This window comes from Burkholderia sp. Bp9099 (genome assembly GCF_003857805.1).
In the GTDB taxonomy this organism is placed as follows: Bacteria; Pseudomonadota; Gammaproteobacteria; order Burkholderiales; family Burkholderiaceae; genus Burkholderia.
Genome location: NZ_QTPU01000002.1, coordinates 225060 through 280786, shown reverse-complemented (window position 1 = coordinate 280786; position 55727 = coordinate 225060). Strand labels below are relative to the sequence as shown.

General features: G+C 69.4%; 54 protein-coding genes (1 of these 54 only partly in view). 26 read left to right on the top strand and 28 right to left on the bottom strand.

The window, feature by feature from the left end:
• Nucleotides 1-175: 175 nt before the first annotated feature.
• Nucleotides 176-2554, bottom strand: coding sequence for an exo-beta-N-acetylmuramidase NamZ domain-containing protein (locus DIE17_RS03095; RefSeq protein WP_124920639.1), 2379 nt, complete (start codon nt 2552-2554; stop codon nt 176-178).
• 142 nt (nt 2555-2696) lie between these two features.
• On the bottom strand, nt 2697-3158 hold the full coding sequence (locus tag DIE17_RS03090; RefSeq protein ID WP_124920638.1) for a carboxypeptidase regulatory-like domain-containing protein: 462 nt from the start codon (nt 3156-3158) through the stop codon (nt 2697-2699).
• A 458-nt stretch (nt 3159-3616) separates the two neighbouring features.
• Between DIE17_RS03090 and DIE17_RS03080 the strand changes: the two genes are divergently transcribed.
• Nucleotides 3617-4114 carry a lecithin retinol acyltransferase family protein gene (locus DIE17_RS03080; RefSeq protein ID WP_124920685.1) on the top strand — a complete coding sequence of 166 codons (498 nt, stop codon included), beginning with the start codon at nt 3617-3619 and terminating at the stop codon, nt 4112-4114.
• A 44-nt stretch (nt 4115-4158) separates the two neighbouring features.
• On the opposite strand, the gene DIE17_RS37810 is transcribed toward DIE17_RS03080, so the two are convergent.
• From DIE17_RS37810 to DIE17_RS03060, 4 genes are all read right to left on the bottom strand, one after another.
• Entirely contained in the window at nt 4159-4347 is a 189-nt protein-coding gene (locus DIE17_RS37810; protein WP_124645748.1) for a hypothetical protein, read from the bottom strand.
• A 45-nt stretch (nt 4348-4392) separates the two neighbouring features.
• Nucleotides 4393-5649 (bottom strand): putative glycoside hydrolase, encoded by a 1257-nt coding sequence (locus tag DIE17_RS03070; RefSeq protein WP_124920636.1) that lies wholly within the window; start codon nt 5647-5649, stop codon nt 4393-4395.
• A complete protein-coding gene (locus DIE17_RS03065; RefSeq protein WP_124920684.1) occupies nt 5646-6446 on the bottom strand; it encodes a polysaccharide deacetylase family protein in 801 nt (266 codons plus the stop codon). Before DIE17_RS03065 ends, DIE17_RS03070 begins: the two co-directional genes overlap by 4 nt.
• A 118-nt stretch (nt 6447-6564) precedes the next feature.
• Nucleotides 6565-7500: a 1-phosphofructokinase family hexose kinase gene (locus tag DIE17_RS03060; protein ID WP_124920635.1), complete on the bottom strand. Its 936-nt coding sequence runs from the start codon at nt 7498-7500 to the stop codon at nt 6565-6567.
• A 217-nt stretch (nt 7501-7717) separates the two neighbouring features.
• On the opposite strand from DIE17_RS03060, the gene DIE17_RS03055 reads away from it, so the two are divergent.
• Nucleotides 7718-9514 carry an adenosylcobalamin-dependent ribonucleoside-diphosphate reductase gene (locus DIE17_RS03055; protein ID WP_124920634.1) on the top strand — a complete coding sequence of 599 codons (1797 nt, stop codon included), beginning with the start codon at nt 7718-7720 and terminating at the stop codon, nt 9512-9514.
• Between the two features lie 68 nt (nt 9515-9582).
• Here DIE17_RS03055 and ftsH read toward each other — a convergent pair whose 3' ends face one another.
• Genes ftsH through DIE17_RS03040 form a run of 3 tightly spaced genes read right to left on the bottom strand, consistent with a single transcriptional unit; the run spans nt 9583 to nt 12720 of the window.
• Complete coding sequence (ftsH, locus tag DIE17_RS03050; protein WP_124519798.1) at nt 9583-11490, bottom strand: ATP-dependent zinc metalloprotease FtsH; 1908 nt, start codon at nt 11488-11490, stop codon at nt 9583-9585.
• Between the two features lie 33 nt (nt 11491-11523).
• On the bottom strand, nt 11524-12033 hold the full coding sequence (locus DIE17_RS03045; RefSeq protein WP_124519797.1) for a BCAM0308 family protein: 510 nt from the start codon (nt 12031-12033) through the stop codon (nt 11524-11526).
• Between the two features lie 39 nt (nt 12034-12072).
• A complete protein-coding gene (locus DIE17_RS03040; protein ID WP_124519796.1) occupies nt 12073-12720 on the bottom strand; it encodes a BON domain-containing protein in 648 nt (215 codons plus the stop codon).
• Between the two features lie 378 nt (nt 12721-13098).
• Between DIE17_RS03040 and DIE17_RS03035 the strand changes: the two genes are divergently transcribed.
• The 9 genes from DIE17_RS03035 (at nt 13099) to DIE17_RS02995 (ending at nt 24345) form a co-directional block, all read left to right on the top strand.
• Complete coding sequence (locus tag DIE17_RS03035; RefSeq protein ID WP_124519795.1) at nt 13099-14592, top strand: efflux transporter outer membrane subunit; 1494 nt, start codon at nt 13099-13101, stop codon at nt 14590-14592.
• Nucleotides 14589-15662 (top strand): HlyD family secretion protein, encoded by a 1074-nt coding sequence (locus tag DIE17_RS03030; RefSeq protein ID WP_124519794.1) that lies wholly within the window; start codon nt 14589-14591, stop codon nt 15660-15662. The genes DIE17_RS03035 and DIE17_RS03030 overlap by 4 nt, the downstream gene beginning before the upstream one ends.
• The gene (gene rbbA, locus DIE17_RS03025; RefSeq protein ID WP_124521026.1) at nt 15659-18472 is read left to right on the top strand and encodes a ribosome-associated ATPase/putative transporter RbbA; all 2814 of its coding nucleotides are present in this window, start codon (nt 15659-15661) and stop codon (nt 18470-18472) included. Before DIE17_RS03030 ends, rbbA begins: the two co-directional genes overlap by 4 nt.
• A 2-nt stretch (nt 18473-18474) precedes the next feature.
• Nucleotides 18475-19599, top strand: coding sequence for an ABC transporter permease (locus DIE17_RS03020; RefSeq protein ID WP_124519792.1), 1125 nt, complete (start codon nt 18475-18477; stop codon nt 19597-19599).
• Nucleotides 19600-19740: 141 nt separating this feature from the next.
• On the top strand, nt 19741-19926 hold the full coding sequence (locus tag DIE17_RS03015) for a DUF2964 family protein (protein WP_124519791.1): 186 nt from the start codon (nt 19741-19743) through the stop codon (nt 19924-19926).
• 31 nt (nt 19927-19957) lie between these two features.
• Entirely contained in the window at nt 19958-21094 is a 1137-nt protein-coding gene (locus tag DIE17_RS03010) for an ABC transporter permease (protein WP_124519790.1), read from the top strand.
• Nucleotides 21091-21795 carry an ABC transporter ATP-binding protein gene (locus DIE17_RS03005; protein ID WP_185640954.1) on the top strand — a complete coding sequence of 235 codons (705 nt, stop codon included), beginning with the start codon at nt 21091-21093 and terminating at the stop codon, nt 21793-21795. Before DIE17_RS03010 ends, DIE17_RS03005 begins: the two co-directional genes overlap by 4 nt.
• The gene (locus DIE17_RS03000; protein WP_124519788.1) at nt 21792-22877 is read left to right on the top strand and encodes an HlyD family secretion protein; all 1086 of its coding nucleotides are present in this window, start codon (nt 21792-21794) and stop codon (nt 22875-22877) included. Before DIE17_RS03005 ends, DIE17_RS03000 begins: the two co-directional genes overlap by 4 nt.
• Entirely contained in the window at nt 22855-24345 is a 1491-nt protein-coding gene (locus tag DIE17_RS02995) for an efflux transporter outer membrane subunit (protein ID WP_124519787.1), read from the top strand. Before DIE17_RS03000 ends, DIE17_RS02995 begins: the two co-directional genes overlap by 23 nt.
• Nucleotides 24346-24395: 50 nt before the next feature.
• Here DIE17_RS02995 and DIE17_RS02990 read toward each other — a convergent pair whose 3' ends face one another.
• Entirely contained in the window at nt 24396-24845 is a 450-nt protein-coding gene (locus DIE17_RS02990) for a hypothetical protein (protein WP_124519786.1), read from the bottom strand.
• Between the two features lie 280 nt (nt 24846-25125).
• Here DIE17_RS02990 and DIE17_RS02985 point away from each other — a divergent pair, with 280 nt between their 5' ends.
• Nucleotides 25126-26529: an MBL fold metallo-hydrolase RNA specificity domain-containing protein gene (locus DIE17_RS02985; RefSeq protein WP_124519785.1), complete on the top strand. Its 1404-nt coding sequence runs from the start codon at nt 25126-25128 to the stop codon at nt 26527-26529.
• Between the two features lie 72 nt (nt 26530-26601).
• On the opposite strand, the gene DIE17_RS02980 is transcribed toward DIE17_RS02985, so the two are convergent.
• The 5 genes from DIE17_RS02980 to DIE17_RS02960 are packed head-to-tail and all read right to left on the bottom strand — an operon-like array spanning nt 26602 to nt 31765.
• Complete coding sequence (locus DIE17_RS02980; RefSeq protein ID WP_124519784.1) at nt 26602-27642, bottom strand: zinc-dependent alcohol dehydrogenase family protein; 1041 nt, start codon at nt 27640-27642, stop codon at nt 26602-26604.
• The gene (locus DIE17_RS02975) at nt 27639-28670 is read right to left on the bottom strand and encodes a bifunctional enoyl-CoA hydratase/phosphate acetyltransferase (RefSeq protein ID WP_124485950.1); all 1032 of its coding nucleotides are present in this window, start codon (nt 28668-28670) and stop codon (nt 27639-27641) included. Before DIE17_RS02975 ends, DIE17_RS02980 begins: the two co-directional genes overlap by 4 nt.
• 2 nt (nt 28671-28672) lie before the next feature.
• Nucleotides 28673-30502 (bottom strand): alpha/beta hydrolase, encoded by a 1830-nt coding sequence (locus tag DIE17_RS02970; protein ID WP_124519783.1) that lies wholly within the window; start codon nt 30500-30502, stop codon nt 28673-28675.
• Nucleotides 30499-31245 (bottom strand): beta-ketoacyl-ACP reductase, encoded by a 747-nt coding sequence (locus DIE17_RS02965; RefSeq protein ID WP_044846537.1) that lies wholly within the window; start codon nt 31243-31245, stop codon nt 30499-30501. The genes DIE17_RS02970 and DIE17_RS02965 overlap by 4 nt, the downstream gene beginning before the upstream one ends.
• Entirely contained in the window at nt 31235-31765 is a 531-nt protein-coding gene (locus DIE17_RS02960; protein WP_124519782.1) for a hypothetical protein, read from the bottom strand. The genes DIE17_RS02965 and DIE17_RS02960 overlap by 11 nt, the downstream gene beginning before the upstream one ends.
• Before the next feature lie 196 nt (nt 31766-31961).
• Between DIE17_RS02960 and DIE17_RS02955 the strand changes: the two genes are divergently transcribed.
• The 4 genes from DIE17_RS02955 to DIE17_RS02940 all read left to right on the top strand — a co-directional run bounded on the left by DIE17_RS02955 (nt 31962) and on the right by DIE17_RS02940 (nt 35415).
• Nucleotides 31962-32801: a universal stress protein gene (locus tag DIE17_RS02955; RefSeq protein WP_124519781.1), complete on the top strand. Its 840-nt coding sequence runs from the start codon at nt 31962-31964 to the stop codon at nt 32799-32801.
• A gap of 8 nt (nt 32802-32809) precedes the next feature.
• The gene (locus DIE17_RS02950; protein ID WP_124521031.1) at nt 32810-34012 is read left to right on the top strand and encodes an acetate/propionate family kinase; all 1203 of its coding nucleotides are present in this window, start codon (nt 32810-32812) and stop codon (nt 34010-34012) included.
• 69 nt (nt 34013-34081) lie between these two features.
• Nucleotides 34082-34585, top strand: coding sequence for a universal stress protein (locus DIE17_RS02945; RefSeq protein ID WP_124519779.1), 504 nt, complete (start codon nt 34082-34084; stop codon nt 34583-34585).
• Nucleotides 34582-35415, top strand: coding sequence for a universal stress protein (locus DIE17_RS02940; protein ID WP_124519778.1), 834 nt, complete (start codon nt 34582-34584; stop codon nt 35413-35415). The genes DIE17_RS02945 and DIE17_RS02940 overlap by 4 nt, the downstream gene beginning before the upstream one ends.
• Nucleotides 35416-35467: 52 nt before the next feature.
• On the opposite strand, the gene DIE17_RS02935 is transcribed toward DIE17_RS02940, so the two are convergent.
• Nucleotides 35468-35938: a universal stress protein gene (locus tag DIE17_RS02935; RefSeq protein WP_124519777.1), complete on the bottom strand. Its 471-nt coding sequence runs from the start codon at nt 35936-35938 to the stop codon at nt 35468-35470.
• A 250-nt stretch (nt 35939-36188) separates the two neighbouring features.
• On the opposite strand from DIE17_RS02935, the gene DIE17_RS02930 reads away from it, so the two are divergent.
• The 3 genes from DIE17_RS02930 (at nt 36189) to fnr (ending at nt 40021) form a co-directional block, all read left to right on the top strand.
• Nucleotides 36189-38177: a PAS domain S-box protein gene (locus tag DIE17_RS02930; protein ID WP_124521036.1), complete on the top strand. Its 1989-nt coding sequence runs from the start codon at nt 36189-36191 to the stop codon at nt 38175-38177.
• Complete coding sequence (locus DIE17_RS02925) at nt 38174-38821, top strand: response regulator transcription factor (protein ID WP_124519775.1); 648 nt, start codon at nt 38174-38176, stop codon at nt 38819-38821. The genes DIE17_RS02930 and DIE17_RS02925 overlap by 4 nt, the downstream gene beginning before the upstream one ends.
• Before the next feature lie 426 nt (nt 38822-39247).
• Nucleotides 39248-40021: a fumarate/nitrate reduction transcriptional regulator Fnr gene (gene fnr / locus DIE17_RS02920; protein WP_124519774.1), complete on the top strand. Its 774-nt coding sequence runs from the start codon at nt 39248-39250 to the stop codon at nt 40019-40021.
• A 25-nt stretch (nt 40022-40046) separates the two neighbouring features.
• On the opposite strand, the gene DIE17_RS02915 is transcribed toward fnr, so the two are convergent.
• Nucleotides 40047-41036: a zinc-dependent alcohol dehydrogenase family protein gene (locus DIE17_RS02915; protein WP_124519773.1), complete on the bottom strand. Its 990-nt coding sequence runs from the start codon at nt 41034-41036 to the stop codon at nt 40047-40049.
• 172 nt (nt 41037-41208) lie between these two features.
• Between DIE17_RS02915 and DIE17_RS02910 the strand changes: the two genes are divergently transcribed.
• From DIE17_RS02910 to DIE17_RS02895, 4 genes are all read left to right on the top strand, one after another.
• Nucleotides 41209-42216, top strand: coding sequence for an Acg family FMN-binding oxidoreductase (locus DIE17_RS02910; RefSeq protein WP_124519772.1), 1008 nt, complete (start codon nt 41209-41211; stop codon nt 42214-42216).
• Nucleotides 42217-42235: 19 nt separating this feature from the next.
• Nucleotides 42236-42571, top strand: a complete 336-nt coding sequence (locus tag DIE17_RS02905; protein WP_124519771.1) for a c-type cytochrome — start codon at nt 42236-42238, stop codon at nt 42569-42571.
• A gap of 22 nt (nt 42572-42593) precedes the next feature.
• Entirely contained in the window at nt 42594-43622 is a 1029-nt protein-coding gene (locus DIE17_RS02900; protein WP_124519770.1) for an LOG family protein, read from the top strand.
• Nucleotides 43623-43762: 140 nt separating this feature from the next.
• The gene (locus DIE17_RS02895; protein ID WP_124519769.1) at nt 43763-44005 is read left to right on the top strand and encodes a hypothetical protein; all 243 of its coding nucleotides are present in this window, start codon (nt 43763-43765) and stop codon (nt 44003-44005) included.
• 122 nt (nt 44006-44127) lie between these two features.
• On the opposite strand, the gene DIE17_RS02890 is transcribed toward DIE17_RS02895, so the two are convergent.
• On the bottom strand, nt 44128-44367 hold the full coding sequence (locus tag DIE17_RS02890; RefSeq protein WP_124519768.1) for a hypothetical protein: 240 nt from the start codon (nt 44365-44367) through the stop codon (nt 44128-44130).
• A 48-nt stretch (nt 44368-44415) separates the two neighbouring features.
• Nucleotides 44416-45066, bottom strand: a complete 651-nt coding sequence (locus DIE17_RS02885; protein ID WP_059452433.1) for a BON domain-containing protein — start codon at nt 45064-45066, stop codon at nt 44416-44418.
• Between the two features lie 230 nt (nt 45067-45296).
• On the opposite strand from DIE17_RS02885, the gene DIE17_RS02880 reads away from it, so the two are divergent.
• Nucleotides 45297-45962, top strand: a complete 666-nt coding sequence (locus DIE17_RS02880) for a nitroreductase family protein (protein ID WP_124519767.1) — start codon at nt 45297-45299, stop codon at nt 45960-45962.
• A 111-nt stretch (nt 45963-46073) separates the two neighbouring features.
• Here DIE17_RS02880 and DIE17_RS02875 read toward each other — a convergent pair whose 3' ends face one another.
• The 4 genes from DIE17_RS02875 to DIE17_RS02860 form a co-directional block, all read right to left on the bottom strand.
• On the bottom strand, nt 46074-46508 hold the full coding sequence (locus DIE17_RS02875) for an Hsp20/alpha crystallin family protein (protein ID WP_124519766.1): 435 nt from the start codon (nt 46506-46508) through the stop codon (nt 46074-46076).
• A gap of 177 nt (nt 46509-46685) precedes the next feature.
• Nucleotides 46686-46961, bottom strand: a complete 276-nt coding sequence (locus tag DIE17_RS02870) for a DUF1488 domain-containing protein (protein WP_124519765.1) — start codon at nt 46959-46961, stop codon at nt 46686-46688.
• A 41-nt stretch (nt 46962-47002) separates the two neighbouring features.
• Nucleotides 47003-47476, bottom strand: a complete 474-nt coding sequence (locus DIE17_RS02865) for a universal stress protein (RefSeq protein ID WP_124519764.1) — start codon at nt 47474-47476, stop codon at nt 47003-47005.
• A 203-nt stretch (nt 47477-47679) separates the two neighbouring features.
• A complete protein-coding gene (locus tag DIE17_RS02860) occupies nt 47680-48120 on the bottom strand; it encodes a hypothetical protein (RefSeq protein ID WP_124519763.1) in 441 nt (146 codons plus the stop codon).
• A gap of 319 nt (nt 48121-48439) precedes the next feature.
• Between DIE17_RS02860 and DIE17_RS02855 the strand changes: the two genes are divergently transcribed.
• Nucleotides 48440-50044: an AAA family ATPase gene (locus DIE17_RS02855; protein ID WP_124519762.1), complete on the top strand. Its 1605-nt coding sequence runs from the start codon at nt 48440-48442 to the stop codon at nt 50042-50044.
• A 62-nt stretch (nt 50045-50106) separates the two neighbouring features.
• On the opposite strand, the gene DIE17_RS02850 is transcribed toward DIE17_RS02855, so the two are convergent.
• The gene (locus DIE17_RS02850; protein ID WP_124519761.1) at nt 50107-50556 is read right to left on the bottom strand and encodes a CBS domain-containing protein; all 450 of its coding nucleotides are present in this window, start codon (nt 50554-50556) and stop codon (nt 50107-50109) included.
• 289 nt (nt 50557-50845) lie between these two features.
• Between DIE17_RS02850 and DIE17_RS02845 the strand changes: the two genes are divergently transcribed.
• On the top strand, nt 50846-51439 hold the full coding sequence (locus tag DIE17_RS02845; RefSeq protein WP_124519760.1) for a rhomboid family intramembrane serine protease: 594 nt from the start codon (nt 50846-50848) through the stop codon (nt 51437-51439).
• A 31-nt stretch (nt 51440-51470) separates the two neighbouring features.
• Here DIE17_RS02845 and DIE17_RS02840 read toward each other — a convergent pair whose 3' ends face one another.
• From DIE17_RS02840 to DIE17_RS02825, 4 genes are all read right to left on the bottom strand, one after another.
• Nucleotides 51471-51935: a hypothetical protein gene (locus tag DIE17_RS02840; protein WP_124519759.1), complete on the bottom strand. Its 465-nt coding sequence runs from the start codon at nt 51933-51935 to the stop codon at nt 51471-51473.
• A gap of 153 nt (nt 51936-52088) precedes the next feature.
• Nucleotides 52089-53348 carry a nitrate/sulfonate/bicarbonate ABC transporter ATP-binding protein gene (locus tag DIE17_RS02835; protein WP_185640952.1) on the bottom strand — a complete coding sequence of 420 codons (1260 nt, stop codon included), beginning with the start codon at nt 53346-53348 and terminating at the stop codon, nt 52089-52091.
• A 119-nt stretch (nt 53349-53467) separates the two neighbouring features.
• Nucleotides 53468-55201: an ABC transporter permease subunit gene (locus DIE17_RS02830; protein WP_124519757.1), complete on the bottom strand. Its 1734-nt coding sequence runs from the start codon at nt 55199-55201 to the stop codon at nt 53468-53470.
• Between the two features lie 198 nt (nt 55202-55399).
• Nucleotides 55400-55727: the final stretch of an acetyltransferase gene (locus tag DIE17_RS02825; RefSeq protein ID WP_124519756.1), read on the bottom strand. Its footprint extends 632 nt past the window's final position; only the last 328 of its 960 coding nucleotides appear in the window; its start codon lies off the right edge, out of view; the stop codon is at nt 55400-55402.

Below are 55727 nucleotides of genomic sequence, written 5' to 3'. Positions count from 1 at the left end.
CGCCCTTGGGCAGTTGGGCAACGCGCGCTCGACAAGCGCGAGTTGCGAAGCGATGCCGCGTTGATCCGATTTGCGATCGCCCATCGAATCGTCGAGCCGGATTGATCGAGCTGTGTCGGCGAAGTCGCGGCCGATCTCGTATCGGCGTCACGTTTGCCGACGACTTTCCATCCGCTCAGTACAGCAGAAATGCTGCTCTCTCTGGCGCGAACGCCGCATCCTGAGCGACGACCACGCGCTCGATCTCGTCGATCGACCGCCCCGCCTCCAGCATGTCCGCCACCTCGCGCGAACCGACCGATGCACGGATCGCATCGATCCGGAACTTCGCCGGATAACGCCGGTGCAGCGCCAGTGCGAATGCCAGCCCGATCTCGCCCGGCCGTGCCGCGCCGGGCGGCCGGTCGATGCGCACCCCTTCGCACACCCTGCCGCGATACGGCCCCTCCGTGGGCACGAAGCGAACCGGCGAGAACGTCGCGTCCAGCCACATCGCGCGAAGATCGTCCGCAAGGATGCGCGCGTCGATCCACGGCGCACCCACCACGCCGAACGGTGTCGCGGTACCGCGCCCGACACTGACCGCCGCGCCCTCGATGAGCCCCGTCTCCGGGTACAGCGACAACGCGGCGCCGTCGCGCAGGTTCGGCGATGGCGGCACCCGGCCGAGCCCGGTATCGTCGAAGCGCATCGCGCGCACGTAATTCGCCATCGGCACCACGGTCAGCGCCGCGCCGATATGCAGGCGGTCGTTGAACAGTCGCGCCAGTTCGCCGAGCGTCATGCCGGGCTGGAGCGGCAACGGGTAATAACCGGTGAACGTGGCCGGCCCGGCATCGGCCACGGGGCCGCCGAACACATCGCCGCTCAGCGGGTCCGGGCGGTCGAGCACGAGCACCGGGCGATGCGCGGCGGCGGCGGCCTCGAGCGCGTAGCCGAGGGTGGCCAGATACGTGAAGAAGCGTACGCCTGCGTCCTGCAGGTCGAGCACCAGCACGTCGACATCGGCGAGCAGCGCGGGCGCGATCCGGCGTCGATCGCCGTAGAGACTGTGAACGACCACGCCGGTCGCGGCGTCGAGCGTGTCGCCGAACGTCTCGTCGACGTCGGTGCCGAGCCCGTGCTCGGGCGCGAACAGCGCGACGAGCCGCGCGCCCGGCGCCTGCGCGAGCAGGTCGACCGTGCGCCGGCCGAACCGGTCGAAGGCGCCGCGGTTCGTGACGAGCGCGATGCGCTTGCCTGCGACGGCCGCGAAGCCGCTCGCCGCGAGCACGTCGATGCCGGCCAGTACTGGCCCGCGCGATACCGGCAACCGGGCGGCTTGCGCGACGGCCGCCGCCATCGCGGGCACGCGCGTCGCAATCCACGACGACGTCACGGGCGCGGCCTCGCTCGATACGATGCCGAGCACGAGCGAGCGCAATGGCATCGCCGTGCCGGCTTCGTCGTGATACAGCCGGCTGGTGAGCACGATCGCGAAGCGGCGCGTCACGGGATCGATCCACAGCGCCGTGCCCGTGTAGCCGAGGTGTTGCAGCGCGCCGAGCGGCGGTAGCCGGTAGCGGTTCGCGACGAGCGGCGGCCCGACCGCCCAGCCCGGTGTGTGCAGGTCGCCTTCCGCGTCGAGCGTGGCCGGCGTCTCGAGCGCGGCGACGCTGCGGCGCGCCAGCACGCGCACAGGGCCGAGCGCACCGCCGTTCAGCAGCATGCGCGCGAAGCGCGCCAGATCGTCCGCACTCGCGAACAGACCCGCATTGCCGGCAACGCCGCCCATCGCGGCCGCGACGGGATCGTGGACGCTCCCGCGGAGCAGACGGCCATCGCGAACGGTGGTGGGCGCCACGCGCGCGAACAGCGGCGCCGGTGGCCGGAACGCGGTGCTCGCCATCCCGAGCGGCGCGAACACATGTGCGGCGCACCACGCGTCGAGCGGCCGGTGCGACACGCGCTCGGCGATCTCGCCAAGCACCACGTAGTTGACGTCGCTGTAGCGCACCTGCGTGCCGGCCGGTGTGCCGGGGGTCATCGCGACGATGTCGGCCAGCACGGCGGCGCGGCTGCGCAGTGCGCGGGACGACGACACGCCGGCCGGCAGCCCCGACACATGCGCGAGCAACTGGCGGATCGTGATGCCGGCCTTGCCGTGCGCGCCGAACGCGGGCCAGTAGCGCGCGGCCGGTGCGTCGAGGCGCAGCACGCCGCGCTCCGCGAGCTGCATGATCGCGACCGCCGTCGCCACCGGCTTGGTCAGCGACGCGAGATCGAAGACGGTATCGGCCGTCATCGCTTCGGCGTGCTCGCCCGTCACGCGCAGGCCGCGCGCGACGCGCACCCGCACGCCGTCCGCGTCGCCCGTCACGACCACGGCGCCGGCAAGATGGCCGTCGGCGATCTCGGCGGCGATCGCTTCGTCGATCGCGATGGTCTGCTGCTGCGCCACGGCCGTATCGGATTCCGCGCGCGCACAGGCTGACGCAAGCGTGAACAGCAGCGCGCCGGTCAGCGCGGCAGCGCAGCGGGATCGTCGCGATCGAGCCTGTTTCACTGCGTTCATTTCTTCGTGCCGGCCGCATCGGCTGAGTCGAGCTGCGTGCGGAGGCTTGCCACGTCGATGGCGTCAGGATCCGCGATCGGCCGACGCATTGTCGCTTCTCCCGCCATGCCGGTCCTGAACGAACGCGCGGCCAGCGGGCCGGTTACTGCGGCGATGCGGAACAATCGGCACACAGACGTATCGCGCCGTGCCGGTCCGGGTCGTGCCAGTAGAAGCGCACATCGACCGCGCCGCGCGCCGGTACGACGACGTGCCTGACTTCCTGAATGGCCCTGTCGTGCGCGGACACGGTATATCGTCCCGGCGGCACGCGGGCAAACAGGAACGGGCCGCTCGTGTGTGCGTCGAGAATCGTCGACTTGCCGGATGACAGCGTGACGTCGACATCGGAAAGATACTGGCCCCGCTTCGATGCGAACGTCATCCGCAGGTTGTAGCGAGGCGCGACATCGCGAAATGCAGTGACCTCATCCTGGCCGATTCCGCCGGTGATATAAGCGACACCGTTGTGCACGACCGGCTCGGTCGACGGGTCAGCCAGCGCGTTCGCACCGATGTTCAGCAGGCAGGCTGCCAGCAGCATCTTCACGGTTCGGGTCCACATCTTCACTCTCCTGATTGAGCACGCACGGCTGCGATGCCGCCCGTCCGGTCGCGGAACGGGCTGCGTGCGGTGACGTCGCGCATTCGCGTTGACGACGATGTCAGCGTCGCGCGGAACGTCGATTTCCCGTTGACACAAGTCAAGTGCGTGCCTGTCGAAGCCGGACGGGCCCCGCGAGACAGTCATCGCGCCCCATATACCCGAGCTGCGCGGCACGCCTGAAAACACGGGGGAGCGGCATCCGGACGGCGCAATCGTCCGTGACGGCTGTCAGCCGATATTGCACGGCCCGTCGGAAATTTCCGACACGGCGGCCCGACGTCGGACAGCAAGCTCAGGCCACGCTGATTGTTCCGCGCGGCGCCGCTGTCAATACTGGAGACGTGACAGGAAGCAACGTGTTTCGCGGCCGGCGCGCGGCTCTTCCGCCCCGCCGCCGCAGGACCGAGGAGCTGGCGATGATTGATCCGACCGCAGTGCACGCCGACGACGCCATGCCGGATGGCGAACCGCCGGTCGGTGCCCACCTCGTGACCCGCCGCCACGGTTATCTGCATCACGGGATCTACATCGGCGACGGCAACGTGATTCACTACGCGGGATGGTCACGCCATGCGAGCGGCGGTCCGGTCGAGGTCGTCACGCTGGACGGCTTCCGTGCCGGTTTCGGGCTCGCGGTCATCCGCCACGAGCGCACGCTGTACGACGGAACGGAAGCCGCGCGCCGCGCGGCATCGCGCCTGGGCGAATGCCGATACCGGCTGCTCACGAACAACTGCGAGCACTTTTGCCTGTGGTGCCTTTTCGGTGTGGCGAGGAGCGAGCAGGTCGCGTCGTGCCTGCGCAACCCGGCACATGGCATCGCGGTCGCCGTCATGCTCGTCGCTTGCGTTCTGGCCGCGCGACTGCATCCGGCGATGACCGGGCGCGAATGCACGGCACGGTGTATGGCGTAGTATCGACGGCAGGGCCGTCGTTCAGTCATTCATCGACTCGACCGTCACCCGCGGCCACGAAAGACGGCATGCGCACGCCCCCACCGTTTCGCCTGCGCGATCGCGATGCGGATCGCGCTGCCCTCGGAACGCCCCTGCCGCAGCAGCGCGTTGGCAATCTCGATCGCCTTGCCGCGAACCGGCGGCGGCAGATTCCGCATCGAAGGCGGATAACGGTCGTCATTCCACGGCATGATCGATTCGCGCCCTGCGCGTTCGCGCCGGTCTGCACGTGCCGCTCAGCGCGGCAACGCGGCAGGATCGTAGCGATTGCGCGGATTCCACAGCATCCAGCCGTCCGTGCCCTCCGCGTCGGCCGCGTCGACCTGCGCGCGAATCTCGTCGGCATCGAACGGCCGGCGATCGAACGCATAGTCGCGAAACGCCTGGAGCCACGGCCGAAACCGGACACCGTCCAGTCCGGTCCGACGCTTCGCCTCGGCCAGCGACCGCGACACGATCTCGCCCGGATGCTCGGTCGGCTTGCGGCAACCGGGCAGGCCCCACGTGAAGCCGGACGGATACAGCATCGGCGACACATAGTCGACGACCGGTCCGAGCGCGTCGAGCCGCTGCCCGATCGCGGTGTCGTCGGCATTCCAGCAGACGTACCCGAAGATGTCGGCCGACATGTACAGGTTGTACGGCCGCAGCCGTTCGCGCGCGCCGGTCAGGAATCCGGTGATCGCCGCGACCCGGTTGGCCTCGGTATTGGGCTCGCCGAACCGGAGGCCGTTGGCGTCGGGAAAACGCAGGTAGTCGAACTGGATTTCGTCGAAACCCATGCGGGCAGCCTCTTCGGCGACATCGTAATTGTGTTGCCAGGCCGCGCGCGACGTCGGGTCGATCCAGCGCTGATGCTCGCGGTCCTGCCAGATCTCGCCGGCCGCGTCGCGCACGGCCCACTCGGGATGAGCGCGCGCCAGCGCGTCGTCCTTGAACACGACGATGCGGCCAATCACGTAAAGACCGCGCGCGTGGAACGTCCGCAGCAGGTCCGGCAGATCGGGCGGATGCACGACGGCACCGGCGGCATGGTTCGCGGCACCCGAGATTTCACGCGCCAGGCTGCGATACGGCGTCACGCCGCTGTCGCCCTTCACGTCGATGACGAGCGCGTTGATTGCCGTCTTGTCCTGGAGGGACAGCGCCGCCTCGCGCAGCGTGCGATCGGCGACGCCATAGGCGGACAGATAGACCGCCTTCGGACGCACGGGCGTCATCCGGATCGTCTGCGCGACCCCGGCCGGCGCGAGCGTGACTTCGGTTCGCGCGTAGCCCGGCGCACGCACGCTCAGGCGCGTGCCCGCCGCGTCGATCTCCAGTGAAAACGCGCCGTCGCGATCCGCGGTCCGGTTCACGCCCGACGCATGCCCGATCGCGCCGGCGAGCGGGTGCCCGTTCGTTGCGTCGACGACGGTGATCGTGACGGGCGCCGCCTGGGCAGCGAAGCCGGCGAGCGACACGAGAAGACAGATGATCAGGCGTTTCATCACGGCTGACTCCCGGCGGTTCTCAGCAATCCGTTCATGCATCGTGTGTCGCAATCGTCCGTCATCAGATAGCGCGGCAGTGCCATGGCCGGGTCGGTGACACGAACGGGGCACGCGTCGAGCGTGAATGCCGCGACGTAGCCTTCGCGTGCGGCCAACTGGTCGGTCTGTTCATCATGGACGCCGAACGGCCAGGCCAGCAGCCTGACCGGCTCACCGGTTTCGGCCTCGAGCCGTTCGCGGGACCGGCCCAGCTGGAACGACACGAAGCGCCGGTAGTCGTCCGGCGTGAGCCGGGCGCGCTCGGTGCGGAAATTCGGATGCCAGTACGTATGGGACTCGATGTCGAACCCGCCGGCGCGCCCGAGCGTGCGCAGCTGGTCCCATGTCATCGCATAGCCGGCGTTGGAGATGGCGGACGGATAGATGAACAGCGTGACCGGCATCGGATGGGCGCCCAGCAACGGGCGCAGCACGTCGTAGACGGAGCGATGACCGTCATCGACGGTGATCGCGACCGCCCGCGCCGGCACGGCATCGGCCTGGCCGTCGTGCCAGCGCACGACGTCGGCGAGCGGCACGATGCGGTAGCCGTTCGCCTCGATCGCCTGCAGCTGGTGCCGGAAGGTTTCGGTACGCACCGTCATCGAATCCAGGCGCGCGGTGGCGAACCGGTGATAGACCAGGATCAGCACACGCGGCGGGGGCGAATCGACGGTCGCGACGTCGGCGGACGAAACCGGCGACGCGGCCGACAGCAGGAGCAGGCTGGCGATCAAGGCGGTCAGGCGAACGGCCATGGCGGACCTCGTGGAATGGCTGCCCCATTTTTCGCGATGGCGGCGCGCAATCCGCTGAGCCAGATCAACGATCGATCGCGCGTCGACGCGATCGTGCACGCGTCGGGCCGCCTGGACGTCAGCTTGCCTGCGCAACCAGTTCGGCATGAATCCGCTCGACGTCGTCGCGCGTGCACAGCGCCGTGCCCGGATGCTCGACCGAGGCGGCCGATGCCGCCAGCGCATAGCGGCACGCATCGTCGAACGGCACGCCGCGCGCCAGCGCCCAGACCATGCCGCCGACGAAACTGTCGCCGGCGCCGACCGTGCTGCATACCGCTGCCGGCCTGCCGGGCAGGCGCAGCGCGCGATCGCGCGTGACGACCCAGGCGCCGCGCGCACCGAGCGTCAACGCGACGATGTCGGCCTGCCCGCGCGCCACGAGTTCGCTCGCCTTGCGGCAGGCCGCCGTGTCGTCGAGCGGTTCGCCGGCCAGCGCACTCAGTTCGCCGAGGCTGGGCTTCACGAGATGAACGCCGGCCTCGAGGGCCGCTTGCAGCGCCCGGCCCGCCGCATCGACGACCACCCGGCTTCCTCTTGCCCTGGCCGTGCGCGCGAGCGTCGCATACAGGTCGTCAGGCGCGCCGGGCGGCAGGCTGCCGCTCAGCACGAGATAGCGCGGCGCCGGCTGCATGGCGTCGATGCGGGCCGCGCAGTCGCGCCACTCGGCCTGCGTGACCAGCGGCCCCGGCATCAGGAAGCGGTATTCGCGCCCGGTCGCGGTCTCGCTCACGCAGACGTTCTCGCGCGTCTCGCCGGCGATCCGGACGCGCACCGCCGGCAGGCGCTCGGCTTCGAGCAGCAGCGTCAACACGTCGCCGGTCGGCCCGCCGGCCAGGTACAGCGCGACGCAGCCGCCCCCGAGCCGGTGAATGGTCCGGGCGACGTTGATCCCGCCGCCGCCGGGGTCGCGCCGCGGCCGTGTACAGCGCAGCTTGTGGGTATCGACGATGTGCTCGACCGAGGTCGAGACATCGACGGCAGGATTCAACGTGACGGTAACGATATCGGTCATGGTGCGTCGCTCGCAGTCGATGGCAGGCGCGCCGGGTGCCCGCGTGGCGATTCCCGGCCCACCGCGGCGTGCCGGCCGTGGCTACACGTTACGTTCGACGCCGGCCGCGGCGTTGACCGCCATCAAGCGATGCCGCGAAAGCGCCCGGTTGCGTTCGATCAACGACACGTTCGGGCAGGCGCCTACATTGAGTCATTCGTCGTCGCCGAGCCCCGCCATGGACGAGCAGCCGCTTTGCAGTACCGTGTTCGCCGAGCGCTATGCGCAGCCCGGCGACACGTCTCGCGCGGCCGTCTTCCATCGCGTCGCCCGTGCGCTGTCGCTCGCCGAGCCGGCCGAGCGCCGTGCGCAGGCGGAGCGCGTGTTCTACCTGAACCTGCAGCGCGGTGCGATCGGCGCGGGCCGCATTCTCGCGAACGCCGGGGCGGACCACGGCGGAACGATGGTCAACTGCTTCGTCCATCCGCTCGCGATTCCGGCCGACGCCCCCGTGCAGGCCCTCGACACGGCGCTCGCGCATGCGCTCGACGACGCCCGGGTCACGCTGCTGATGGGCGGCGGAATCGGCTACGACTTCTCGCCGGTGCCGCCCGCCGACGCGTACGAACGGCGCCTGTCGTCCGGACGCGGCGTATGTGCGGCGATCGACCGCTTCGATGCGATGTGCCGGGCGCTGCCGTTCACCGGCCCGCGCCGCGGCGCGCAGATGGGCGTGCTGCGCTGCGATCATCCGGACCTCGTCGCGTTCGTCGCGGCCAAGCGCGGACGCGCGCGCTGGCCGACGTTCAACCTGTCGGTCGGCGTCACGAACGCATTCATGGAGGCGGTCCGGCACGACCTGCCGTGGGCGCTCTTCCACCACGCGCCACCCGCCTGCACGTCCGGCGCATCGCCCCGGCTGCCCGACGGACGCTACCTTTACACAACGGTGCCGGCCCGCACGCTCTGGCACGCGATCGTCACTGCCGCGCGCGACAGCGCCGAACCGGGGCTGCTGTTCCTCGACACGATCCGCGCCGCGAATCCGCTGCGCGAGCACGAGCGGATCGACGCGACGAACCCGTGCGGCGAGCAACCGCTGCCGCCCTATGGCAGCTGCGTGCTCGGACCGATCGACCTGTCGCGGTTCGTCCTCCACCCGTTCGGTATCGACGGCGAGCCGCGCTTCGATTTCGCGACGTTCGCCGACGCGGTGCGCATCCAGGTCCGCATGCTCGACAACGTGCTCGATCTGACCGAGTGGCCGCTCGCCGCGCACGAGCACGAGGCGCGCCGCACGCGCCGCATCGGGGTCGGCGTCACCGGGCTGGGCGACGCGCTGACGATGCTGAGGCTGCGCTACGACAGCGCGGAAGCACGCGCGCTTGCACGCAGGATCGCGCTCGCGATGCGAGAGCATGCGTTCGCCGCGTCGGCCGCGCTTGCCGCCGAGCGCGGCGTGTTTCCGGCCTACGACCCGGCCGCCTATCTGAGCGGCCCCGCGTATCGAACGCTGTTGCCGCTGAAGGTGCATCACGCGATCGCGCGGCACGGGCTGCGCAACAGCCACCTGCTGTCGTTCGCGCCGGCCGGCAGCGTGAGCCTCGCGTTCTGCGACAACTGTTCGAACGGAATCGAGCCGGCCGTCGGCTGGACGCAGCGCCGCATGGTCCGCACCGCGGACGGGCAGGTCCGGCCGTTTCGTGTGGAGAATCACGCTCACCGGCTGTTTCGCGCACTGCATGGCGACACCGTCAGGCTGCCGGGCTATTTCGTCACGGCGGCGGATATCGCGCCTGCCGACCACGTCGCGATGCTCGCGGCGCTGCAGCCGTGCGTCGACGCCGGTATCTCCAAGACGGTGACGATGCCCGGCCAGTGTTCGCTCGCGGCGGTCGACGCGCTGTTCTTCCAGGCGTGGCGCGAAGGGCTCAAGGGCATCACGATTTTCCGGCCCGATCCGCGGCTCGCGTCGGTCGTGACCGATGACGCGTCGCACGCGCGGCGCGACGGCCCCGTCTGCATCGGCTGTTGAACGACACGATGAGCGGCGGCGAGCGTCCGGGCAAGCATCCGGGGCGATAGCGGGCGCCGATCGCTCCTTCAGGCGGAGACGCCCGTGGTCGTTTCCGTGTCGGCTTCCGGCGCCCGGGGCGGCTCGCCGTCATCGTCCGGCGGCGTGATGAGTGCCACCAGCATGTCGTGATCGATTGATTCGTGCTGCAGCAAACTGCGCGCGATCCGTTCGAGCGCATCGCGATGCGCGCCGAGCGTTGCCGTGACCCGCGCGTGCGCGTCCTCTAGCAGCGCGCGCACCTCTTCGTCGATCAGTTGCGCCGTGTGCTCGCTGCAGTGGCCGTCGCCCGGCGTCCACACGCCCGGCGCCCCGCCCTGGCGTGCGCCATCGTCGAGTGTCGCCAGGCCGATCTTCTCGCTCATCCCGTACTGCATCACCATATGGCGCGCCAGCGCGGTCGCGCGTTCGAGATCGTTCTGCGCGCCGGTCGACACGTCGCCGAACGCGATTTCCTCGGCCACGCGTCCGCCGAGCAACACGTCGAGCCGGTCGAGCAACTCGCTCCTGCGCAGCACGTAGCGATCCTCCGTCGGCACCTGCTGCGTGTAGCCGAGCGCCGCGATCCCGCGCGGGATGATCGACACCTTCTTCACCGGATCGCAGTGCGCGCGGCTTTGCGCGACGAGCGCATGCCCCGATTCGTGGTACGCGATGGTCCGCTTCTCCTGTTCGTTCATCACGCGGCTCTTGCGCTCCATGCCGGTCATCGCGCGGTCGATGGCTTCGTCGAAATCGGCCATCCCGATCGCGGGCTTGCCCAGTTCCGCCGCATGCAGCGCGGCTTCGTTGACGACGTTCGCGAGATCGGCGCCGACGAAGCCCGGCGTGCGCTGCGCCAGTTCGGCCAGGTCGACTTCCGGCGCGAGCTTCACGCGCTTCGTGTGCACGGCCAGGATCTGCTTGCGTCCGGTCAGGTCCGGCCGGTCGATCGCGATGTGCCGGTCGAAACGCCCGGGGCGCAGCAGCGCGGGATCGAGGATCTCCGGCCGGTTGGTCGCGGCCATGATGATGACGCCCGAATTGGCCTGAAAGCCGTCCATCTCGACGAGCAGCTGGTTCAGCGTCTGCTCGCGCTCGTCGTTGCCCGACATCAGGCCGACGCCGCGCGCCTTGCCGAGCGCATCGAGCTCGTCGATGAACACGATGCACGGCGCGCTCTGCTGGGCCTGCTCGAACAGATCGCGCACGCGCGCCGCGCCCACGCCGACGAACATCTCGACGAACGCCGAGCCGCTGATCGTGAAGAACGGCACCGCCGCCTCGCCGGCGACCGCGCGGGCGAGCAGCGTCTTGCCGGTGCCGGGCGCGCCGACGACGAGCACGCCCTTCGGAATCTTGCCGCCGAGCCGCTGGTAGCGTTCGGGGTTGCGCAGGAACGCGACGATCTGCTGCAGCTCGGCCTTCGCCTCGTCGATGCCCGCGATATCGTCGAACGTGATGCCGGTTTCCTTCTGCATGTAGACGCGGGCGCGGCTTTTGCCCATGCCGCTCAGATCCCGCATCCCGCCCGGCCTTCGCATCATGAAATTCCAGATCAGGACGAAGCCGATCAACGGGAAGATCCAGGTCGCCAGCGTGCCGATCCAGCCCGTATCCGTCGCGCCGCGGTAGCGAATCCCGGCAGTCGTCAGCGCGGCGACCAGCCCTTCGTCGCTCACCCGGTTCGTCGTGAAGCGCCACGGCGCGCCGGCCTCCTTCACGCCGGCCGCATCGGACGCGGGCAGCGCGGCGCCGGCTTGCGGCATGCGCAGCGTGCCCGAGATCGTCGCCGTGCCGATCTCGAGATCGTCGACGAGCCGTGCGTCCACCAGGCGGTGAAAATCGCTGTAGGAAATCGACGTCGACGCCGGCTGGCGCGCGAGCAGTTGAACCGCGACCAGCACGGCGAACGCGACCGGAATCAGCAGCCCGGAGTAGTCGAATGATTTTTTCACGGGGTCGAACCTCTCCGGCAGGCCAGCATCCGCTCACGCATCGTCGCGCTTCCAGTGCGCACGCAGCACATCCTCGCCGTCGCGATAGTCGAGCGCGAGATCGCCGTGATGCGCATGCAGCAATGCTTCGCCGAGGCGCCGGACCATGTGCACGCCCGTCGTGCGAACGATGAGCGAATCGGCGGATGTGTCGATGTCCATGATGCGTTCGAGCGCGTGCTCGCTCGTCTCCAGATCGGCCTGATGCCGCAGCAGTTCGAGAATCGTCGAACGGTGCGCGCTCAGGTAGGCACCCTGCAACACCAGTTCGCCCGCCGGCACGTTTTCCCGCATGCGCTTGCAGGCCGGGCATTCGAGCTGGCGCCGGTCGAGCGGGGTCGCGTACCAGGTCCAGCGGCCCGCGTCGCAGACGGCGCCGCAGCCTTCGCAGATGCGGTCGCCCGCGGGCCGCTTCGGTTCGCGATAACTGTCCTTCGTATGCGGCTGCATGCGCTTGTCGCGGCGCAGATAGTTTCGGCCGGGGCCGGTATGCGAACGGTTCATCGCAGCTTCTCCTGGTAGTAGACGGCACGTGCAAGCCGGTCAGGCGACGCTCAGTCGGTCGACGACCTGCCGGACACCCCTCACCGACCCGGCCGCACCACACGCGGCGCGCCTTTCGGCCAGCGACGCGACCGTGCCCGTCAGCGTGACGATGCCGTCGGTTGCGTCGATCGAGATTCCCGCGGTTTCGCGCTGCGCGCGGCGCGCAAGCGCCTCGGCGATCCGGGCGCCGACGTCGGGCACCGTATGGTCGGCACGCACCCGGATGCGGTTGGCCACGCCGACGACGCCGATCATCCGGCTCACCATCGCTTCCGCCGCGCGGCTCTGATACGCATGATCGACTTCGCCGTCGAGCGTCACGCAGCCGTGATCGACCTCGACGCTGATCTTGTGATCGCGCAACGCCTCCTGCCAGCCGAGCGCGAACGTGATCGCGATCGCCAGTTCCTGGTCCGCGCACGCGTTCTCCGGCGGGGTGACGTTCAGTTCGAGCACCAGCGCGCGCGCGTCGGCGACGTGCAGTGCCGTCTTCTGCGCCTCGAGCTTCTGGGCCCAACTGTCGACCGTGCCGCGCAACGTGACGATCCGGTCGTGAACCTCGACGTCGATCCGGCGCGCCTCGATCGCCGGATTCCAGAACAACGCCTGCTCGACATCCTGCTTGAGTACTGCATCGGACTTCATGTCGGTCTCCCGTCGGTCCGTGCCGGCCGCATGCCTGCGAGCGAATGCGTGCCGCACCGTGTTCAGCATCGCGCACGGCCGCGCCGGCGGCTTGACGAGGATCAATCAACTGCGGGCTCGCGACGGACGTTGCCGCACCGGGCGTGCCGCCCGTGACAGGCATTGCGCGGCCCGGCCCGGCTCGCCGTCGCGAAAGCGTCCGATGCATGCTCCGGCACGCGCGTCAAGCGAGCGGCCCCTCGAAACGCATCCCCGCCCGAGTGACACAGATCAAGGGGAAACCCGGTAATCGTCGGATATAAGTGAATCCGAAGCGGCGACGCCCCGCGGGCGGCGCCATCCCGAATTCCCGCATTTCCGTATTCGACGAGGCATTCCATGCGCGCTGCCGCGCTTCCCGTTCGCTGTCATCCTGCCGTCGTGCGGCGCATGCGTGCCATTGCGCTGGCGGCGGGCATGGGGCTGCTGTCGGGCTGCCTGTCGCTTGCGCCACCGGACGAGCGTCCCGCCGCACCGATTCCCGCGTCCTTTCCGGAGCCGTCCGCCGACGCGACACCCGCCGCGCCCGTGCCCGACTGGCAGGCTTACTTCGTCGACCCGCGCCTGCGCGCACTGATCGGCCAGGCGCTCGCCGACAACCGGGATCTGCGCGCGGCGGTTGCCCGCGTCGAGCAGGCGCGCGCGGTGTACGGCATCCGCGGCGCGGATCAATGGCCGACGATCGCTGCGGGCGCGGCCTACGCGCGGTTTCGCACGCCGGGCGGCTTTCTCACTCCGGTGCCCGTCATCGGGCAGGTCTATCAAGTCCAGCTGGCCGAGACGCAATGGGAGATCGATTTCTGGGGCCGCGTGCGCAACCTGAAGGAAGCAGCGCTTCAGCGCTACCTCGCGAGCGACGCAGCCAGGCAGGCGGTGACGCTGAGCGTCGTCACCGGTGTCGCGGACGCGTATCTGACCCTGTGCGAGATCGACGAACGCATCGCGCTGACCCGCGCGACGATCGACACCCGCCGCGAATCGCTGCGGATTTTCCGGCTTCGTCACGCGGCCGGCGCGATCTCGCGCCTCGATCTCACGCAATCGGAGATCCTGCTGCAGCAGGCGGAATCGCTCGGCGTGCAGTTGCAGCAGGCCCGCGCGACGGCGGCCGATGCGCTGGCGTTGCTCGTCGGTGCGCCGCCGGCGCTGGGCGCCACGCCGCTCGCGCTCGACGACGGCGCGGTGCTGCCGTCGCTCGCCCCCGGCCTGCCTTCATCACTGCTGACCCGGCGCCCGGACGTGATCGCGGCGGAGCGCGAACTGCAGGCGAGCCGCGCGAACATCGGCGCGGCGCGCGCGGCATTCTTTCCGCGCATCGCGTTGACGAGTGCGATCGGTTCGGGAAGCAGCGCGCTGCACGACCTGCTGTCGTCGGGGTCCGGCGTGTGGTCGGTGATTCCCAACGTCACGCTGCCGCTCGTCGACGGCGGCCGCAACCGGTCGAATCTCGCACTGGCGCGCGCGCAACGCGAAGAAGCGCTCGCCCGCTACGAACAGACGCTGCAGCGCGCGTTCCGCGACGTGTCCGATGCGCTCGCCGCGCGCCATTGGCTCGCCGACCAGGTCGCCATCGAGCGCGCCACGCTGGCGTCGCAGGCCGAGCGGGCGCGCCTCGCGAAGCTGCGCTACGACAGCGGGGCAACCCGCTTCCTCGAGGTGCTCGATGCGCAGCGGGACCTGATGAACGCCGAGCAGCAGCTGGTCACGACCCGTCGTGCGCTGCTGTCGAGCCGCGTCGCGCTGTACGGCGCGCTCGGCGGCGGCGTGATCGACACCGGCAAGACTGCCGCGGCAACGGCGCCCCTTTCGACCGACTCGGACAACACACCATGAAAACCATCCCGCGCCCTCTTCTGATCGGTATCGGTGCGGCCGTGCTTGCGATCGGCCTCGCGTACTACGGATGGACGCGCTGGCACGACGGCCAGGCGGATGCGGGGCTCGTCAGCGGCAACGGCCGCATCGAGGCGACCGAAATCGACGTCGCGACCAAGCTGCCGGGGCGCGTCACCGCGATGCTCGTCGACGAAGGCGACTTCGTGACGGCCGGCCAGCCGCTCGCACGCATGGACGTCGTCGTCCTGCAGGCGCAGCTCGACGAGGCACGGGCGCGCGAGCAGCAGGCGGTGAACACCGCGGCGAGCATCGACGCGCAGGTCGCGCAGCGCCGCAGCGACAAGGCCGCGGCCGCGGCCGTCGTCGTGCAGCGGGAAAGCGAGCTGGACGCGGCCACGCGGCGGCTCGCGCGGTCCGAAACGCTGTCGCGCGACGGCGCGTCGTCGATGCAGGAACTGGACGACGATCGCGCGCGCGCCGGCAGCCTGCGCGCGACCGTGAATGCCGCGCGGGCCCAGGTGCAAGCCGCTCAGGCCGCGATCGACGCCACGCAGGCCCAGCTCGTCGCGGCGCGCTCGGCCGTGACGGCCGCGCAGGCGACCGTGGCGCGCGTGCGGGCCGACCTCTCGGACAGCGAACTGACCTCGCCGCGCGACGGGCGCGTCCAGTACCGGATTGCCGAGTCGGGCGAAGTCCTGCCGGCAGGCGGCAAGGTGCTCAACGTCGTCGACCTGTCCGACGTGTACATGACGTTCTTCCTGCCCGAAGCGGTCGTCGGCCGGGTCCCGCTCGGCGCCGACGTGCGGATCGTGCTCGATGCGGCACCGGAATACGTGATTCCGGCACGCGTGTCCTATGTGTCGAGCACCGCGCAGTTCACGCCGAAGACGGTCGAAACGGCCACCGAGCGGCAGAAGCTGATGTTCCGGGTGAAGGCACGCATCGATCGCGACCTGTTGCAGCGCCACCTGAAGCTCGTCAAGACCGGCTTGCCGGGCGTGGCGTGGCTGAAGACCGACCCGCACGCGGGCTGGCCGGATCGCCTCGCGATCAGGGTGCCGCAATGAAAGCGGCGCCGCCCGTCGAGACGGATGCCGGGGCGACCGGCGCTGCGCCGGTGTCGGCCGATCCGGGCTGGGTCGCACGGCTGTCCGGCGTCTCGCTGCGCTACGGCGACAAGGCCGCGCTCGACGACGTGACGCTCGATATCCCGGCCGGCCGCATGATCGGGCTGATCGGGCCGGACGGCGTCGGCAAGTCGAGCCTGCTCGCGCTCGTTTCCGGCGCGCGCGCGATCCAGCAGGGCCGCGTATGGACGCTCGACGGCGACCTGTCGTCGCGCCGCCATCGCGCGCGCGTGTGCCGGCGCATCGCCTACATGCCGCAAGGCCTCGGCCGGAACCTGTACGCGACGCTGTCGGTCGAGGAGAACCTGCAGTTCTTCGCGAGACTGTTCGGCCACGATGCGGCGGAGCGGCGCCGACGGATCGACGCGCTGACGCGCAGCACCGGGCTGCAGCCGTTCCTGGACCGCCCGGCCGGCAAGCTGTCCGGCGGCATGAAGCAGAAGCTCGGCCTGTGCTGCGCGTTGATCCACGATCCCGACCTGCTGATCCTGGACGAGCCGACGACCGGCGTCGATCCGCTGTCGCGCGCGCAGTTCTGGGAGCTGATCGGCCGCATTCGCGCCGCCCGCCCGGCGATGAGCGTGCTGGTCGCCACCGCTTACATGGACGAGGCCCGCCGTTTCGACCGGCTGATCGCGATGGACGCCGGCCGCGTGCTGGCAACCGGCAGCCCCGGCGAGCTGCTCGAGCGCACCGGTTGCGACACGCTGGAAGCCGCGTTCATCGCACTGCTCCCGGAGGCGCGCCGGCACGGACACCAGCCGGTCGTGATCGCGCCGTTCCAGGCCGATCGGGCGGCCGGCTACGCGATCGAGGCGGACGGGCTGACGATGCGGTTCGGCGATTTCGTCGCGGTCGACCACGTGAGCCTGCAGATCCGCCGCGGCGAAATCTTCGGCTTTCTCGGCTCCAACGGCTGCGGCAAGTCGACGACCATGAAGATGCTCACCGGCCTGCTGCCCGCGTCGGACGGCACGGCAACGCTGTTCGGCCGGCCGGTCGCCGCGAACGACATCGACACGCGCCGGCGCGTCGGCTACATGTCGCAAGGGTTTTCGCTCTACGGCGAACTGACCGTCCGGCAGAACCTCGTGCTGCACGCGCGCCTGTTCGGCGTGCCGGAGGCGGACGTGCCCGCGCGCGTGACCGAAATGGTCGCGCGCTTCGGGCTGGCCGACGCCCTCGACGCGCTGCCCGAGCGCCTGCCGCTCGGCATGCGGCAGCGGCTCTCGCTCGCGGTGGCGATGGTGCACAAGCCCGAGCTGCTGATCCTGGACGAACCGACGTCGGGCGTGGATCCGGTCGCGCGGGACGACTTCTGGCGGCTGATGATCGAGCTCGCGCGCAACGATCGCGTCACCATCTTCATTTCGACGCACTTCATGAACGAGGCCGCGCGCTGCGACCGCATCTCGCTGATGCATGCGGGCCGCGTGCTCGCGAGCGCCGCGCCCGAGGAACTGGTGCGCCTGCGCGGCGCCGCCACGCTCGAGGACGCGTTCATCGGCTACCTGAGCGACGCGCAGAAAGCGGATGGCGCGGACGGTGCGCCGGCCGATGCGCCGGCCGACGCCGCCTGGCTCGCCGCGCCGCCCGCGGCGGCCGGCGCCGGTCGTGCGGCGGCATGGTTCAGCCCGGCGCGCACCGGCAGCTATCTGTGGCGCGAAGTGCTGGAGCTGCGACGCGACCCGTTGCGCGCGACGCTGGCGCTGTTCGGCTCGCTCGTGCTGATGTGCGTGATCAGCATCGGGATCAGTCTCGACGTCGACAACCTGACGTTCGCGGTGCTCGACCGCGATCAGTCGATCCTGAGCCAGGACTATGCGCAGAACCTCGCCGGTTCCCGCTACTTCGTGCCGCGCGCGCCGCTCGCCGACGACCGCGACATCGAGCGCCGCATGCGCAACGGCCGGCTGTCGCTCGCGCTCGAGATCCCGCCCGGTTTCGCGCGCGACGTCGCGCGCGGCCGCCGCGTGGAGATCGGCGCATGGGTCGACGGCGCGATGCCGATGCGCGCGGAGACGATCCGCGGCTACGTGGCCGGCATGCACGAAAACTGGCTGCGCGACCAGGCGAAGCGCCGGCTCGGCGTGTCGCTCGCGCCGGCCGTCGACATCGCGATCCGCTATCGCTACAACCCGGACGTCAAGAGCCTGCCGGCCATGATTCCCGCGATCATGCCGATGCTGCTGCTGATGCTGCCCGCGATGCTGACGGCGCTCGCCGTCGTGCGGGAACGCGAGCTCGGGTCGATCGTCAATCTGTACGTGACGCCCGTCACGCGGGCCGAATTCCTGCTCGGCAAGCAGGCGCCGTACGTGATGCTGGCCATGCTGAACTTCCTGCTGATGGTCGTGCTGGCCGACCTCGTGTTCGGCGTGCGGATCAAGGGCAGTTTCGCGACGCTGGCGGCCGCGGTGCTGATCTTCAACGTCGTGGCCACCGGCATCGGGCTGTTCGCCTCGACGTTTACCCGCAGCCAGATCGCCGCGATCTTCATGACGATCGTCGGCACGCTGATTCCCGTCGTGCAGTTCTCGGGCCTGCTCACGCCGCTGTCGTCGCTCGAGGGCAGCGGCAAGTGGGTCGGCACCGTCTATCCGGCCACCTACATGCTCGCGATCAGCCGCGGCGTCTACAACAAGGCGCTCGGGCTGGCCGACCTGTCGTCCCAGTTCTGGCCGATGCTCGCGGCCGTGCCGGTCATCCTGGTCATGACCGGCGTGCTGCTGCGCAAGCAGGAGCGCTGACCATGTCGCGCCTGCTCGTCATTTTCCGGCTCGGGGTCAAGGAACTGTGGAGCCTCGCCCGCGACCCGATCCTGCTCGCGCTGATCGTCTATACGTTCAGCGCGTCGATCTACGTCGCGGCCACCGCGCGCCCGGAAACGCTGCACAAGGTGCCGATCGCGATCGTCGACGAGGATGCGTCGCCGCTGTCGGCGCGCATCGCGGCGGCGTTCTTCCCGCCGCAGTTCGCGCCGCCCCCGCTCGTCGACGCCGGCGCGGCCGATCGCGGGCTGGACAACGGCGACTACACGTTCTCGCTCGACATTCCGCCCGACTTCCAGCGCGACGTGCTCGCCGGCCGTCACGCGACGGTCCAGCTCAACGTCGATGCGACCCGCATGACGCAGGCGTTCACCGGCGGCGGTTACGTCCAGCAGATCGTGTCGGGCGAGATCGATGCGTTCGTGCGGCGCCATCGCGGCACGCCCTTGCCGCCCGTCGATCTCGCGATGCGGATGCGCTTCAACCCGAATCTCGACGAAGTCTGGTTCGGCGCGCTGATGGAACTGATCAACAACGTGACGATGCTATCGATGATCCTCACCGGCGCCGCGCTGATTCGCGAGCGCGAGCACGGCACGATCGAGCATCTGCTCGTCATGCCGGTGACCGCGGCGGAAATCATGCTCGCGAAGGTCTGGTCGATGGGGCTCGTCGTCGCGGCGGCGGCCGTCGCGTCGCTGACGTTCGTCGTGGGCGGCGCGCTGCACGTGCCGATTCCGGGATCGGTGCCGCTGTTCGTGGCCGGCATGGCGCTGCACCTGTTCGCGACGACGTCGATGGGGATCTTTCTCGCGACGCTCGTGCGCAGCATGCCGCAGTTCGGCATGCTGCTCGTCCTCGTGCTGCTGCCGCTGCAACTGCTGTCGGGCGGCCTGACGCCGCGCGAAAGCATGCCGCCCGTCGTGCAGGACATCATGCTGGCCGCGCCGACCACGCATTTCGTCGAACTCGCGCAGCGGATCCTGTATCGCGGTGCCAGGTTCGATGCGGTGTGGGCCCAGTTCGCGGCGCTGTTCGCGATCGGCTGCGTGCTGTTCCTGCTGTCGCTGACGCGGTTCCGCAAGACGATTGGTCAGATGACTTGAGCGGGGCGTCGATTCCGTGATGCCGGGATTCGTCCGTTGATACAGATCAATCGTGCCGGCGCGCGGCACGCGATCATGGCGCCATGTCTTGCGCAACCAGTGGCAGCTATGTCCACGGCGGCCGCTTCCCGGGAGAACGTCATGATGGGTCTGCGATACCGAAACGCGCTTGCGACGCTCTGCGTATTCATCGCGCTCGCGTCGCTGCTGGGCGTCGTGCATGCGATGCTGATCGACGAGCGGGTCGTCCCGTACGCGATCGTCGCGCTCGTGTCGGGCATCGTGGCGTTCGTCGCGCAGCTGGATCCGGCGCCGTCCGGGCGCTAGGCGCACGGCCGGACGCGTCGGATTCGCCATCATGAACGGCATCCTGCGTCTCGCGTTCAAGCTGCTCGTCAACGACAGCGCGAAATTCACCGCGCTGATCGTCGGCATCACGTTTTCGGTGCTGCTGATGATCGAGATGACGTCGCTGTTCGCCGGCATCCTGAACAAGTCGTCGGCGTCGGTCATCAATATCGGCGCGAAGGTATGGGTGATGGACCCGGCCGTGAAGACGATCGCGAACAGCATCGGCATGCCCGACTACGTGCTCGACGCGGTGCGCAGCATCGACGGCGTCAAGTATGCGGTGCCGCTCTATTCCGGCGGCGCGCTCGTCAAGCTGCGCTCCGGCACCTACCAGGCCGTGACGGTCGTCGGCCTCGACGACGCCAGCCTGCTCGGCCGCCCGACGATGCTGCAGGGCCGCATCGAGGACATCTACGCGGAAAACGGCTTCATCGCGATTCAGGATCCCGAGTTCCGGAAACTCGAGAATCCGTCCGTCGGCACCGATTTCGAGTTGAACGATCATCGCGGCGTGATCGTCGGCATCGCGAAGGTCGCCGCGAGCGGCCTGTTCGGCACGCCGACGCTTTACACCACCTACGCCCGCGCGATCCGCTACATTCCGTCGCCACGCTTCACGACCTCCTACATCCTCGTCGAGCCCAAGTCGGATGCCGACATCGCCCACATCAAGGCCGTCGTGCAAGCGCTCGGCTATCGCGCGTACACACGCGACGAATTCATCGCGCAGATCGCGCGCTTCTACAAGTACGAGACCGGGCTCGGCACCAACATCATGCTGATGACGATCATCAGCTTCATCATCGGCCTGTCGATTTCCGGGCAGACGTTCTATGCGTTCATCCTCGAGAACCTGGACAAATTCGGCGCGCTGAAGGCGATCGGCGCGAAAAGCCGCGAGCTGGTCGCGATGATCCTGTTCCAGGCGACGTTCACCGCGCTGACCGGTTACGGTATCGGCGTCGGGCTGTGCGTGCTGATGATCAGTCTCGCGAAACTGCGGATTCCCGACTATGCGGCGCTCATCACGTACGGCAACCTGTCGCTCGCGTTCGGGATGGTGGTCGTGATCGCGACGATTTCGAGCTATCTCGGCGTGCGGCGCGTGCTGCGCATCGAGCCGTTCGACATCTTCCGGGGCTGACGATGGCCGGCATCGCGATCGACGCGCGCGGCGTCGGCAAATGGTTCGGCGAAGGCGACGCGCGCACGCAGGCACTGCGCGACGTGTCGATGCAGGCGAACTTCGGCGAGATGCTGCTGATCGTCGGGCCGTCCGGCAGCGGCAAGACGACGCTGCTCAGCGTGATCTCCGGCATCCTGCGGCCGGACGGCGGTTCGGTGTCGATCGACGGCGTCGACCTGTGGGCGCAGCCGAACGACGCGATCGCCGATTTCCGGCTGAACCGGATCGGTTTCGTGTTTCAGGATTACCACCTGTTCCCGCGGCTCACGACCGCGGAGAACGTCGCGATCCCGCTGATCCTGAGGCGCCGGCCGTGGGACGACGCGCTCAAGGAAGCGCACGCGTATCTGGACGTGGTCGGGCTCGCAAACCGCGCGCAACTGCCGCCCGTGAAGCTGTCCGGCGGCGAACAGCAGCGCGTCGCGATCGCGCGCGCGATCGTCAGCCAGCCCGACCTGCTGATCCTCGACGAGCCGACCGCGTCGCTCGATGGCGACACGGGCCGCATGATCATCGACTTCGTCAAGCACAAGGTGCTCGACGACACGCGCTGCATCGTGATCGTCACGCACGACGCGCGGATCTTCGAGTACGCGGATCGCGTCCTGCGGATGGAAGACGGCAAGCTGAACGGCATCGAGCGCGGAGGTGCACGATGAAACACCGGCTCGTGTTCGTGGCGGCCCTGCTCGGCTTCCTGGCAAGCGTCCTCGCCGCGTGGGTCTACAGCCGCCAGGAGCCGCCGCAGCCGCCGGTATTCAAGCCGGCCGCCAATCCGTACGCGCGCGGCGTCTATGCGAACGGCATCGTCGAGAGCGAGCAGCCGGCCGGCGCGAACGTGAACGTCTATCCGGACGTCTCGGGCGCGGTGACGCGCATCCTCGTGCACGACGGCGATCCGGTGAAGGCCGGCGACGCGCTGCTGACGATCGACGACTCGGTGCAACGCGCGACCGCCGCCCAGCTCGCGGCGCAGGCCGACGCGGCCGCCGCGCTGCTCGACGAGCTGAAGGCGCAGCCGCGCCGCGAGGTGCTCGACGTGGCCAGTGCGCAAACGGCGGCCGCGCAGGCGAGCCTGAAGCTCGCGCAGGACCAGTACGACAAGCAGCGGCACGCGTACGACATCGATCCGAAGGCGGTCAGCCGCGACGCGCTCGACACGGCCGCGAACGCGGTGCGCGTCGCGGCGGCCAACCTGGACGTCGTGACGCGGCAGTATCGTCTGACCAAGGCCGGCGCATGGAGCTACGACGTGCGCAACCAGGAAGCGCAGGCCATCGCGCTGCGGCGCGCGGCCGACGCTGCGGCCGCACTGCTCGCCCGCTACACGCTGCGTGCGCCGGCGGACGGGACCGTCCTGGCGATGAACGCGGCCGTGGGGGCCTACCTGACCTCGCAGGGGCTCTACGACACCTATACGCGGGGCAGCACGCCGGTCGTGGTGCTCGGCACGCCGGTCGACCGGCTGCAGGTCCGCTGCTACATCGACGAGATCCTGATCCACCAGTTACCCGACCTGCATGCGTTGAAGGCGCACATGTTCGTGCGCGGCACATCGGTCGAGGCCGATCTCCAGTTCGTGCGCGTGCAGCCATACGTCACGCCGAAGATCGAGCTGTCCGACCAGCGCACCGAGCGCGTCGACGTGCGCGTGCTGCCGGTCATTTTCCGTATCTTGCCGAACAGGAATGTGCGGCTGTTTCCCGGGCAGATCGTCGATGTCTACGTCGCAGGCAAATAACGGGGCCCGCCGCGCGCGCGCGCTGCGCCGCGGCACCGGCGCGCTGGCCGTCGCCGTGCTGCTCGCGGGGTGCACGGTCGGGCCGAATTTCGTCCCGCCCCCCGCGCCGCGCGTCGCGCGCTTCGTGCCGCCCGACGATCCGGGCGCGGCGTCCGGCTCCTGGAGCGGCGGCGGCCGGACGCAGGCATTGTCGGCGGACGCGGCGCTCACGCGCGACTGGTGGACACGCTTCGGCAGCCGCGCGATCGACTCGACCGTCGCCGAAGCATTGACCGGCAGCCCGACGCTCGATCTCGCCGAAGCGACGCTGCGGCGCAGCGAGCACGCGCTGCGGGCCGGCCAGGGGATCTTCTTTCCGCAGGTGGATGCACAGGCCGGCGCGTCGCGCCAGCGCGCTGTGCCGCTGCGCACCGGCCAGGCGTTGCCGGCGTCGATCTTCAACCTGTTCACGCTGTCGGCCACGGTCAGCTACACGCTCGACCTGTGGGGCGGCGAACGGCGCCAGGTCGAAGCGCTCGCGGCCGACGTCGATGCGCAACGGCAGGCGCTGGCGGGCGCCTACCTGATGCTGACCGCGAACGTCGTCAATACGATGGTCGCGCGCGCGGCCTATCGCGACGAAGCCGCGGCGACGCGCGAAATGATCGGCCTGCTCGACGAGCAGGTTCGTCTGACGCGCGCGCAGGTGACGGCCGGCGCGGCAGCCTACGTCGCGGTGCTGACGCTGGAATCGCAGCGGGCGTCGTTCGAGGCGACGCTGCCCGCGCTCGACCAGAAACGCGCGCAGGCCGACGATCTGCTCGCGCTGCTGGCCGGCCGCTACCCGGCCGACTGGCGGACGCCGGACCTGTCGCTCGACGGGATCGAGCCGCCCGCCAGCCTGCCCGACACGGCGCCGTCGTCGCTGGTGCGCCGCCGCCCCGACATCCTGCAGGCGGAAGCCCAGTTGCACGTGGCCAGCGCGCGGGTCGGCGTCGCGACGGCCGCGCTTTACCCGAACCTCTCGCTGTCCGCATCGGGCGGGTTCGACAGCGTCGTCGCCGGCAAGCTGTTCTCGCCCGCCGGCCGCGTGTGGAGTGCCGGTGCCGCACTCACCGCGCCGATCTTTCATGGCGGCTCGCTGCTGAACCAGCGGCGCGCCGCGCAGGATGCGTACGACGAAGCCGATGCGACCTATCGGCAGGTCGTCCTGTCGGCGTTCTCGCAGGTGGCCGACACGTTGCGCGCGCTCGCCAACGACGCGGCGGCGCTCGATGCGCAGGCGCGCGCGATGGCCGCGGCTCGTGACGCGCTGAAGCTCACGCAGGCCGGCTACGACGCGGGGATTGCCGGCTACGTCCAGTTGCTGGTCGCCGACTTGCAATACCATCAGGCGCGGATTGCGTGGCTGCAGACGGTCGCGCAGCGCCTGCAGGATACGGTTGCGTTCTACGTCGCGCTCGGCGGCGGCTGGGGCGATGCGGGCTGACGCGCGCCGACAAGCGCGCCGCACCGGCATTCAGTCCCGCTCAGCCCCATTCAGCCCGTCTGCGCCACCACGTCGGGCCGCTGCCACGGCGGCAATTCCGCCCAGCCGAGCGGCCCGTAGACGGTGCCGCCGGCGGCCTCGATCCGTTCGACGAACGTGGCGAGCGTGACCCCGGCCGGCACGGTCAGCGTCAGCGCGTCGACGAAATCCTCGCTGCGCAGCCATGGCGCCGCGCCGTGGTTGATCTGCTGGACGCTCCACGCATGCCCGTGCCGCCCGGCCTCGGGCGGTAACAGACCCGGCGCGTCGAACGCGACCCGGAGCAATTGCACGCGCGAATCGCTGTACGGCGGTTTCGCGGCATTCTGGTACGGCACGTCCGCCCAGCGCTCGCCGCATTGCTCGTCGAGCGGCAAGCAGGTAAACCACGCCCAGGGCGCGCGGACGAAGCACAGTCGGTAAAGGTGCCCGGCACCATCCAGATTGGCGATCAACGTCATGATGGGTTCATCCCGAAAGACTCGTGAGGCGACGCGTGATGCCGAACGCATCGCGCGCATGGCATGCGCGGATAACGGGGTCCCGACACCGCATGCACGCACCAACTCACTATCCTGCCGCCGCCGGGGCCCATGCTTGATCGTCGTCAAACCGCGCGCCGGCCGGGAATCTCGCCCGGCCGGCATGGGGATCCCGCAATTCCTGATTTCGGTCAACCGCCGCCCGCGCGTTCGGGATGTAATCGATTTACTGTTCCGTCGACTCCCGCAGAGGCACCCCATGAAACTGACTTTTCTCGGTGCGACCGAAACCGTGACCGGCTCGAAGTACCTGCTCGAGCACGGCGGCCGGCGCGTCCTGGTCGATTGCGGCCTGTTCCAGGGGACCAAGAACCTGCGGCTGCGCAACTGGCGCGCGCTGCCGTTCGCGCCCGACACGCTGGACGCGGTCGTGCTCACGCACGCGCACATCGATCACACCGGCTATCTCCCGGTGCTGGCCCGCGAAGGCTATCGCGGGCCGGTGTACTGCACGGCGGCCACGGCCGAACTCTGCGACATCATGCTGCGCGACAGCGCGCGGCTGCAGGAGGAGGAAGCCGACTTCGCGAACCGGCACGGTTATTCGAAGCATCATCCCGCGCAACCGCTCTACACGCTGGACGACGCGCAGCGCGCGCTGCGCCTGCTGCAACCCGTCGCCTTCGACGAATGCACCGCGCTGGGCGGCAGCCTGTCGTTCCGCCTGCTGCCGGCCGGGCACATCCTCGGCGCGGCGAGCGTCGTGATGCACTGGGACCACAAGGTGCTCGCGTTCTCCGGCGATCTCGGCCGGTATCACGACCCGATCATGCAACCGCCGCGCCCGCCCGCGCATGCCGACTACCTGGTGGTCGAATCGACGTACGGCGACCGGCTGCATCCGGCGTCGGATCCCGAAAACGAGCTGGCCGGGATGTTCGACAAGACCTTCGCGCGCGGCGGGGTCGTCGTGATGCCCTGCTTCACCGTCGGCCGCGCGCAGGAGATCCTGCACTACATCGCGCGGCTGAAGGCGGCCGGCCGCATGGCGCGCGTCCCGGTGTTCGTCGACAGCCCGATGGCGACGGACGTGACCGAGATCTATCGCCACCATATCCTCGAACACCGGCTGACGGCCTCCGAAGCGAATGCGCTCGGCCACGTGGCCACGATGATCCGCTCGGTCGAGCAGTCCAAGGCGATCGCCGAACACCACGGCCCGATGGTCATCATCGCCGGCAGCGGGATGGCGACCGGCGGGCGCGTGCTGCATCACCTGAGCCGCCATGCGCCCGACGCGCGCAACACGATCGCGCTGGTCGGCTACCAGGCCGCCGGCACGCGCGGCGCGGCACTGGCCGCGCACGAGCCGACGCTGAAGATTCACGGCGAGTACGTGCGCGTGCGCGCGCAGGTCGAGTCGATCACGACGCTGTCGGCCCATGCCGACTACGAAGAGATCCTGAAGTGGCTCGGCACGATGCAGGGCGCGCCCGTGCGGACCTTCGTCACGCATGGAGAACCCGCTGCCGCGGATGCGATGCGCCGGCGCATCTCGGAGCGCCTGCATTGGCCGTGCGAGGTGCCGACCTACGAGCAGTGCGTCGATCTGGACGCGATTGAATCAAACAACACGCAGGAGCCCGCCGCGCTGTCGTCCTGACTGCCGGCGCAACGCCGGCCGCGCGTGACGGGCGGCGGAAGCACCCGGTTTCCGCCACGCGCGGCCCGGCATTCAGCCGATTTCGATGATGACCTTCAGCGCGTGGGTCTGCGCGGCGCGCCCGAACGTGTCGTACGCGCTTTCCACGTCGTCGAGCGAGAACCGGTGCGTGATCAGGCGCGCCGGATCGAGGCGCCCGGCGCCTACCGTCTTCAGCAGCATCGGCGTGCTGACCGTGTCGACGAGCCGCGTCGTGATCGAGATGTTGCGATCCCACAGCTTCTCGAGGTGCAGATCGGCCTTGACGCCGTGCACGCCGACGTTCGCGACGACCCCGCCAGGCGCCACGAGCGACGTGCACATCTCGAACGTCGCCGGAATGCCGACCGCTTCGATCGCGCAATCCACGCCGACGCCGTCGGTCAGCTTCATCACTTCCGCGACCGGGTCGCCGCCGTGGCCGTCGATGCAGTCGGTCGCGCCGAAGCGCCGCGCGACCTCGAGCCGGTTGCCGTCCGGGTCGATCATGATGATCCGCGCGGGCGAATAGAACTGCGCGGTCAGCAACGCGGCCAGCCCGATCGGCCCCGCGCCGACGATCGCGACCGAGCAGCCCGGCTGCACCTTGCCGTTCAGCACGCCGCATTCGAAGCCGGTCGGCAGGATGTCGGACAGCATCACGAGCGCGTCCTCGTCCGCGCCGGCCGGGATTCGGTACAGGCTGGTCGGCGCATGCGGGATGCGCACGAACTCGGCCTGCGTGCCGTCGATCCGGTTGCCGAGGATCCAGCCGCCGGTCGTGCAATGCGAATACAGTCCGCGGCGGCAGTACTCGCAGCGGCCGCACGACGAGATGCACGAAATCAGCACGTGGTCGCCCGGCTTCAGCGAATCGACCGCCGCGCCGACCTGCTCGACGATGCCCACGCCTTCATGGCCGAGGACGCGGCCCGGCTCGCACGTCGGCACGTCGCCCTTGAGGATGTGCAGATCGGTGCCGCAGATCGTCGTGCGCGTCACGCGGACGATCGCGTCGGTGGGCGACTGCAGTTCCGGTTTGGGCCGCCGTTCGAGCGCCTTGCGCCCGGGGCCGTGATACACGAGTGCTTTCATCGCAATTCCTCCATCGAAAGGGGGGCCTGTTCAGGCATCGGGGCGGCGTCATGCCGGACCTGTGCCAGCAACACCGCGAGCGCGCAGGATGCGACCCGGACGGCGACGCCGTCGGCGCGGCTCGTCAGCACGATCGGCACGCGCGCGCCCACGACGACGCCCGCGTTCGCGGCGCCGCCCAGGTATTCGAGCTGTTTCGCGAGCATGTTGCCCGCTTCGATATCGGGCACGACGAGGATGTCCGCACGGCCGGCAACCGGCGAGTCGATCCCCTTCTCGCGCGCGGCCCGCTGCGATATCGCGTTGTCGAACGCGAGCGGGCCGTCGACGACCGCCCCCGTGATCTGCCCGCGCTCGGCCATCTTCGCGAGGGCCGCCGCGTCGAGCGTCGAACGCATCGCCGGATTGACGGTCTCGACCGCGCACAGCACCGCGACGCGCGGGCGCGCGACGCCCAGCGCATGCGCGACGTCGATCGCGTTCTGCGTGATGGCCGCCTTCTGCGCGAGATCCGGTGCGATGTTCACCGCGGCGTCGGTCAGGATGAACGGCCGCGGATACGCCGGCGCCTCGATCAGGAAGCAGTGGGACATGCGCTTGTCGGTGCGCAGGCCCGATTCCGCGGCGACGACGGCCCCCATCAGCTCGTCCGTGTGCAGGCTGCCCTTCATCAGCGCGCCGGCGCGGCCCGACGCCGCGAGTGCCACCGCGCGGGCCGCCGCGGCGTGGCTGTGGGGAACGTCCTCGATCGTCCATTTCGCGAGATCGACGCCCGCCTCGCTCGCCACGCGCAACACCTTCGCGCGCGGCGCGACGATCAGCGGTTCGATCGATGCGCCCAGCGGCGACGCGTTGAGCGCGGCAAGCGCGACGAGGCTGGCCGTGTCGCACGGATGCACGACGGCCACCGTCAGCGGCGGCGCATGGCGCGCACGCGCGATCAGGGCGGGCAGTTCGCCGTCCGCGCGCGGCAACAGGCCGGGCAGGCACGCGCCGGCGGACGGATCCGGATGCAGGTTCAGGTTCATGTTCAGGTCTCCAGCACGTAGCTGCCGGGCGCTGCGCCGAAGCCGGCGGCCGGAACGCGTGCGGGCACCTCGCCCGACGAATGCGCATGCAGCCAGTCGCGCCAGCACGTCCACCACGATCCGTCGAGCGCGGGCGTTTCGCTCACGAAGTCGCGCCGGTTGCGGTAAGGCGCGCCGGGCTCGCGCGTCGCGCAGCGATAGTGGCGTCCCGGATGGCCGGGTTCGGACACGATCCCGGCATTGTGGCCGCCGGAGGTCAGCACGAACGTCAGCGCGTGGTGCGTGAGCAGATGGAGCTTGTAGACGGAACGCCAGGGCGACACGTGATCGCGCTCGGTCCCGACCACGAACGTCGGCACGTCGATATCCGACAGCGCGACCGGCCGCCCGTCGACGCAGTAGCGGCCGGCCGCGAGATCGTTGTCGAGAAAGAGGCGCGTCAGGTATTCCGTATGCATCCGGTACGGCATGCGCGTGGTGTCCTCGTTCCACGACATCAGGTCGTTCGGCTTCGTGCGCGTGCCGAGCAGGTATTCGCTCATCATGCGCGACCAGATCAGGTCGCGCGCGTTCAGCAACTGGAACGCGGCGGACATCTGCGCGCCGTCCAGGTAGCCCTGCCGCCACATCAGCGCATCGAGCGCGGACAGTTCGCTCGCGTCGATGAAGAGGCCGAGTTCGCCGGGTTCGCTGAAATCGGTCTGGGCCGCGAGCAACGTGACGGAGCGCAACGCCTCGTGTTGGCGGCCGTCGCGCGCGAGCGCCGCCGCGCCGATCGCCAGCAGCGTGCCGCCGAGGCAGTAGCCGACCGCGTGGACCGCTTCGCCGCAGATCGAGCGGGCGGCGTCGAGCGCCGCCATGCACCCGTCGCGCAGATAATCGTCGAGCCCGAGCTCGCGCGCCTCCGCGCCCGGATTGCGCCACGACACGGCAAACACCGTGTAGCCGGCATCGACCAGGAAGCGGATCAGCGAATCGTGCGGCTGCAGGTCGAGGATGTAGTACTTCATGATCCACGACGGCACGATCAGGATCGGCTCGCGCGCCACGCCGGCCGTCGTCGGGTCGTATTGCAGCAGCTCGCACAACGCGTTGCGCCAGACGACGCGGCCCGGCGTGATCGCCACGTCGCGTCCCGGCAGATAGGCGCGCGTATCGCGGGCCCGCGTGCCGTGCGTGCGCTCGAGCAGCGCGTGCGCGTCTTCCAGCCAGTGCCGCCAGCCTGCCGCGAGATTCGCGCCGCCGCTGCGCATCGTCGCGTCGAGCACGACCGGGTTGGTCGCAAGGAAATTGCCCGGCGAGCATGCGTCGAGCCACTGTCGCGCGACGAATCCGACCAGTTCCTCGTGATGCCGTTCGACGCCCGGCACGCCGCGCGTCGCGTCGCGCCACCAGCGCTGGATCGACAGGAAGCCGTCGCGGTACGTGCGAAACGGCCATCCGGACCACGCGGGCGCGGCGAAGCGCGCATCGGCCTGCCCGGCGTGCACGGCCAGGCCGCCCGCGCCGCCATCGTCGGCCTCGCCCTTGCCCTCGCCTTCCCGGTTGGCCGCGGGTGCCACGGCAGCCAGCCACGCCTGCGTCGCAAGCTCGAAGCATTTTCCCGGCGACACGGCCAGATGCGCGCCCCAGTCGAGCGTGGCCAGCGCGAGCGACACGGGCGACAGCCCGAAGGTCATCGCGGCCACGTTCGCATGCGCGGCGCGGTTCCATTCGTCGGCGGGCGACGGCCGGGCCGGCGTGCATCCGGCCGGGTGCGACGCCGGTACGTTCGTAGCCGTTGGCCGCATCGACTCGTGCTCGATCGGCATGCGCATGACGGATGCGTTCATCGCATGTGCATGCCGCCGTTGACATCGAATTCCGCGCCGGTCGCGAAAGCCCCCGCGTCGGAACACAGGAACGCGACGAGCTCGGCGATCTCGCCGGGATTGCCGAGGCGGCCGACCGGGATCTGCGGCAGGATCTTCGTGTCGAGCACTTCCTTCGGCACCGTCTCGAGCATCGCGGTCGCCAGATAGCCCGGGGCCACCGTGTTGACCGTCACGCCGTGGCGCGCGAGCTCGAGCGCCAGCGCCTTCGTGAAGCCGTGGATGCCGGCCTTCGCGGCCGCGTAGTTCGCCTGCCCGTATGCGCCGCGCGAACCGTTCACCGAGCCGATGTTCACGATCCGCCCGAAGCCCGCCTCGATCATGCCCGGCACGAACGGCTTCGTCATGTTGAACATGCCGTCGAGGTTGGTGCGCAGCACCGCGTCCCACATGCTCTTGGTCATCTTCACGAAGGTGGCGTCCTGCGTGACGCCGGCGTTGTTGACGAGCACGTCGACGCGCCCGAACTCGGCCAGCACGCGTGCCGCGCAGTGCTGGCACGAATCGTAGTCGGCGACGTCGACCTCGAACGCGTGGAACGTCCTGCCCGCCTCGCGTTCGTGCGTGAGCCACGTCGCGACGTGGTCGTTGCGCTCCGTATGCGACACCGCCACCGTCATGCCCGCATCGTGCAGGCGACGGCTGATCGCGGCGCCGAGGCCCCCCATGCCGCCCGTGACGAACGCGACCCGATCAGCGCACATGGTCGTTCTCCTGCGCGCCGGTCGTGCCGTTCAGGCGGCGCACGGCAACCGGCGCCCCGTCGTTCGCGTCCTCGATCCCGCGCTCCAGCGCCGTCATCCAGTCGGCCCACGGCATGCTGGCTTCGTTGACCACCGCCAGCCGCCCCAGGTCGGGCAGCCAGTCGGTCTGATAACGCGACATCGCGCCCGCGCCGTATTCGCGCAACCAGGTACGCCATGCGCCGGCGTTCTCGTATTGCGCACGCATGCACAGCTCGGCGGCATCCTGCCAGATCGCGACGCTCGCGATCGCGTAGTCGCGCATCACCTGCCGGGTCGCCTCGCCGAAGGCCGTCCACTCTTTCGTGTCCGCCAGCGCCTGCTGCAGGAGGCGCACCGCGGCGCGGTCCCGCTCGATGCGCCGCCCTGCCAGCGCGTGCCATTCGTGCTGCCAGTCGCGGTTCTGCGCGACCATGCGCAGCGCGAGATCGCAGCCCGCGCGGCAAGCGTCGTTCGGTGTCGTCAAAGCGTACGTACTCATCGGCGTCCCTCGTTCGATCCGGTCAATGGGTTGGCATCGCGCCTCGTGCCGCCTGCCCGGGATCGGGATCGGCATCGCGACCGCTTCACTGTGCGGGCATCGCGCAACGGAGCCGTTGATCTGAGTCAAGTACGCGGAAACCCTGCTCCGTAGACTGGATTGCACTGGCGGTTCCCCCGTCGATGGAGCGATTCCGATGAGCTACAAGAGCATAGTCGTGCACCTCGATACGAGCGCCCGCGCGCATTCGCGCCTCGAGTTCGCGCTGCGCCTCGCCCGGCGCTTCGGTGCGCACCTGACCGGCCTGTTCGCGGTCTACACGCCGGAACCGCATTCGTTCTACGTGATGGCCGGGTCCGCCGATTACTTCCGCGAGCAACGCGCACAGCGCGACGAGCGGCTCGCCGCGCTGGAACGCCTGTTCCACGCCGAGACGGCCCGCGCGAAAGTGCCGGCCGCGTGGGTGCGTGCCGACGACCGCGCGAACCTGGCCGTGCCGCGCGCCGCACGCCTGGCCGACCTCGTGATCGCCGGCCAGAGCGACCCGAACGATCCCGAGACCTACATCGACGACCAGTTTCCGGAGAACCTCGTGTTGTCCGCCGGTCGCCCGGTGCTGCTCGTGCCGTACACGGGCGAATTCCCGTCGATCGGCGAGCGGGTGTTCATCGCGTGGGACGGCAGCCGGGAGGCGGCCCGCGCCGCGCACGACGCGCTGCCCTTTCTCGAACACGCGAAGCGCGCGACGGTCGCCGCCGTGGTCGATGGCGCTTCGGAAGCGGCGGCCACGCGCATTCCGGCCGCCGACGCCGCGCTGATGCTGGCGCGCCACGCACGCGACGTGAACGTGCTCGAAATCGATACCGGTGCCGGCCCGACGGTCGGCGATACGTTGCTGTCGCGCGCGTATGAAACGGGTTCCGACCTCCTCGTGATGGGCGCCTATGGCCATCCGCGCTGGCGCGAGCTGGTGATGGGCGGCGCCACCCGCACGGTGCTGGCGTCGATGACGCTGCCGGTCCTGATGTCGCACTGAGCCGGCCGATGCGTACGCTCGCCCTGCTCGTCGTCAATGCCGGTTCGTCGAGCGTGAAGTTCGCGCTCTTTGCCTGCCCGCCGCACGGCGACCCCGCGCGGCGGCCGCTGCACGAGGGCGAAGCGGTCGCGGCCGGCAACAGCGTGTCGATCCGCTTCGACGCCGAGCCGGACGGTTCGCTGCCGCTCGGCACGGCGGACGATCCCTACCGCGCCGTGCTCGCGCGGATCGCGGCGTGGATCCGCGTGAAGTTGCCGCATGTCGCGCTGGGCGCGATCGCGCATCGCGTCGTGCACGGCGGCGCACGCTACGTGGAGCCGATGCTCGTCGACGACGACGTGCTGGACGCGCTGCGCACGCTGACGCCGCTCGCGCCGCTGCATCAGCCGCACAGCCTCGATGCGATCGACGTGCTGCGCGACGCGTTTCCGGACGTCCCGCAGATCGCCGTGTTCGACACGGCGTTTCATCGCACGCTGCCGCGCGTCGAGCAGCTGCTGCCGCTGCCGCATGCGTGGTTCGACCAGGGCGTGCGCCGCTACGGATTCCACGGGCTGTCGTACGAATACCTGTCCGTCGCGCTCGACGAGTCGTTCGGCGCCCGTGCGCACGGCCGCGTGATCGCCGCCCATCTCGGCAGCGGCGCGAGCCTGTGCGCGCTGCGCGACTGCCGCAGCGTCGCGACGACCATGGGCTTCTCGGCGCTCGACGGATTGATGATGGGCACGCGCAGCGGAACGCTCGATCCCGGTGTCGTCCTGCACCTGCTCGAGGCCGGCAAGCTGTCCGGCGACGAGCTGGGACACATGCTGTATCACGAATCGGGGCTCAAGGGCGTGTCGGGCGCGTCGGGCGACCCGCGCGTGCTGCTCGCGCGCGAGGCGGCCGGGGACGAAGCTGCCCGCGATGCGCTGGCGCTGTACGTCCATCGCATCGTGCGCGAGACCGGCGCGCTGACCGCGCTGCTCGGCGGCCTCGACATGCTGGTGTTCACGGCCGGCATCGGCGAACACTCGGCGGTGTTGCGCGAGCGGATCTGCGCGTCGCTCGGCTGGCTCGGCATCGTGCTCGACGCGCGCGCGAATGCCGATCATGCGCATGTCGTGTCGTGCGCGTCGAGTGCGGTCACGGTGGTCGTCGAGCCGACCAACGAGGCGTGGGTCGCGGCGCGCGCCGCGGTGCGCGTGCTGCGCGCCAATCGCGACGCTTGATCCAGATCAGCGCGAGCGGCGCATACGCGCCGATGATGATTCCATCGGCATCCGTTGAAGGGAAACGTCATGTACTCGAACATTCTGGTCGCGCTCGACGGCAGCGATACGTCGTCCCGCGCACTCGACGCCGCGCTGAACCTCGCGGCGGAGACGGGTGCGCGGCTGACCCCGGTCTACGTCGTCGACTTCCTGGTGCCGGCCTACGACACGTACGGATACGATCCGTCGATCCTGATCGATGCATTTCGCGAGGAAGGACTGCGTGTCACGGAGGATGCGGCACGCCGCATGAAAGCGCGCGACGTGGCCGGCACGTCGCAGATCTACAACGTCGCGCCGGCCGGCGAAGACGTTGCGCACCGGATCGTCGGTCTCGCCGGCGAGACCGGCGCCGACCTGATCGTGATGGGCACGCATGGCCGGCGCGGTTTCCGGCGCCTGTTCCTCGGCAGCGTCGCCGAGCGCGTGCTGCGTCAGGCCACGTGCCCGGTCCTGATGATACCGGCAAGCTGCGCCGCGCAGGCGCCCGCCGAAACCACCGCGGCATCAACCGAAAAGGAGCCGTCATGAGCTACAAGACCCTGCTCGTCCATCTCGACGACAGCGAGCGCTGTGCGACGCGCGTCGACCTCGCGCTCGAACTCGCGGGACGCTGGAACGCCCATCTGATCGGCCTCTACGTGGTCTGCCAGGACCTCCTCGAGCCGTTGCGGCGGCCGGACGAACCGCTGAAGCTGGCCGTCTACGAACGCCTGTGCGAACAGCGGCGCAAGGAAGCGGAAGAAAAATTCCTGAGCGCCGCCGAACGCGCCGGACGCAGCGTCGAATGGCGGGCGCCGACCGGCAACGCGACAGAGGCCGCGGTCCTGCACGCGCGCCACGCCGATCTGCTGGTGCTCGGCCAGGAAAACCCCGACGACCGCCTGACCTACGTCGCACGTCACTTCGTCGAGGACGTCGTGATGGGCAGCGGACGCCCGGCGCTCGTCGTGCCGTACGCGGGCGACGTGCGCACGCTCGGCGAGAACGTGCTGATCGGCTGGGACGGCGGGCGCGAAGCCGCCCGCGCGATGGCCGACGCGCTGCCGCTGCTCGCCCGCGCGCGTTTCGTCAACGTCGAGACGGTCGCCCGCGGGCAACCCGATCCGGACAAGACGCCGGCAGGCGTCGACGTCGCCGCGTATCTCGAACGGCACGGCATTCGCGCGTCGTTCTCGAGCACGCCGCGCGAACGGCCTGTGAGCGTGGGCGCGACGCTGCTGAACCGGGTGACCGACCTGCATGCGGATCTGCTGGTGATGGGCCTGTACAGCCATGCGCGCATGCATGAACGCGTGCTGGGCGGCGCGACGCGCACGATCCTCGAAACGATGACGGTGCCGGTCCTGCTGTCTCACTGAGCGAACGAAAACGGGGCAGCCGCTCGCGGCTGCCCTCGTCCCGTCACGACCGTCACAACATGCCGGCACACGCGCCCGGCCCCTCCCGTACGACCAGCACCGGCCGGTCCGCGATACGCACCAGCGATTCGGCGACGCTGCCGAGCAACGCGCGGCGCACGCCGCGCCGGCCATGCGTGCCCATCACGATCAGGTCCGCGTCGCATTCGGCGGCGGCACGCGCCAGCACGTCCGATACGTTCTCTCCGCACGCGTCGATCGTTTGCGCGATGCCGCGTACACCCGACAACCGGAACGCGGTTTCCGCATCCGCGAGCGCGATCGCGGCCTTGTCCGCATCCAGTCCGGCCGGGTCGCGCCGGTCGATATAACCGCTGTCGACGTCGGCCAGCCGCGGCCCATCCGACACCACGCACATGGCGATCACCAGACTGCCCGACTCGCGGGCGAGCGAGATCGCCTCGTCGAGCGCGAGGCGCGCGCCACGGCTGCCGTCGAGTGCCGCAAAGATCCTTTGGTACATGACGCCTCCCAATTGTCGTCAGGGGTCGACCGGTTCGTGAAACCAGTCTGATCCTCGCAGGCGGCGCTCCGTTGACGCGGGTCAAACACGCGCGGCGCCGCCCCCTTGCGCATCGGTCCCGATTGGCGAACGTCGGCAAAACGCGCACAATTCCGTGCGATATCGCAGTTGCGTCCCGCTCCGCCTTTCGTGCCCCCCGTCCGGCCCGCCGCCAGCCAGCCGTCGACGAAATCCGTCAGGATGAACGGCAATGACAGTGAATGCGCCTCCCCCCCAGGCCGGACCGGCTTCACACCGGATTCGGCCCGCCCGATATGCAGCCGCGGCCGCGCTGCTGACGCTGGCGCTTGGCCTGGCTGCAACGTTCGCGGCATCCCGCGTACTGCAGAACGGGGCGCAGCACGCCGCCCAGGCGAGGTTCGCGCAAACCGCGACCCTCGCGACGGCCGACCTCCGGCGCAGCCTCCTCGGTGCGGCTGCCGTATTGCGCGGCGCGCGCGGCTTCGCGTCGACCCTGCCCGCGCCGCAATCCGGAGCGGCGTGGCGCCGCTATCTCGACAGTCTGAATCCGGACGAATTGCAGTCGCCGGTCCGCAGCCTCGGGAGAATCGAGCCGAGCGCGGCGGAGGACGATCAGGCGACCCGGCAGGCGCTGCAGCGCGCGGCGGAAACCGGCAAGGTCGCGCTCGCCGCGAACGCGATCCAGGACGCCACCGATGCCGCGCTCGCGCGGACGGAGCTGACGCTGTACCTGCCGATTTATGCGAACGCTGAAAACCTCGCTTCGTCCGGGACGCGGCACGCCACGGCGACCGGATACGTTTATGCCGCGCTGAATCCGGCTCGTCTCGTCGATTCGTCCGTGCTCGATCGGCTGCGCGTGGAAATCATGGCCGACAATCCGGCCGCGCCGGTGTATGCCGGCGGCTTCGGCGCCGGCGACTCGAACGCCGCCGGCGACCTGTTCCGGCGCACCGATTCCGTGACGTTCGGCGGCACGCCGCTCGCGCTGCGCTACAGCGCGCCGCGCGCCGACACGTCCGGTCCGACGACGGCCGTCCTGCTGGCCGGCACCGTGCTCTCGCTGACGCTGGCCGCGCTCGTGCGGCAGGTCGTCGCGAAACGAGCGCTTGCCCCCGCCGGCGACAGCCAACCCACCGAGGCCCGGATGATGGGCATCATCCGGTCGTCGATGGAGGCCGTCATCACGGTCGACGAGCGTCAGACGATCGTGATCTTCAACCCGGCCGCCGAACACGTGTTCGGCGTCAGCGCGATGGAGGCGATCGGCGCGCCTCTGTCCCGCTTCATCCCCGAGCGCTTTCGCGCCGCGCATGCGCGACACGTCGAGCAGTTCGGCGTGACGGGCGTGTCGGAGCGCCAGATGGGGCGGCAACGCGTGCTGTTCGGCTTGCGCGCCGACGGCACCGAGTTTCCGATCGAGGCGTCGATCTCGCAGATTCGCGACGGCACCGGCAAGCTGTACACGGTCATGCTGCGCGACGTGACCGAGCGGGTGCGCGCGGAAAATGCGCTCAAGCGGTCGCGCGAGGAACTGCGCGAGCTGTCCGCCAACCTGCAGAACGTGCGGGAGGAAGAGAAAACGCGGATCGCGCGCGAATTGCACGACGACCTCGGCCAGCAACTCACCGCGCTCAAGATGGATCTGTCGGCCGTCGAGCTGGGGCTCGCGGGCATCGTCGCCCCCAACACCGGCGTGCGCGAGCAGCTGAGCGGCATGCACCGCCTGATCGATTCGATCGTTGCGTCGGTCCGGCGCATCGCGGCCGATCTGCGGCCGGTGATGCTCGACGACCTCGGCCTCGTTCCGGCGATCGAATGGCTTGCAAACGATTTCACGCGCCGCTACAGGATCACGGTCGAGCGGGACATCGCCCCCGTCGATACCGCGTTCACCGGCGCCGGTGCGACGACGCTGTTCCGCATCGTGCAGGAGGCGCTGACCAACGTCGCGCGACACTCGGACGCGACGAACGTGACGCTGGCATTGAAAGTGGAAGACGGTTATTGCATGCTGCGCATCGCGGACAACGGTCACGGCGCGCCGGAGCCCACCCGCAACGGGCAGGATCGCCCGTCGTTCGGCCTGATCGGGATCCGCGAGCGCGCGCACATGCTCGACGGGACGGTGACGATCGACAACCGGCCGGGTGCGGGATTCACGATCACCGTGGCGCTGCCGCTTCACGCCATCCAGCAAGGAGATGTGCTGTCATGATCAGGGTACTCATCGCCGACGACCACGCACTCGTCAGGGACGGTCTTCGGCACATCCTGCAGAGCGCGAGCGGTTTCGAGGTCGTCGGCGAAGCGCAGGACAGTGCCTCGACGATCGCGCTCATGCGCGACACGGATGCCAGCGTGCTGGTGCTCGACCTGTCGATGCCCGGCCGCAACGGTGTCGAACTCATCAAGCAGATCAAGGACGAGAAGCCGGGATTGCATATCCTCGTGCTGACGATGCATGCCGAACAGCAGTACGCGGTGCGCGCATTCCGCGCGGGCGCCTCGGGCTACATGACCAAGGAAAGCGCCAGCGCCGAACTGGTCGCCGCGTTGACCAAGATCGCGGCCGGCGGCGTCTACGTCAGCCTGACCATGGCCGAGCAGTTCGCGCAGAGCCTGAACGAGCCGACCGATCTCCTGCCGCACCAGCGCCTGTCCGACCGCGAATTCGACGTGTTCCGGCGCGTCACCACCGGCGAGTCGATTTCCGAGATCGCGCAGGCGCTCTGCGTCAGCGTCAAGACCGTCAGCACGTACAAGACGCGCATCCTCGAGAAGATGCAGATGCCGAACGACACGGCACTCGTGCGCTACGCGATGCGCCACAAGCTGTTCGAGGACCCGGACGAACTCTGACGGCGGCATCGGGCGCGGGCGGCGCCCCGCCCGGCTGTCCCGACGGCATCGGTGACGGCGGCCGGGCCCGCGCGGGCCGCGCCCCGCCCTTCATCAGCGTCCCGCACCCGCCCGCGACGCTCGCGACAAGTTGCCGCGCCCCTGTAGGAAACCTCCTACAAGACTTCCATCTCACCTACTGCAACTTCAATTCCGGCTGATTTTCTTGACGTTGCGCAACATCCATACTGCACATCAAGAAAAACGCACAAACGTGCCTCCCGGAGCCCAAGGCAGCATCATCGACGAGACCGGTGTATCGGTCTCCCGGCGCGTCCGGTGGGGCTTTCCCGACAGGAAGGCGGCAGAGACCAAAGCCGCCGGTACAACGGCCAGCGCGACCCCGCCCGACGGCGAGCCGCCGCTGCCCCCGAACTGGAGCCGATCATGCACAGCAGTGCCGAAGTTTCGACGACCATGCCGTTACGCCCGTTCATCCCGCTGCATCCCGTCGAACCGACGGATCAGCCCAAGCGCGCCGCGTCCCGCTGTTCGACGTGCGCATTGCGTACCGTCTGCATGCCGTCCGATCTGTCGCCCGACGATTTCGCGCGCGTCGACGCGATGATCTGCACGACGCGCCACGTCAAGCGCGGCGAAACGCTGTTTCGCGCGGGCGATGCGTTCAACAGCATCTACGCAGTGAGAACCGGGTCGTTCAAGACGATCGTGATGCATCGCGACGGCGACGAGCAGATCACCGGCTTCCAGATCGTCGGCGAGTCGCTCGGGCTTGACGGCGTGTACACCGGGCACCACAACGGCGACGCGATCGCGCTCGAGGACAGCACGGTCTGCATCATCCCGTTCGGCCAGCTCGAGCAGATGTGCCGCGAAGTGCGGCCGATGCAGCACCACGTGTACCAGATGATGGGCGGCGAGATCGTGCGCGAATCCTCGCAGATGCTGCTGCTCGGCACGATGAGCGCCGAACAGCGGGTGGCCGCGTTCCTGCTGAATCTGTCCGCGCGCTTCAAGGCACGCGGCTACTCGGCCGCGGAATTCGTGCTGCGAATGACGCGCGACGAGATCGGCGAATATCTCGGCATGAAGCTCGAAACCGTCAGCCGCATGCTGTCGAAGTTCCAGCACAAGGGGCTCGTCGCGGCGCAAGGCAAGCAGATCCGGATCGTCGATTCGGAAGGCCTGCGGCAAATCTGAGCGCGCCGCGGCGCCGTCGAGCCGATCAACCGCGCATGCCCAGCACGGCGGCGCCCGATACGCGCCCGCCGCGCAGGTCGTCGAGTGCGCGGTTCGCGTCGGTCAGCGCATAGCGCACCGCCTCGACCCGCAGCGGCATCGCGGCCGCGATCCGCATGAATTCGACCGCGTCCGCACGCGTCAGGTTGGCCACCGATGCGATGCGGCGCTCGCCCCACAGCCACGCGTACGGAAAGCCCGGGATGTCGCTCATGTGAATGCCGCCGCACACGACGATCCCGCCCTTGTCGAGCGCGCGCAGCGCGGCCGGCACCAGCGCCCCCACCGGCGCGAAGATCAGCGCGGCATCGAGCGGCTCCGGCGGCGCTTCGTCGCTGCCGCCCGCCCACGCCGCACCCAGCGACAGCGCGAGCTGCTGCGCGGCCGTGTCGCCGGGCCTCGTCAGCGCGAACACCTCGCGTCCTTCGCAATGCGCGACCTGCGCGACGAGATGGGCCGCCGCACCGAAGCCGTAGATGCCGATGCGGCGCGCGTCGCCCGCCATGCGCAGGGTGCGATAACCGATCAGGCCCGCGCACAGGAGCGGCGCGGCTTCCAGATCGGAATAGCGTTGCGGCAGATGCACGCAATAGCGGTGATCGGCGACCACGCGCTCGGCGTAGCCGCCGTCGATCGTATAGCCGGTGAATCCGGGGCTGTCGCACAGATTCTCGCGGCCGGACCTGCAATACGCGCAATGCCCGCACGTCGAGCCCAGCCACGGCACGCCCACCCGGTCGCCGACGGCGAAGCCCGTCGCGCCTTCGCCCAGCCTGCGCACCGTCCCGACGATTTCGTGACCCGGAATCAGCGGCAGCTTCGGGTGCGCGAGGTCGCCGTCGACGACGTGGAGATCAGTCCGGCAGACGCCGCATGCGTGTACGTCGATCAGCAGCTGGCCCGCCGCGGGCGACGGCTCCGGCACGCGCGCTTCGCGCAAATGCGGGGTCGTGCCGTCAAACATCATCGCAAGCATGCTCGCCTCCCTGCGCGACCGGTTTCGCGCGCTTCGCTTTCCAGGCTAGTCGTCCGCCACCGCGTGCGTTTGCCCCGATGACAGGCGCTTGACGTGGGTCAACGGCCGCCGGACGGTTGCTGACACGATGAAGTGGCGAAACGCCGCCCGCGCGGCAACCTGGAGATGATCGATGATATCCGTTCCCCCGCTTGCTGCAAGCGCCCATCCCGACCAGCAGCTGAGGGAGCTGCTGGGCTACGCGGTGCTGGCGCCGTCCAGTCACAATTCCCAGCCGTGGCGCTTCCTGGTCAACGGCGCCACGATTTCCGTGTGCGCGGACCGCGTCCGCGCGTTGCCGGTGGTCGATCCGTTCGATCGCGAGCTGATCATCAGCTGCGGCGCGGCGTTGCTCAACCTGCGGGTCGCGCTCGATCACGCCGGGCTCGCCCACACGATCACCACGTTTCCTTCCGAAGTCGACCCCGATCTCCTTGCGGTGGTCCGGGTCTGCGACGACGGCTATTCCGATGCGTCCGTCGGCTCGCTGTTCGATGCGATTCCTGACCGCGTCACGACGCGCGCCCCCTTCGAATCGACGCCCGTGCCGGACGAGATCCAGCAAGAGTTGATCGCGGCCGGCGTCGCGGAAGGCGCCGACGTCGCGTGCGTCGACGCGCTCGCGCACCGTGCGCGCGTGGCCGAACTGGTTGCCGAGGCCGACCGCCAGCAGTTCTCGGACCCGCGCTTCCGGCGCGAGCTGGCGAGCTGGATCGACCCGCGCCGGCACGTGGACGGCATGCCCGCTTTCGCGGCCGGCGTGCCGACGTTGCTGGACTTCGCCGCGCCCGTCGTGACGATGGCGGTACGGACCTTCGATCTCGGCGACGGGCTGGCCGCGCTGCATCACCAGCTCGTCGGCGCGTCGCCGTTGATCGTGTGCATCGCGACCGTGCGCGACGATCGCGAAGCGTGGCTCGCTGCCGGGCAGGCGCTCGAGCGGATCCTGCTCGTCGCGACGCGCGCCGGTTATACCGCGTCGTACCTGAACCAGCCGATCGAGACGGCCGGGTTGCGCGCCCACCTGCGCCACATGCTCGGGCTGCGCGGCGAGCCGCAGTTGCTGCTGCGCGTCGGGCGCGGCCCGCATACGCCGCATTCGCCGCGTCGCCCGCTCGACGAAGTGATCTCCTTCTCCTGATCTCGACAAGGAAACGAACATGAGCATCATGCGTTGCGCCGCCCTCTGCGCGATTGCGCTGATAGCCGGCACGGCCGCCGCGCAGACGACCGTGCCCGAGCCGACCGAACTCGTCAACGCGCAGCACTGCATGTTCTGCCATACGACCGACATGACGTTCCTCGGGCCGTCGTTTCACGAGATCGCCGAGCGCTATCGCGGCGATCCGCATGCCGCTGCGCAGCTGGAACGCAAGCTGCGCGTCGGCGGCCGTGTGCATTGGGGCGACACGCCGATGCCGTCCGCCATCGATCGCGGCGGCCCGCTGTCTCGCGACGACGCGCATCGGCTCGTGCAATGGGTGTTGAGCCAGTGACCGTCGCGGGGCGCTTCCGTTCATGTCGACCCTCGTCAAACGCGCGCCCGCCGGCATGACACGCGGCCACGCACGCCGCCGCCCAGCCCCCGCCGCGACGATCGCGAAGATGCGCGGCAAACGGCTACGCGCGAGGCCCGATGCCGTCGTCGGCAAGGACGCCACCCCGCGCATCCCGCGCCGCGCGCGGCGCGTCGTCCCATCCCCGAACCGCGCCTCGGCCGAAGCGGACGCGACCCTTCTGCGGGGTTCCGGCATGCGCGGCATCCGGCTGCAACTCGATTACTGGAAAGCCGAGGAGCGCCTGCAGAACGAACGGATCGGCCATGCGGTCGTGATCTACGGCAGCACGCGTATCGTCGCGCCGTCGGTCGCGAAGGCGCGGCTGGACGAAGCGAATCGCCTGCTCGCGGAGCGTCCGTACGACGCGAGCAGGCGGCGCGCCGTCACGATCGCCAGCCGGCTCGTCGAATACAGCGTGTATTACCGCGTCGCGCGCGCGTTCGGGCGCATCGTCGCCCATGCCGACCGGTGCACGCGCACCGCGCGGCTCGCGATCGTCACCGGCGGCGGCCCCGGCATCATGGAGGCCGCCAACCGCGGGGCGTACGAGCGCGGCGCGCCGAGCATCGGCTTCAATATCGAGCTGCCGCGTGAACAGGCGCCCAATCCGTACATCACGCGGGCGCTCTGCTTCCGGTTCCACTATTTCGCGATCCGCAAGCTGCACCTGCTCGAGCGCGCGAAAGCGGCGGTCTTCTTCCCCGGCGGCTACGGCACGTTCGACGAGCTGTTCGAAGTGCTGACCCTGCTGCAGACGCGCAAGATCGCGCCGCTGCCGGTCGTCCTCGTCGGCGAGGCGTACTGGCGCCGCGCGGTCGACCTGGCGTTTCTCGCGGACGAAGGGATGATCGACCGCCGCGACCTGGAACTGTTCACGTATTGCGAATCCGCCGAGGCGATCTGGGACGCGATAGGCAGCTGGTATGCGCGGCGTCGCGAACGCGCGCCGGCACGCTGCAACGGGTCTTCGAAGCCACGCGCCGTGTAGGAATCCGCCGACGAGACGGGTGCGATTCCTACCTCGACTTCGGGGCACGCTGATTGAATCGGGGGCGCGCGGCAACGATACTGAAATCACGGATACCGGCCGACCGGCAAGCCGATCGCACAACAACCAGGAGAGCCGTCATGTCACACGCCGACTATCGTTCCGATTCGGGGATGCGGGCCGCCGCATCCGACACGTCCGACGCATCCGGCACGGCCGCGCTCGACACGCTGGCACTCGTCGCGCTCGCCCGGGACGCCGGCATGCTGGTGACACTCGACGGACAGATCGGGCGCGAGCGCTACGAAAGCGTGACGGGATCGATCGCCACACTGGCCCGCTTCGCCCAGGCCCTGCAGCTTTCCGCGCTCAAGGTGGAGTGATACCCGGCGTCGTGGCGTCGCGCCTCGGTATCGGTCGCCGGTGCGACGGCCCCCGTCGCTGCGCGGCTGCGCGCAGCGCGCGACGTGACCGACGCCTTCGTCGACCCGCCCCGCCCACCGGTTCAGACCGTGAAGGTATTCGACTTCTTCATCTCGATCCACGTCATCCCGGCGCGCAGCGCGTCGATCGCGGCTTCGCGCTCGGTCGCATGCGTCCTGCAGTGCGCGAACGTCCGCTCGCACATGCCGTCCGGCGATTCGAGCGTGACGTGGATCCGGCAGCGGAAGCCGCCCGTTTCGGCCGCGACCGTCTCGATCGCGACCGACCAGTCCGTTTCGTGAAGTTCGCCTGAAAGTGTCATCCGGCCGCCCTCCTGGATCGCCGCGGATCGCGCCTGCGCCTGCCTGACTTACTCGACCACCAGGTCGTCGACGACGGCACGCACGCCGCGCGCGGACCACGCGGCACCGCGCACGGCCTTGCGTTCGGAGAACGAGCCGACCTTGCCGGATAGCCGCACGGTGCCGTCGTGCACGTCGATCGCGATATGCTTCGCCTCGCGCTCCGCGTGACGCATGATCGCGCGCTTGATGTTCCCGCCGATGTCGTCCGCACCGACCGTCCCCTGTACCGCGATGTGGTCGGTCACGCCCGTCACGCTGCGCATCTGCGAGATCGCGCGCACGGCCAGATGGCTCTGGTATGCCCAGTCGACCTTGCCGGACAACGTGATCCAGCCGCGCTCGACCTGCACCTTGACCGCGTCGTCATGCAGCCCGACCGTCCAGTGCAGCACCGATCGCACCGCTTTCGCGATGTCCTCGTCGGTGCGCACGTCGTCGTCCGGCAGATGCACGGTCATGTCGACGACGAGCGCCTTGACGCCGGCCACGCGGTTCGCCGCGCGCTCGATCGCCAGCTTCTCCGCGTAGCTCGGCGGGTGCCCCGAAAGCGTCACGATCCGGTCGGTCACCTCGACGCCGATGCGTGTCGAATCGATCGACGGGTCGGACTCCAGTTCGTCCTGGACATCCTGCTTCAACTGCTTGTCGGTTTTCATCGTCTGCTCTCCTGTGAGCCGCGGCGTGCCTGTCCGCCGCACGTAGCCAGATTTGCACACGTGCGGCGCCCGATCGCTGATGCAGGTCAACGTATGCCGCGCGCCGCACGTCGTGGCCGGCGGGTGCGCCGCTTGACGGAAGTCAAGCCGCTACGGCCCGGCCGTCTTATCGTGAAATCGCCGAGGCGCGACGTTCCAGGCACGCGCAATCACGCTTCAAGGAGACTCGCATGACCGAACAGCAGCTGTTGGCCTATTCGCCGGCGCCCGTGATGCAGCCGGCATCGCCCGAGGGCGAGTCGCCGGCGATCGTCGACCTGCCGCGCCCGATGCTCGACAGCGACGTGCCGCTGATGGCGGCGCTCGCGACCCGAATGAGCTCCCGCGAATTCGCCGCCACACCGCTCCCGCCGATGACGCTCGGCACGATGCTGTGGGCGGCCGACGGCATCAACCGCCCGGCGAGCGGCGGTCGTACGGCACCGTCCGCGCACGCATTCAATGAAATCGACATCTACGTCGCGCTGCCTTACGGCGTCTATCGCTACGATGCGCCCGCGCATCGGCTCGTGCTGAAACACGCGGTCGATGCGCGCAACCTCACGGGCTATCAGGACTTCGTCGGCCGCGCGCCGCTGGATCTCGTCTACGTCGTCCGGACGGCCGCGATACTCGACATGCCGCTGCAGCAGCGCGACGTGTTCTCGGCGATCGCGGCCGGCGCCATCGCACAGAACGTCTCGCTGTACTGCGCGGCGGCCGGCCTCGGAACGGTCGTGCGCGGCTGGATCAATCACCGCACGCTCGCCGACGCGTTGCGGCTGAACGAGGACGAGCTGCCGATCCTCGCGCAGACGGTCGGCTACCGGCCCGGCAGTACGCCATCGCATGCGTGAGGGCAGATTCGGTCGCACCAACGAAGCGGCGCGCGGATCGCTCCGCGCGCCGGATCCACCCGATGGGCGACGCGTGCCCGCATCGCCCGTTGCCCGTCGTCCGTCGTCCGATCAGCTGATCGTGAGTTTCTTCTGCCCGACCGGCGCCTTCTTCGGCAGCGTCAGCGACAGCACGCCATCCTGATACGTCGCCGTCGCGCTGGCATCGTCGATGTCGCCCGACAGCGAGAACGAGCGGCTGATCGCACCGCTGTAGCGCTCGCGACGGATCACGCGCTCGCCGTCCTTCTGCTCGTTATTGCGCTCGACCTTCGCATGGATCGATACGGTATTGCCCGTCACCTGGACGTCGATATCGTCCTTGGCGACGCCGGGCAGCTCCGCGTTGACGGTATACGCCTTGTCGTTTTCGGTGACGTCGATCTTCATCGATGCAAGATCGGGCTGGTCTGCCAGCGCCATGCCGCGCAGCGGCCTGAACAGCCCCTGGAACAGGTCGGATACGGGTTCGATCGAAAACGGATCGTAACGCGTCATGTTGCTCATGGTTCGTACTCCTGATGCGGTGACATACGGCCGGCGCTCTCGTCCCGACAGCAGCGGCCGCAATGAAGATCGGGGGGCGCGACAGCACATGCCGCGCATGGGACGAATGATCTTTCGAAATCCAGCGTACCCTCCCGCCCCGGCACGCGCTTGATGCGCGTCAAGGGCGGCGGCCGATTACGTACAGAAGCGGAAATAGCCGCTGTGAAGCAGGATCGGCCGTCCGCCGATTTCTTCGAGCAGGCAGCGGGCAGCGCGCTCGATGGCGGGACGATGGCGCGCAAAGGCGTCGACGAGATCCTGCTCGCGAGGCGACGCCGCGCGGAAGTGATCTTCCAGCGCGGCCGAGGTGATCGCGCAGCGCACGCGGCGGCCTTCGACGAGTGCCGGAAAGCTCAGCGCGGAATCGAGGTCGCAATACGTCGGATGTTCGGAAGGAAACGATATCTGCATGATGATCACCTGTGCAGCTAGCACACTGGCCGACAGCAACACTAGGCCGCCACAACCGTCGCGGGCGCGGCATCCTCACCGCGCACGAGCAGGACCGGGCAACTCGATGCGCGGAGGAAAGTTTCGGCGACGCTGCCGAGTACCAGCCGCCGGACCCCGCGCCGACCGTGCGTGCCGATCACGGCCAGATCGATCGAATGATCGACGACGTAGCGCTGCAGGCGCGCCGCGACGTCCTCGCCGAAATCGGTCTCGATGATGTCCGTCTCGCCGTTGACTGCCGCGCGCGAGATCGTCCGGTCGGCGTCTCGCAGGATCGCGGCGCCGTGGCTACGGATTTCGTCGAGCAAGGCTTCCGGCTCCATGCGGCCGCCGTAGGCGAACAGCGTGGACTTGTCGACGGCGAACACGGCGAACAGGCGGGCGCCGCACAACCCGGCCATCCTGAGACCTTCTTCGAGCGCCCGATGCGCCGAAGGACTGCCGTCCGTGGCGACCATGATATTCGTGTACATGCGAACCTCGCTGATGAACCGACACGCCGGCGGCGTTCGGATTCGCTTCCATCATCGGTGCTCGCCGCGAGCAGGCGTTGACCGAGGTCAACGGTTTGGAGCCGTTGCGAAACCGGCACGAGAAGAAACTGGCGGCCGCTGGCCGGCATCCGGCCGACCGGGAGGCGAGGCGCCGCATTGCCGAGGACCGACGGCATCCGCCGCTAGCCCGGCGGGTTTTCGTCCGACCGGAAGCCTTGCTCGATTTCAAGGATCTTCCTGGCGCACGCATCGTATTGCCATCCCGGGCCGCCGTTGCTGTCATACATGCCCTTGCACATCGCCTTGAGCCGGATCACCGAGACACCGCCACCCGATTCCGCGCGCGACGCCCAGAGATAGACTTCTCCGGCGACATACGGTTGCGCCGTCTCGATCCGGTCCGCACTGAATCGCGTGATTCGGGTCGACGAATGATCCTGGACGTAGCGCCGCGTGCGGCTCCACGCCCGGTCGCACTCGGACGGCGTCGAACACTGCAGCGAGGCGGCCTGACGCATCGCAAGCAGTCGTGTTTCCATCGTCCTGAATGTCCCGGTTCGCTCCGCCCCGGCACACGCACCCAGCGCGAGGAGCACACTCATCGCCAATGCCCGTCGTTTCATCGTCAATGCCTCGTCCGGCCATGAATTCCGCATACGGTCACGCACCGCTTTGCGCGGGCGCTGGAACCGACTGTATTGCCGCCCCGGCGAATGCGGTTGACCTGCGTCAAGCGCCCTCTCGCGCGGCTGGCTTGACTGGCATCAACCCGGAAAGCGCCGTGGTCGGTTGCAATAGGGTTCGTCGAGTCGGCAGTTCCCGGCCTGCCAGCCGGATCAGGCGACATCGGGCAGACGAGAGCGTGCGTGCCCGTTTCGAATCCATCCCGCCGGGTGCGGCAACGCGTACGTACGCGCGCCCCGTATAACCGATCCGTTCATCATGTCCCGAGCGCCGCATATTCCATTCGCGCTGAGTCGCGCAAATGCACGACGAAAGTCGAGACAATTCGATCGCGCGTTGAGCCGGCCAAACACCTATCCCCACCCCGCGGGCCGGATCGAGCGGATCGAAACCCATCTGTCCGTCGTTTATCTGGCCGGGCGCTATGCGTACAAGCGCATCAAGCCGGTGCACTTCACCTTCGTCGATCTCACGCGGCCTGCACAGCGGCGCCGCTGCGCGCTCGCGGAGTGCACGCTCAATCGGCCGTTCGCCGGCCCGCTGTACCTGGGTGTCTGGCCGCTCGTCCCGCACGGCCGGCGATGCGCGTTCGCCGCACCGGTGCCGACCGGCGGGCGCCGGCGCCGGCAGCAGACAGTGCCGGGCGAGTACGTGGTGCGCATGCGCCGGTTCGACGCGCAGGCGATGTTGTCGGTTCGCAGCGCATCGCGCGACGACGGTCTGGCGGATGCGGAGGCCCTCGCGGATACGCTGGCCCACCATCATCTGCACGCGCCGCGCCGTGCGCCGCGCGGCCATCCCGGCAGCGCGGCGAGCGTCGCGGCCCAATGCCGGCCGTTGCTCGACACGCTCGACGTCACGGTACCGGACGAAGCCGCGCTGCGCGCCTGGTACGAAGCCGAACTGGCCCGCATCGCACCGCGGCTCGCCGATCGGCATGCGTGCGGTTTCGTGCGCGCGTGCCACGGCGACCTGCATCTCGAGAACATCGTGCGCTGGCGGAACCGGATCCTGATGTTCGACTGCGTCGAATTCGACGACGCGCTGCGCTGGATCGACGTGGCGAGCGATCTCGCGTTCGCGCTGATGGATTTCTCCGCCCACGGACGCGAGGATTGCGCCCACCGCCTCCTTTCCGGCTGGCTGGCCCGCACGGGCGACCACGCGGCACTGGGCGTGCTGCCGTGCTACTTCGTCTACCGTGCGCTGGTGCGCGCGCTGACCGCCCGGCTGCGCGGCGACGCGGCGGCACGCGCCCGCTATCTGCGCATTGCGTCGGCGATGGCCGGTGCGCGACGCGATGCGCAACCTGCGCTGCTCCTGTGTCACGGGGTTTCCGGTTCGGGCAAGTCGCTGGCGAGCCGTGCGCTGGCCGAGCGGCTCGGCGCCATCCGCTTGTCCAGCGACATCGAGCGCAAGCGCCTGGCCGGGGCATCGGCCGGCACCCGCCTGCCCGCCGTTGCCTATTCGGACACGGCGATCGACGAGATCTACGATCGCCTGCTTTCGGAGGCGCGCGTGGTCATCGACAGCGGCTACACGGCAATCGTCGACGCGACGTTCCTGCGCCGGTGCAACCGGACGGCGTTCATCGCGCTCGCCGCACGGCTCGGCGTGCGCGTCGCGATGCTCGATTTCACCGCGAGCCGGGCGACGCTCGCCGCGCGCGTCGCTGCCCGGGCGGCACGCGGACGCGATGCCTCCGATGCCGATGCCGCCGTGCTGGCCCGGCAGATCGAGCATGCCGATCCGCTGACCGAAGCCGAAGCAGCGATCGCGATTCGTTTCGACACCGATTGCGATGCCGTCGCGTATGAAAGCGGCGCGTTCTGGGCGCCGTTGCTCGCCGCGCTGCACGCGTAGGCGCGCGGCGCGAATCCCTCGGACAAGCGGCCCGGCACGCGCCGGGCGCCGGCCCCGCGGCGTCACGCGCGGAAACGCTGCTCCTCGATCTGCTGCAGCTTGCCGACTTCCGCGACGCTGCCGAGCAGCCCCGCGAGATGCCCGACGATATCGTCGAGCGTCACGATGCCGACGAGGCGGCCTGCATCGTCGACGACCGGCAGTCTCCGAATGCCCGACCGGCGCATCTCATCGAGCGCGACGCCGATCTCGTCCGTGTCGGACACGACGACGAGACCCCGCGACATGATCTGGCCGGCCGTCACGTCGCCCGGATCGTCGCCGCGGGCCATCACCTCGATCACCAGGTCGCGGTCGGTGACCAGGCCGATCGGAATGGCTTCGCCATCACGGTACTCGATCACGACGATGTCGCCGACATGCGCGTGCCGCATGCGATCGGCCAGTTCGAACGCACTGCATTCGACCGTGCACGATTCGACCGGTCGGGTACTGATTCTTCCAATGTGCATGATGAAGCTCCCGTTGCCCTTTGCGTGGACGATACGCATGCGCGCCGCCTCGCGGCGACGCATGTTTCCCGAGTTCAGGGTAAGCGCGGCGCCCTGGGCGGGCTTGACGCACGTCAATGTGCCGTACGCCGTCGGGCCGACGAGGCGCGGACGGCGAGGCGGCGGCCATCCATGATCTGCCTCAACGGCCGCGCATGTGCCACCGCTAACGTGACGGTATGTCGTGACGTTCGATGCCGGCCGCACCGCTGGCCGCCAACGCCACCTCCGTCCCGCGGATTCCGTCGCCATGACCTACGCATTGATTCTGGTGAACTTCGCCGTGTTCATCGCCGAGGCGAGCGGCTGGCCGGTGCTCATCGACCTGTTCGCGCTATGGCCGCCCGCCCGATCGGGCGCGCCGGCGACACCGGATTTCCACGTCTGGCAGTTGCTGACCTATAGCGTGCTGCATGCCAGTCTCGCCCATGTCGCGTTCAACATGTTCGGGCTCTACATGTTCGGACGCGATGTCGAACGCGTGCTCGGGCGCGCACGCTTTCTCGCGCTCTATCTGGCGAGCGTGCTGGCCGGCGCGATCGCGCAGCTCGGGGTGATGCGTGCCCTGCCGCCGGCCGACGCACCGACCGTCGGTGCGTCGGCCGGCGTTTTCGGCGCGCTGATCGCCTACGCCGTGCTGTTTCCGAAACGGCGCGTCGTGCTGCTGTTCCCGCCGGTACCGATGCCCGCCTGGCTCTTCGCGGCCGGCTATGCACTGACCGAATTGCTGTCCGGCCTCAGCGGCGACACGAGCGGCGTCGCGCATTTCGCCCACCTCGGCGGGATGCTCGGCGCGCTCGTGTGCCTCGCCTTCTGGCGAAAACGCGCGGGCATGCGTGCGTGACGCCTGTTCCCGCCGATGGCGGGAGCGAGCCCTAGATGCTGAGATATCCCTGGAACAGCCACGGCGGGCCGGTTCTCTCGCCTGTCGCGCGACCGCTCGCGGCGGGCACGCAGATGCCCGAGAAACCGGGCGACCCGTCCTGCCAGAACGACGGCACGAACGAAAATTCGCCGTTGACCGTCACCACGAAGTCGCGATTGAACTGCGACGGCCCGAAAATCGTCACCTCGCGGAAGAACGACGCGGCCTCGTCGCGCGCCGTGCTGCGCGCGGCAAGCAGCCCCCTGACGTCATAACGCGCCGGCAGCGTGTAGACCTTCCCGCCGCGCTCGACCGCTTCCGCCGCCGTGAAAACGAGTTCCACACCCGGGTACGGCAACCGGTAAGGCTCCCGACAGATCGGGCCGTCCGGCCCGAGCGCGAGCGGCGGATGAGCCCAGAGCGAAAGCGACAGCGGGCTCGTGCGCTGGGCGAAGTATTCCGAAAGCCAGTTCATGGTCAGTCCTCCCGTGAACGGTCATTGACGTCGGGTTGCGGAGCTTGTCTGCCGGATCGACGCGGTCGCGTCGACGGTTCGTCCAGCGTCGCACGCCCCGCCGCGCGACGCTTGATGCCGATCAAGCACGCGCCCGACATGCGGCCCGAGCGGTCAGCGGCCGAACGTGCGGGTATGGTCGTCGTAGTCGAACAGTCCCGCGTAGCGCCCCCAGTCGATCACGACCCTCAGCGCCTGGTCGGCGCTGCGCGGATCGAGATGATCCTCGAGTTCGAGCTCGAAACGCTCGCGCGGCGCGCGGTGCCCCTCGCGTTCGCCCAGCACTTCGTCGATATGCCCGGCGAGCGGCACGAACCGGACGACATGCTCGCGAAACAGACGCCGTCGGGCGTCGTCGTCGCTTTGCGCGAACACGTGACCCGCGGCACTCAGCCGGATGCTCCGGTCGTGCCATTCGGCAAACGCGAGCAGATGGAGCGCGGCCGCCGTCGAATACAGCGCGTCGACCCGGAGCGCAAGCGCCGATGCGATCGTGCCGAGCTCGGCATGCCCCTCGTACGGCGCGGCAGCGAGCGTGTCGACGAATCCGGCGAGATGGTGGCTCGACACGTCGGGCAGCTTCATGGCCAGCGCGCTGCCCGTCGCTTCCCGGCCTGCCGTCGCGTCGGTGATGCGTGCCGTCAGCGTCGCATAGATCTTGCCGGCGATCGCCTGAACGGCCGGATCGTGCCGACTGCGCGGACGCGGCAGCGGCACGTTCAGCGTTGCCTCGATGCGCGCCGGACCGGCGCCGAGCACCAGGATGCGATCGCACATGAGCACGGCTTCCTCGATGTTGTGCGTCACCATCAGCACCGACCGGGTCGACAGCTGGTGCGCGTCCCACAGGTCGAGAAAATCCGTGCGCAGCGTTTCCGCGGTCAGCACGTCGAGCGCCGAGAACGGTTCGTCCATCAACATCAGCGCGGGCTCGCTGACGAGCGCGCGGGCGAAACCGACCCGCTGGCGCATGCCGCCCGACAGTTCGCGGGGAAACGCCGATTCGAACCCGTCGAGCCCGATCAGCTCGATCGCGGCGGCCGCGCGTGCGCGCGCGTCCCCCGGCGCGAGGCCCAGCGCGTCGAGGCCGAGCTCGACGTTTTCGATGACGGTCAGCCACGGGTACAGCGCAAAGGTCTGGAACACCACCGCGATGCCGTCGGTCGGGCCGGCGAGCGGCGCATCGCGATACGCGACCGTGCCGGACGAGGGCTTGACGAGCCCGCCGGCGATCCTCAGCAGCGTGGACTTGCCCGAGCCGGAGCGGCCCAGCAGCCCGAGGATCTCGCCTTCATGCAGCGCGAGATCGATATCGGCCAGCACGTGCAGCGGCTCGCCGGACGGCTTCGTGAACGATTTGCATACGGCCCGCATCTCGAGCACGACCGCCGCCGGGTCCGAAGCCGGCGCGGCCGCGCTCGCGACGTTCCCTTCCGTGTATTCGCTGAGGTTCGGCACACGGGTCTCCCGTGAATAAATGATCGGTCGGGGGCTCAATCGAGCCGCGTGCGGCGCTCCGCGAACGCGTACATCGGGCGCCACACGAGCCGATTGGTCGCGATCACGAGCAACGACATCGCGGCCACGCCGAGCGCGATGCGCGGATAGTCGCCGGCGTCGGTCATCCGCGCGATATAGGCGCCGAGTCCGCCGGCATCCAGGCGTGTGCCGCCCCAGCTCACCGCTTCGGCGACGATGCTCGCGTTCCATGCGCCGCCCGACGCGGTAATCGCGCCGGTCACGAAGTACGGCAGGACGCCCGGCAGCATGACGTGACGCCACCAGGTCGGCGGCCGCACCCGGAAGCAGGCGGCCGCTTCGCGCAGGTCGGCCGGGAACGCGCTCGCACCGGCGATCACGTTGAACAGGACGTACCATTGCGCGCCCAATATCATCAGCGGGCACAGCCAGATGTCGGGTTCGAGCCGCAGGCGCACGATCGCGAACACCGCGACCGGAAACAGCAGGTTGGCCGGAAACGCGGCGAGGAACTGCGTGACCGGCTGGATGCGGGCGGCCACGCCCGGGCGGAGGCCGATCGCGATGCCGATCGGCACCCAGATCGCCGACGCGAGGGTGACCAGCACGGTCACGCGGACGAACGTGAGCCCGCCTTCGCTTGCGACGGTGCGCAGGTCCGTCCAGGTCAGCGTCGCGCGTCCGAGCCGGAACAGTTCGTACGCCGCATACGCGCATCCCGCGCCGCACGCCGCGAACCAGAGCACGTCGCCCGTGTGTCGCGGCAGCGCGATCCGGCCGCGCCATGCCGGCATGAACCCGCGCAGCCGCGCGCGCGCCGCCCGACGCAGCACCGCCCGGACCGGGCCGACCGCACGGCCGATCCATCGCGATCGGTGGAACAGGTCGAGCATCCAGCTGCGCGACCCGACCGTGGGCGCGGCATCGCCATAGCGGAACCGTTCCGACCATGCGACCAGCGGCCTGAACAGCAACTGGTCGTACAGGACGATCGCGACGCTCATCGCGACGATCGCCCAGCCCACGGCGGCGAGGTCGCGGCTCGCGATCGCCTGCGCGACGTAGGCGCCGACGCCCGGCAGGTCGACGTGCAGGTTGCCGACCGCGATCGCCTCGGACGCGACCACGAAAAACCAGCCGCCCGACATCGACATCATCGCGTTCCAGACGAGTCCCGGCATCGCGAACGGCACGTCGAGGCGCCAGAAACGCTGCCACGCGGACAGCCGGAAGCTGCGGCTCGCTTCGTCGAGATCGAGCGGCACCGTGCGCAGCGCCTGATAGAAGCTGAACGTCATGTTCCAGGCCTGGCTCGTGAAGATCGCGAAGATCGCCGCGCACTCGGCGCCGAGGATCCGCCCCGGAAACAGCGACAGGAAGAACAGCACCGTAAACGACAGGTAGCCGAGGATCGGCACCGACTGCAGCACGTCGAGCAGCGGGATCAACACGCGCTCGGCGCGACGGCTGCGCGCGGCCGCGGTCGCGTAGGCGAACGTGAAGACGATCGACGCAAGCAGTGCCGCGAACATGCGCGCGACCGTGCGCAGCGTGTAGCCCGGCAGTGCCGCGGGCGACAGCGAAATCGCCGGGGGCTGCGCCACCGCCAGCGGGCCGGCCATCTGGTGCGCCGCGATGCCGGCCAGCAACAGGAAACCGACCACGATCAGCGTCGCGACGATGTCCCGCCAGCCCGGCACGGGCAGCGTCCAGCGCCCGCCCCGCAATACCTCAGCATGGTGCTCCACGACGCCTCTCCCGCCGATGATGGCGGTTCATCTTCCCGGGTGGGGCGGCCGGCGGGCTTGACCTGCGTCAACCGCCCTGCATTGCCCGGCGCCACGATCGCAGCGAGTCCTGCCGCGCAACGGCCACCGGTCAGGAGCATCCCGATGACACCCGTTCCGGCCACGCCGTACCACACCGACGAGCGCGCCTGCGTCGGCTCACGCGGCGGGGTATGCGTTCGCGAGCGCCTCGACGAACGCGTCGAGGCGCTCCGGCGCGAGCCGGTTGATGCCGGCCGCCCCTTCCCGGCCGCCGCCCTCCGGAAATGCGCGACAAAGACGATCTGCGCCGTACGGTGCGGCGACCGGCGCGCGAACGCTGACGGTGTACCCACCCGAGGCCGACAACGTCAGCACCGCGTGAGCGCGTGCCGCGTCACCACGCGCGAGCCGATTGGCGAAAACGCCGCGCACGCGACGCGCCCAGCGCGTGTCGGGGAGGATATAGACGTCCGCCCCCGGCAGCGCGATGTTCGCGCGCTGTCGC

What these genes read in the sequence shown, in the direction of transcription:
- DIE17_RS03095 (WP_124920639.1), bottom strand. Translation starts at nt 2,554, where the DNA reads ATGAACGCAGTGAAACAGGCTCGATCGCGACGATCCCGCTGCGCTGCC.
- DIE17_RS03090 (WP_124920638.1), bottom strand. Translation starts at nt 3,158, where the DNA reads ATGTGGACCCGAACCGTGAAGATGCTGCTGGCAGCCTGCCTGCTGAAC.
- DIE17_RS03080 (WP_124920685.1), top strand. Translation starts at nt 3,617, where the DNA reads ATGATTGATCCGACCGCAGTGCACGCCGACGACGCCATGCCGGATGGC.
- DIE17_RS37810 (WP_124645748.1), bottom strand. Translation starts at nt 4,347, where the DNA reads ATGCCGTGGAATGACGACCGTTATCCGCCTTCGATGCGGAATCTGCCG.
- DIE17_RS03065 (WP_124920684.1), bottom strand. Translation starts at nt 6,446, where the DNA reads ATGGCCGTTCGCCTGACCGCCTTGATCGCCAGCCTGCTCCTGCTGTCG.
- DIE17_RS03060 (WP_124920635.1), bottom strand. Translation starts at nt 7,500, where the DNA reads ATGACCGATATCGTTACCGTCACGTTGAATCCTGCCGTCGATGTCTCG.
- DIE17_RS03055 (WP_124920634.1), top strand. Translation starts at nt 7,718, where the DNA reads ATGGACGAGCAGCCGCTTTGCAGTACCGTGTTCGCCGAGCGCTATGCG.
- DIE17_RS03045 (WP_124519797.1), bottom strand. Translation starts at nt 12,033, where the DNA reads ATGAACCGTTCGCATACCGGCCCCGGCCGAAACTATCTGCGCCGCGAC.
- DIE17_RS03040 (WP_124519796.1), bottom strand. Translation starts at nt 12,720, where the DNA reads ATGAAGTCCGATGCAGTACTCAAGCAGGATGTCGAGCAGGCGTTGTTC.
- DIE17_RS03035 (WP_124519795.1), top strand. Translation starts at nt 13,099, where the DNA reads ATGCGCGCTGCCGCGCTTCCCGTTCGCTGTCATCCTGCCGTCGTGCGG.
- DIE17_RS03030 (WP_124519794.1), top strand. Translation starts at nt 14,589, where the DNA reads ATGAAAACCATCCCGCGCCCTCTTCTGATCGGTATCGGTGCGGCCGTG.
- rbbA (WP_124521026.1), top strand. Translation starts at nt 15,659, where the DNA reads ATGAAAGCGGCGCCGCCCGTCGAGACGGATGCCGGGGCGACCGGCGCT.
- DIE17_RS03020 (WP_124519792.1), top strand. Translation starts at nt 18,475, where the DNA reads ATGTCGCGCCTGCTCGTCATTTTCCGGCTCGGGGTCAAGGAACTGTGG.
- DIE17_RS03015 (WP_124519791.1), top strand. Translation starts at nt 19,741, where the DNA reads ATGATGGGTCTGCGATACCGAAACGCGCTTGCGACGCTCTGCGTATTC.
- DIE17_RS03010 (WP_124519790.1), top strand. Translation starts at nt 19,958, where the DNA reads ATGAACGGCATCCTGCGTCTCGCGTTCAAGCTGCTCGTCAACGACAGC.
- DIE17_RS03000 (WP_124519788.1), top strand. Translation starts at nt 21,792, where the DNA reads ATGAAACACCGGCTCGTGTTCGTGGCGGCCCTGCTCGGCTTCCTGGCA.
- DIE17_RS02995 (WP_124519787.1), top strand. Translation starts at nt 22,855, where the DNA reads ATGTCTACGTCGCAGGCAAATAACGGGGCCCGCCGCGCGCGCGCGCTG.
- DIE17_RS02990 (WP_124519786.1), bottom strand. Translation starts at nt 24,845, where the DNA reads ATGACGTTGATCGCCAATCTGGATGGTGCCGGGCACCTTTACCGACTG.
- DIE17_RS02985 (WP_124519785.1), top strand. Translation starts at nt 25,126, where the DNA reads ATGAAACTGACTTTTCTCGGTGCGACCGAAACCGTGACCGGCTCGAAG.
- DIE17_RS02980 (WP_124519784.1), bottom strand. Translation starts at nt 27,642, where the DNA reads ATGAAAGCACTCGTGTATCACGGCCCCGGGCGCAAGGCGCTCGAACGG.
- DIE17_RS02975 (WP_124485950.1), bottom strand. Translation starts at nt 28,670, where the DNA reads ATGAACCTGAACCTGCATCCGGATCCGTCCGCCGGCGCGTGCCTGCCC.
- DIE17_RS02970 (WP_124519783.1), bottom strand. Translation starts at nt 30,502, where the DNA reads ATGAACGCATCCGTCATGCGCATGCCGATCGAGCACGAGTCGATGCGG.
- DIE17_RS02965 (WP_044846537.1), bottom strand. Translation starts at nt 31,245, where the DNA reads ATGTGCGCTGATCGGGTCGCGTTCGTCACGGGCGGCATGGGGGGCCTC.
- DIE17_RS02960 (WP_124519782.1), bottom strand. Translation starts at nt 31,765, where the DNA reads ATGAGTACGTACGCTTTGACGACACCGAACGACGCTTGCCGCGCGGGC.
- DIE17_RS02955 (WP_124519781.1), top strand. Translation starts at nt 31,962, where the DNA reads ATGAGCTACAAGAGCATAGTCGTGCACCTCGATACGAGCGCCCGCGCG.
- DIE17_RS02950 (WP_124521031.1), top strand. Translation starts at nt 32,810, where the DNA reads ATGCGTACGCTCGCCCTGCTCGTCGTCAATGCCGGTTCGTCGAGCGTG.
- DIE17_RS02945 (WP_124519779.1), top strand. Translation starts at nt 34,082, where the DNA reads ATGTACTCGAACATTCTGGTCGCGCTCGACGGCAGCGATACGTCGTCC.
- DIE17_RS02940 (WP_124519778.1), top strand. Translation starts at nt 34,582, where the DNA reads ATGAGCTACAAGACCCTGCTCGTCCATCTCGACGACAGCGAGCGCTGT.
- DIE17_RS02935 (WP_124519777.1), bottom strand. Translation starts at nt 35,938, where the DNA reads ATGTACCAAAGGATCTTTGCGGCACTCGACGGCAGCCGTGGCGCGCGC.
- DIE17_RS02930 (WP_124521036.1), top strand. Translation starts at nt 36,189, where the DNA reads ATGACAGTGAATGCGCCTCCCCCCCAGGCCGGACCGGCTTCACACCGG.
- DIE17_RS02925 (WP_124519775.1), top strand. Translation starts at nt 38,174, where the DNA reads ATGATCAGGGTACTCATCGCCGACGACCACGCACTCGTCAGGGACGGT.
- fnr (WP_124519774.1), top strand. Translation starts at nt 39,248, where the DNA reads ATGCACAGCAGTGCCGAAGTTTCGACGACCATGCCGTTACGCCCGTTC.
- DIE17_RS02915 (WP_124519773.1), bottom strand. Translation starts at nt 41,036, where the DNA reads ATGCTTGCGATGATGTTTGACGGCACGACCCCGCATTTGCGCGAAGCG.
- DIE17_RS02910 (WP_124519772.1), top strand. Translation starts at nt 41,209, where the DNA reads ATGATATCCGTTCCCCCGCTTGCTGCAAGCGCCCATCCCGACCAGCAG.
- DIE17_RS02905 (WP_124519771.1), top strand. Translation starts at nt 42,236, where the DNA reads ATGAGCATCATGCGTTGCGCCGCCCTCTGCGCGATTGCGCTGATAGCC.
- DIE17_RS02900 (WP_124519770.1), top strand. Translation starts at nt 42,594, where the DNA reads ATGTCGACCCTCGTCAAACGCGCGCCCGCCGGCATGACACGCGGCCAC.
- DIE17_RS02895 (WP_124519769.1), top strand. Translation starts at nt 43,763, where the DNA reads ATGTCACACGCCGACTATCGTTCCGATTCGGGGATGCGGGCCGCCGCA.
- DIE17_RS02890 (WP_124519768.1), bottom strand. Translation starts at nt 44,367, where the DNA reads ATGACACTTTCAGGCGAACTTCACGAAACGGACTGGTCGGTCGCGATC.
- DIE17_RS02885 (WP_059452433.1), bottom strand. Translation starts at nt 45,066, where the DNA reads ATGAAAACCGACAAGCAGTTGAAGCAGGATGTCCAGGACGAACTGGAG.
- DIE17_RS02880 (WP_124519767.1), top strand. Translation starts at nt 45,297, where the DNA reads ATGACCGAACAGCAGCTGTTGGCCTATTCGCCGGCGCCCGTGATGCAG.
- DIE17_RS02875 (WP_124519766.1), bottom strand. Translation starts at nt 46,508, where the DNA reads ATGAGCAACATGACGCGTTACGATCCGTTTTCGATCGAACCCGTATCC.
- DIE17_RS02870 (WP_124519765.1), bottom strand. Translation starts at nt 46,961, where the DNA reads ATGCAGATATCGTTTCCTTCCGAACATCCGACGTATTGCGACCTCGAT.
- DIE17_RS02865 (WP_124519764.1), bottom strand. Translation starts at nt 47,476, where the DNA reads ATGTACACGAATATCATGGTCGCCACGGACGGCAGTCCTTCGGCGCAT.
- DIE17_RS02860 (WP_124519763.1), bottom strand. Translation starts at nt 48,120, where the DNA reads ATGAAACGACGGGCATTGGCGATGAGTGTGCTCCTCGCGCTGGGTGCG.
- DIE17_RS02855 (WP_124519762.1), top strand. Translation starts at nt 48,440, where the DNA reads ATGTCCCGAGCGCCGCATATTCCATTCGCGCTGAGTCGCGCAAATGCA.
- DIE17_RS02850 (WP_124519761.1), bottom strand. Translation starts at nt 50,556, where the DNA reads ATGCACATTGGAAGAATCAGTACCCGACCGGTCGAATCGTGCACGGTC.
- DIE17_RS02845 (WP_124519760.1), top strand. Translation starts at nt 50,846, where the DNA reads ATGACCTACGCATTGATTCTGGTGAACTTCGCCGTGTTCATCGCCGAG.
- DIE17_RS02840 (WP_124519759.1), bottom strand. Translation starts at nt 51,935, where the DNA reads ATGAACTGGCTTTCGGAATACTTCGCCCAGCGCACGAGCCCGCTGTCG.
- DIE17_RS02835 (WP_185640952.1), bottom strand. Translation starts at nt 53,348, where the DNA reads ATGCGGGCCGTATGCAAATCGTTCACGAAGCCGTCCGGCGAGCCGCTG.